The organism is Kribbella sp. NPDC050820 (genome assembly GCF_040653975.1).
Classification (GTDB): Bacteria; Actinomycetota; Actinomycetes; order Propionibacteriales; family Kribbellaceae; genus Kribbella.
Genome location: NZ_JBFAHB010000040.1, coordinates 1 through 57,671 on the forward strand (window position 1 = coordinate 1; position 57,671 = coordinate 57,671).

A 57,671-nucleotide genomic window follows, 5' to 3' on the forward strand; every position below is an offset into this window, starting at 1 on the left:
GACGGGCGGGGAAGCGGAGAGGCGGAGCGCGCAAGGGGCGGGGCGGGATGCGGCTGGGGCGTGGCCCGTCCGGCGGCGCCGGCTGGCGGCACCGGTGGCAGCGGGACTGGCCGTTGCTGCTGATGGTGCTGCCCGTGGTCGTGCTGCTCGCGGTCTTCCACTACCTGCCGACCCTGGGCAACGTGATCGCGTTCCAGGACTACTCGCCGTACGTCGGGATCCGGGGCAGTGAGTTCATCGGCTTCGCCAACTTCAGCCGGATGTTCTCCGAGCCGGCCTTCTGGCAGTCGGCGGCCAACACGCTGACGATCACCGCGGTCCAGCTGGTGTTCTTCTTCCCGATTCCGATCGCGCTGGCGTTGCTGCTGAACAGCCTGCTGTCGAGCAAGCTGCGCAACGTCATCCAGGGCATCGTGTACCTGCCGCACTTCTTCTCGTGGGTGCTGGTCGTGTCGCTGTTCCAGCAGATGATCGGCGGCGCCGGGCTGCTCGCGCAGTCGCTGCGGGAGAACGGGCACCAGGCCGTCGACCTGATGACCAGGCCGGACACGTTCATCCTGCTGGTCACCGCGCAGTCGGTCTGGAAGGACGCGGGCTGGGGGATGATCGTGTTTCTCGCCGCGTTGTCGACGATCAACCCGGCGCTCTACGAGGCCGCCGCGGCCGATGGCGCGAACCGCTGGCGCCGGCTCTGGCACATCACGCTGCCGGGACTGCGGCCGGTGATCGTGCTGCTGCTCATCCTGCGCCTCGGTGACGCGCTGACGGTCGGTTTCGAGCAGTTCATCCTGCAGCGCAGCGCGGTCGGTGCGGATGCCGCCGAGGTGCTCGATACGTACGTGTACTACCAGGGCCTGCTGGTCGGCGACTTCGGGTTCGGCGCCGCTGCCGGCCTCTTCAAGGGTGTCGTCGGCCTCGTCCTGGTCCTGGTGGCCAACCGATTCGCCCACCTGGTGGGCGAGCAGGGGGTGTACTCGCGCCGATGACGACAAGAGCTGTCTGGGAAGAAGAGCCGACTGTCGTCGGCCGGGTGGGCAAGCCGGTGGTGCTGGCCCTGATCGCGTTGGCGGTCGCGTTTCCGCTGTACGTCGTGGTCGTGACGAGTCTGTCAAGCACCGAGGCGGTGACGCGGGCCGGCGGGTTGGTCGTCGTACCCCGGGACCTGACGATCGCGGCGTACGTGCAACTGCTGTCGGGTGGCGTGGTCACGCGGGCGCTGGTGATCAGTGTGCTGATCACGGTGATCGGTACGGCGTTCAGCCTGTGGGTCACCGTGCTGGCGGCCTACGGACTGTCCCGGCCGGGGTCGTTGTTCCACCGGCCGTTGCTGTTCGTCGTGTTGCTGACGTTCCTGTTCGGGCCCGGGATCATTCCGAGCTACCTGCTGGTGAACTCGCTCGGGCTGATCGACAGCTACGCGTCGCTGATCCTGCCGACCGCGGTGTCGGCGTTCAACCTGATCGTGATGCGGGCGTTCTTCATGGCGATCCCGGCCGAGCTGATCGACAGTGCGCGCATCGACGGAGCGGGTGAGTTCGCGATCCTGCGCCGGATCGTGATGCCGCTGTCGAAGGCGGTGGTGGCAGTGGTCGGGCTGTTCTACGCCGTCGGCTACTGGAACGCGTTCTTCAACGCGCTGCTGTACCTCAACGACAACAACAAGTGGCCGTTGCAGATGGTGCTGCGGACCTACATCGTCGAGCAGCAGGCACTGCCCACCGGCGCCGGCGGAGTGGCCAGTGGCGTCGGCCTCGGCCTGGCGCCGGCGCCAGGCCTGGCGATCAAGATGGCGATCGTGGTGATCGCGATCGTCCCGGTCCTGCTGGTCTACCCCTTCATCCAACGCCACTTCACCAAGGGCGTCATCATCGGCGCGGTGAAAGGCTAGGGGCATGACGCGACTGTGGTACGGCGGCGACTACAACCCGGAGCAGTGGGACGAGACGGTGTGGAAGGAGGACGTCGACCTGATGCGTCAGGCCGGCGTCAACCTCGTCACCGTCGGCGTCTTCGCCTGGTCGAGTCTGGAGCCGACGCCCGGGGCGTACGAGTTCGGCTGGCTGGACCGGGTGCTCGACCGGCTGTACGACGCCGGCGTGAGCGTCGACCTGGCCACGCCGACCGCGTCACCACCGCCGTGGTTCAGCCGGTTGCACCCGGAGGCGTTGCCGGTGACGGCCGACGGCGTACGGCTGATGCATGGCAGTCGGGACACGTACTGCGCTTGTGCACCGGCGTATCGCTCAGCGGCCGCCGGGATCGCGCGGGCGTTGGCTGAGCGGTATCACGACCATCCTGCGCTGGCGATGTGGCACGTCCACAACGAGTACGGGACTACGTGCTACTGCTCGTTGGCGGCCGAGCGGTTCCGGTCATGGCTGCGTGAGCGGTACGGGTCGCTCGAGCGGTTGAACGGTGCCTGGACGACCGCCTTCTGGAGTCAGGGGTATGCCGACTGGCAGGACGTGCAGCCGCCACGTCGTACGCAGTACCTGGTGAATCCGACGCAGTACCTGGACTACCGGCGGTTCTGGTCGGACGAGTTGCTGGCGGCGTATCTCGAGCAGAAGGCCGAGCTCCGGGCGCTGTCGTCGTTGCCGATCACCACCAACTACGTCTTCGGTGGTTGGGTGCCGGTCAACCACGCGCAGTGGGCGGCCGAGGTCGATGTCGTTGCCATCGACCACTATCCCGGCCGGACCGACCTCGGTGCCGAGGAGCAGACCGCGTTCGGCGCCGATCTCGCCCGGTCGTGGGCCGGTGGGAAGCCGTGGCTGCTGATGGAGCAGGCCGCGGGCGCGTTGAACGACGGGCAGCGACTGCACCCGAAGGAGCCGGGGCGGATGGCGCGGCACAGTTTGTCGCACATCGCGCGCGGGTCGACGGGAGCGCTGTTCTTCCAGTGGCGAGCATCGCGGGGTGGGGCGGAGATGTACCACTCGGCTCTGGTCCCGCATGCAGGTCCTTCGTCGCGGATGTTCAAGGAGGTCGCCGCGTTGGGAGGGGTGCTGCCTTCGCTCGCCGAGGTGGCGGATGCTCCAGTGGTTGCCGACGTCGCGATCCTGTGGGACGTCGAGTGCTGGTGGGCGATGCAGGGGACGCATCTGCCGTCGGCGTCGCTGGATTACCTCGCGGCCGTGGAAGATGCGCATCGACACTTCTGGCGTGCCGGGGTGACGGTCGACTTCGCGGCACCTTCGGCGGACCTGTCGTCGTACAAGACAGTCGTGGTGCCGTCGCTGTACTTGATCAGCGACGAGGCGGCCGCGTCACTCGCTGCGTACGTCGAGGGCGGCGGGCAGTTGGTGGTCGGGTACTTCAGCGGCATCGTCGACCCCGACGTCCAGGTCCGGCTCGGTGGGTATCCGGGCGCGTTCCGGGAGTTGCTCGGGGTGCGGGTGGAGGAGTTCCATCCGCTGCCGGCCGACGGTGAGGTGCAGTTGTCGTCGGGTGGGCGCGGGCGGTTGTGGAGCGAGGACGTGGAGGCGGTGTCGGCCGAGGTGGTCGATCGGTACGTCGGGGGAGTGCTCGACGGGAAGCCGGCGATCACCCGCCGCGAAGTCGGCGACGGGACGGCTTGGTACGTCTCGACCGCGATCGACTTCGAGACGGCCGCCGGCATCTACGGTCTCTCGCCGTCAGCCGTGGAGACGGTACGGCGACGCGCCGGCGGCACCACGTGGACCTTCTACTTCAACCACGGTGAGGCGCAGGTCGACGTACCCAGTGATGGCGTCGAGCTGATCTCCGGCGCTCGCGTGGAGGGCACGTTGTCGTTGCCGGCTGGAGGTTACGCCGTCGTGCGGTCGCCGTGAGGCGCTTCGCAGGTGCTGGCCCGGGCGATGACCTTCGGCGGGAGCAGGGTCAGCTCGGGGACGGCGCTGCCCTCGAGCTTCGCGATCAGCGACTCGACCGCCTGCTCGCCGATCCGCTCGGCCGGGATGGTGACCGACGAGAGTTGCGGCACCTGCCGCTCGGCGACGTCGTCCGCGCAGATCGCCATCAGCGACATGTCCTCGGGGACGCGGCGGCCGAGACGGCGGAGCACGTCGAGCAGCGGGCCGATGATCGGCTCGTTCTGCACCACCAGTCCGGTGATGTCCGGGTGGTCGTCGAGCAGTTGCTCGACCGTGCCGAGGATCGCGTCGAAGGTGTGCTCGCACGGTGTCTCGACCCCGAGGATGCCGCGCCGCTCGGCGGCCTCCGCGAACCCGGTGAGCGTGCGTTGCGCGAAGCCGGTCTGGCGTTCGTAGACGGCGGACGGCGTACCGAGCAGGGCGAGCGAGCGGTGCCCGAGATCGGCCAGGCGGTCGACACAATGGGCGCCTGCGGCAACGAAGTCGAGGTCGATGCAGGTCAGCCCGTCGGCGTCGGCCGGATACCCGATCAGCACCGACGGCATCGGCAGCTCCCGCAGCACCGGCACCCGCTCGTCGTGCAACTCGACGTCCATCACGACCAACGCATCCACGAGCGAGCTCTGCGCGACCCGCTCGAGCCCCTCCGGCCCTTCGTCGGCGGTCAGCAGCAGTACGTCGTGGTCGAACCGACGGGCCGCGGTCACCACAGCCGTCGCGAACTGCATCATCACCGGGACGTGCATGCCGGTGCGCAGCGGGATCACCAGCGCGAGCACGTTCGACCGCTGGCTGGCGAGCGCGCGCGCACTCGCGTTCGGCCGGTAGCCGAGCGCGCGGACGCTGCGCTGCACGCGGTCGCGGGTATCGGACGAGATCGACCGCTTCCCGCTGAGCACGTAGGACACCGTGCTGGCCGCGACCCCGGCATGCCGGGCGACGTCCGCGATCGTGACCATCGTGAGAGCTCCTTCTCCTGGTGGTGGACCCAGTCTGACCAGTCGAAGCGCTTCGACTTGAACCAACAGCGTCGAGTCGAAAACCTTGTGTGTCAAGTCTCTTACGGGGTCAGGCGGAAGATGCGGGCGCGGGGTTCGGAGAGCGCCTCGGGGCAACCGGTCGCGGGCGGGCGAGGGTGATGCCGAGCAGGACCAGCGCCATCCCGAGCCACTGGGGGAAGGCGAGCACGTCACCGGACAGCGTCAGGCCGAGCAGTGCGCCGGTGAGCGGGTTGAGCAGGCCGATGAGCCCGACCGTCGCAGTCGTGAGGTGGCGCAGGCCGACGAACCAGGCTGTGAAGGCCAGCGCGGTGGCGATCAGGCTGACGTAGGCGAAGGCGGCGTACGCCGGTCCGTCGAGGGCTGGTGGTGGACCTTCGATCACGACTGCGAACGGGATCAGCACCAGGCCGCCGGCGATGAGCTGCCAGGAGGTGGTCGCCAGCGGGCTGCCGGTGCCGCCCCACTTCTTGGCCAGCACGTAGCCGCAGGAGGACATCGTCATCGCGGCAAGCGAGGCCGCGACGCCGCGGAGGTCGACCTCGGAATCCCCGGCGCCGAGCATCAGGTAGACGCCGGCGATCCCGGCCGCTGCGCCGATGAGGACCGGCATGGTCGGGCGCTCGGCCAGTAGTGCCCACGCGAAGCCGGCCATGGCGAGCGGCGACGCGGACATGATCGTCGAGGCGAGGCTGACCGGCAGCAATTGGGCTGCGAGGTAGATGAGTGCGAAGAACGCGCCCATGTTGCAGATGCCGAGCAGGAGCGATCGCCACCACCACGCGCCGCGGGGGAGCCGGCGGGCGATGCACAGCAGGAGCAGTCCGGCGGGCAGTGCGCGGACGACACCGCCGTACAGGGGATAGCCGGCCGGCAGGTACTCGTGGGTGACGAAGTAGTTCGTGCCCCAGGCGATCGGGGCGATCGCGGTGACGAGTGCCCAGCGGAAGGTATTTTCCATGGAAACTATTGTATCTTCCCTGGAAGATATACTGCGAGTCGTGACCGAAGACCATGTGGCGCGGATCCAGGCGGAGTGGGCGATCGAGCGGCCGGACGTCGACACCGGCCCGCAGGGTGTGATCGGCCGGCTGCACCGGATCGCGAACCACCTGACCGGCGAGCTGACCCTGCTGTACGCGAAGTACGGGCTGTCCGAGGGGGAGTTCGACGTACTCGCGGCGTTGCGTCGGGCCGGCGCGCCGTACGAGCGGGCGCCCGGTGAGATCGCGCTGCACACGATGGTGACGACCGGCGCGGTCACCAAGCGGGTGGACCGGCTCGAGCAGGCCGGCCTGGTGCAGCGGCGCCGCAGCGATGACGACGGTCGAGGTCGTGTTGTCCGCCTGACACCGGCCGGGCGGCGGTTGTTCGATCGGGCGTTCACCGCCCACATGGCCAACGAGCGACGGCTGCTGGACGCGCTCGACCCGGACGACGCCAAGCAGTTGGAGCGGCTGCTCACCACCTGGCTCGCCGCCCTGGAGCCGCCGAGCGCCGGCGGGGAAAAGCATTTCCGGTAGATTCTCCGGCGGGGACCCGAGGGAGGTGCTGATGGCACGGGTGACGATTCGGGAGATCGCCCGCCGGGCAGGGGTGTCGAAGGGGGCGGTCTCGTACGCGCTGAACGGTCAGCCCGGCGTGTCCGAGGAGACCCGGGCGAGGGTGCTCAGAGTCGCCGAGGAGCTGGAGTGGGTGCCGAATCCGGTCGCCCGGCAGCTGTCCGTCGCGCGCAGTGAGACGTTCGGGCTGATCCTGGCCCGGGCGGCGCAGACGCTCAGCGAGGAGCCGTTCTACATGGCCTTCGTCGGCGGGCTGGAAGGAGTCCTCAGCGAGCGGTCGTACGCGTTGGCGCTGCGGACCGTGCCGGGCACCGAGGAAGAGCTCGCGGCCTACCGGAAGTGGTCCCGGGAGAAGCGCGTGGACGGCGTCGTCGTGGTCGACGTCAAGGCGAACGACCCGCGCATCCCGCTGCTGAAGCAGCTCGAGCTGCCGACGGTCCTGGTCGGCGACCCCGCGCTGGCCGACGGCCTGACCTGCGTCTGGACGGACAGTACGACGGCCATGACGCAAGCCGTCGACCACGTCGCCGAGCTGGGACACCAGCGCATCGCCCGAGTCGCCGGTCCGCCGGACCACGGGAACGTCTGGATCCGGGACCAGGCGTTCGCCGCGGCGACGCGCCGTACCGGGATTGCCGCCGAGGTCGTGCACACGGACTTCTCCGGCGACCAGGGCGCGGTCGCGACCCGGCAGCTGATGTCGGCGGAGACGCCGCCGACCGCGATCATCTACGACAACGACCTGATGGCGGTCGCGGGCCTGTCGACGCTCGGCAACCTCGGGGTCCGCTGCCCGGACGACGTCACGCTGATCGCCTGGGACGACTCGGCGCTCTGCCGGATCACGCACCCGACGCTGACCGCGATGAGCCACGACGTCGTCGGGTACGGCGCCGAGGTGGCGACCCGCTTGTTCGGCCTCCTCGAAGGAGCCGAGCCGGCCGCGCATCTCTACTCGACGCCCTACCTGCAGGCCCGGCAGAGCTCCGGTCCACCCCCTTGCAGGTGAATCGCAAGCTGCCCGGACGACCGTAGGAGGATGACGACTGTCCGGGTGCTTGGCTCGCTGGAGCTGGAAGCGGACGGCGTAGAGGTGGTGCTCGGGGGACGGTCGTACGACGATTCCTCGCCGCCCTCGCGCTCGCCGAAGGTGGTCCGATGCCGGACGACCAGCTAAGAGGCCGCCTGTTCTGGTGGGAGGATCCGGAGCGCGCCGCGGCGCTGCTGGCGACGGTGGGGAGGGGTGGGTAACCTTCCCTGGTCGTCGGTCGAGCGGATAGGAGATGATGCCCCCCGTGACCGGACCACGTAGCCAGGACCCCAAGGACCGGCTGAGCCCCGCGGAGGCCGACCCGTCCGTTGCGGGCCTGACCGTGGGCCTCGGTGGGCCGATGGGCCGGTTCGCCAAGCTGAGCTCGTCCTGGTGGACACCGCTGCGGATCGCGCTCGCCGTGTGTACGCTCACGTTCGCTCTCGGTGTGCTGCAGAAGGCGCCGTGCATGGAGGCGGGCTGGGACCGGCAGAGCTGGCGGCCGTTCAAGGCGCTGTGCTACTCCGACATCGGCTTCCTGTACCAGGAGCGCGGGTTCGCCGAGGGCAACCGGCCGTTCCTGGACACCGGCAACTACCCGGTGCTGGAGTACCCGGTGCTGACCGGCGGGTTCATGGAGGTCGCGGCGCAGATCACCTGGGTGATCACCGGCGACCCGAAGCAGGATCTGACCGTCGAGGAGAAGCGCGACACCGCGGGTGTCTTCTTCGTGGTCAACGTCGTGTTGCTGTTCCTGTGCGCGCTGCTCATCGTCGGCCTGACCGTCGCGACCGCGCGCGGCGTCGAGACACGCCCCGGCGCGGCCCGTGGGCAGCCGTTGGACGCCCTGTACGTCGCCGCCGCGCCGGTGCTCGCCCTGACGTCGACGATCAACTGGGACCTGTTCGCGGTCGCGCTGACGGCCGGCGCGATGTTCGCCTGGTCGCGCGGCCGGCCGATCTGGTTCGGCATCCTGCTCGGCCTGGGGACGGCGGCCAAGTTCTACCCGTTCCTGCTGCTCGGGCCGCTGCTGATCGTGTGCATCCGGGGCCGGAAGCTGTGGCCGTGGTTCCAGGCGACCGTGGCCGCGATCTTCGCGTGGGGCCTGGTGAACGCGCCGATCTACCTGCTGGCCAAGAACGAGTGGATGTCGTTCTGGACGTTCAACGACCAGCGGGAAAGCGACTACGGCTCGATCTGGTACGTGCTGAAACTGGCCAAGCACGAGGTCGCCGACGTCAACCAGCTGAACATCGTGATCTTCGCCGGGCTCTGTCTGTCGATCGCGATCCTCGGGCTGATGGCGCCGCGGCCGCCGCGATTCGCCCAGCTCGCCTTCCTGGTCGTGGCGGCGTTCCTGCTGATCAACAAGGTCTACTCACCGCAGTACGTGCTGTGGCTGCTGCCGCTGGTGGCGCTGGCCCGGCCGCGGCTGCGGGACTGGCTGATCTGGCAGGCCTGCGAATGCTTCTACTGGATGCTGGTCTGGATGCATCTGGCCCAGTTCCTCGCACCCGGGAACCCGGAGCAGCCGGACCGGATCTACTGGCTCGCGGTGATCCTGCGGATGGCCGGAACGCTCTGGCTGATGCTGGTGGTGGCGCGCGACATCCTGCTGCCGGAGAACGATCCGGTCCGCCAGGGTGACGTGATCGACGACCCGAGTGACGGGGTCAAGCCCGACGGTCTGGTGCCGGCTAGAGCCTGAGCTTCGACACGTCCAGGTTGCCGCCGCTGACGATCGATGCCGTGGTCCCCTCGAGCTGAATGCTGCCTTCCAGCAGCGCGGCGAACGGCGCGGCCGCGGCCGGCTCGAGCGCCAGCTTCGTGCGCGACATCACCAGCTGGGTGGCCTCCAGGAGCGCGTCTTCACGCACGCGGACGACGCTGTCGACGTACTGCTGGATGATCGGGAAGTTGCGCGTGCCGCAGACCGGCGCGGCCAGGCCGTCGGCGATCGAACGGGCGGTCGGCAGCTTCTGCGGCTCGCCGGCCGCGAGGCTGCGGCTGACCACGTCGGCCTGCTCGGGCTCGATGCCGATCACCTGGATCGCCGGCTTGACCAGCTTGACCGCGAGGGCGACGCCGGAGATGAGTCCACCGCCGCCGACCGGGACCAGCACGGTGTCGATGTCGGGACGGTCGGCGAGCAGTTCCAGACCGAGGCTGCCGTGGCCGGTGATCACGTCCTCGTCGTCGAACGGGTGCACACCGGTCAGCTTCCGCTCGTCGCGGATCCGCTCGTACTGCGCCATCAGGTCGCCCTCGACCAGCTCGACGGTGGCGCCGTACCCGCGCGCCGCCTCGATCTTCGCCGGTACGGCGGTCTTCGCCATCACCACCGTGGCCGGGACGCCGGCGTCCCGGGCCGCCCAGGCGAGCGCGCCGGCCGCGTTCCCGGCCGAGACCGTGATGACGCCGCGCTCGCGCTCCTCGGGGCTGAGCCGGAGCAGCTTGGTGAGCAGCCCGCGGACCTTGAAGCTGCCGGTCTTCTGGAACAACTCGGCCTTCAGCAGAATCGTCCCGCCGAACCGCTCGTCCAACGCGCTCGACGTGAGGACCGGCGTGCGGTGGATCCGCCCCTCGAGCTGATCGGCGGCCTGCTGAATATCCTCGAACGTCGGCATGCCCCGACTCTATTTCTCCACCGAGGGCGGAGACCGCCGGGGGCTGCGAGCTAGAGGTGGTTGGTGACTGCGGTGGCCAGTTTGCCGACTGCTTCGGGGGCCTGCGGGAAGAACAGGTACGGCTCGATGAGCTCGAGCTCCATCAGCAGGAACCGGCCGTTGACGACCAGTCCGTCGACCCGGGCGTAGAGCGGTCGGCCCGCTGCGGCCAAGACTGCCTGGGCGCTCTCGAGTACGGCGGCCGACGGGTCGGCGGTGGTCGCGGTCCCGCCGTACATCAGCTGCACCCGGTAGTCACCAGCCACCGGGCGCTGGACGACGGCGTGGCTGAACTCGCCGTCGATGAAGACGAGCGACCACTCGCCGTCGGTCTGGACCTCCGGCTGGAACGGCTGGACCAGGTAGACGGTGTCCGGGAGGTCCGCAAGCGCCTGGTCCAGCTCGGCCGATCCGGCGAGGCCGCGGATCGTGTGCGAGGCGCCGGCGCCGACCGTCGGCTTGATGACGACCTCCTGGCCGGCGAGCCCGGCCACCACCTCGCGCAGGCAGTCGCCAGCGGCGATCTGGGACGGGACGATCGCGACCCCGCGCTCCCGCAGTTCGAGCAGGTAGCGCTTGTCGCCGCTCCACCGGACCAGACCGGTGTCGTTCAGCATCGGCACACCGGCCTTGTCGACGACAGCGAGCCACTCGGTGAACTCGTCGTACCTCAGGTGGTAGTCCCACACCGACCGCAGCAGGACGGCGTCGTACGAGGACCAGTCGACCGAGGGGTCGGTCCAGACCTCGGCGACCGGGTCGAGCCCGGCGGCGCGGAGGGCGTCGAGGAGCGGCAGGTCGTGTTCGTGCAACTCGGGATGCTCGGCCGAGGTTGCGAGGGCGATGCGTTTCGTCACGCCGTTCAGTGTTGGCGGGCACCGGTCAACGCGTCAAACTGCTTTCCCGCAGTCACCCGGTGACGGATCGTGAGCACTGTGACAACGATGACAGCCGCGCCGAGGTAGCTCAGACCCTGCCGGGTGTCGTGCCCGAAGCTCGCGTAGGCCAGGTACGACGCGAGTGGTACGGCGAGCCACTCGGGCCGGCGGGCGAGTGCTGCGAGCGCGATCAGGGGCAGGCCGTACCAGGGGTAGGTGGGGGTCGCGATCAGCAGCGCGGCGCCGTACAGCCAGCAGCAGGTGAGTGCGATCGGCTGCCGCCGGAGCGCGAGGACGGCGAGGGCGACCACGAGCAGGCCGGCGACCAGCAGACGAGGCCCAGGAGGCAGCAGGAGCGCGAGAATCGCCGATCTCGAGCTGCCGTCGGAGAAGCCCTCCTGGGTCAGGTAGCCGGGCAGGAAACCGAGCACCAGCGCGCCGGCGGCGGCCACGTGCGGGAGGTACGAGCCGATGAAGGTGCCAGCGGCAACGATCGCCTGCGGTCTCGTGAACGCGGGCAGCAGGAGGAGTGGCAGGAGCTTCACACTCGCGGCCGCGCCGAGCAGGATTCCGGCCAGCCTCGGGCGGCGGACGGTGGCCACGACGGCAGCGACGATCAGGAAGGCCGCGAGTACGTCGACATGCGCCGCGTTCCCGGCTTCGAGTGCGATGATCGGTGACCAACCCCACAACGCAGCCCAGCGTGGATCGCGGCCCTGTACTGCGAGTAGCCAGGTGAGTGCAATCGCGAGCAGGGCAGCGGCGATCTGGAGACCGAGGGTCCCGGCAGACCACGGCGTGACGAAGGCGACGGCGGTGAAATAGGCCTGGGCGACCGGCGGATAGATGGTTGGCACCTGTGGGCGGTTGATCCGTGTCCGGGGGTCGTCGGCAGTCACTGCGCCGGAGAGCCGCGGTGGACCGGTGACACCTGACTTCTGCTCGGGCGACAGTCCCGGGAACAGCACCGGATCGCGCAACCTCGCCAACGAGTCGTCCAGCGGCACGTGCGAGTACGGCGAACTTCCGGACAGCTGGACCCGCCCGTCCCAGACATAGCGGTAGGCGTCCGTGCTGGTGATCGGCGGCTGCGTGAGCCCCGGCAGTTGGCAGAGTGCCGCAACCGCCACCACGCCGAGCACGCTGAGCCCCTTGCCAAACCGCCAGACCACAACCACCACCAGCAGACTGCCGCCCGCAAGCACCGCGTTCGGCCACCACTGCCACGCGGTGGCCGCGATCACTGCCACGCTGACCGCGACGGCGGCGACCCCACCGACCACGTGCCGGGGCGCTGACGGCTTTTGTCGCCGCTGGCGTGCTACAACCCGCCAGTGATCACGCAACCGACCACTGAGTCGGGCTGCCGGAGGACGGGGTGGGTGGGGTGGGGAGGTCGGCATCAGGCGGCTCGGAGGGTGAGGAAGGCGCGGTTGGTGGTTCGCCAGTCCTCGGTGGGGTAGAGGTCGGCGGCCAGGGCGTGGCGGAGCAGGGCGCGGCTGCCGACTCTGGCCCAGGGCAACGGCGTGGACCGGCGGCCGGTCGAGCTGCGGAGCACGATCGGCGCGGTGTCGTCGAGATCGTCGTCCGGGTCGACCTCGACCAGGACCAGGCCGCCGGGCCGGACCAGTTCGCGGCACCGGCGGAGCAGGGCGGCCGGATCACCGCCGATGCCGATGTTCCCGTCCATCAGCAAGACGCTGCCCCAGCGACCCTCGGCGGGCAGTCGCTCGTGCACCGGCCGCCGGAGCGCGAGCGCACCGCGTGAGGTGGTGAGCGAGACCGCGCGCGGCGAGATGTCGACGCCGAGCGCCGGGACGCCGCGCTCGGCCAGTGCGGTGACGATCCGGCCGGGGCCGCAGCCGATGTCGAGGACCGGGCCTTCGCAGCGGCTGAGGGCCAGCTTGTCCACCTCGTCGGCGGGTGAGCTCCAGCGCTCCAGCTCGGACAACGACGGTACGGTCAGCCCGTCGGTGCCGATGGCAACGACATTCGCCGTGCCGCCGAGGGCCTGGTCGAACAGCAACCCCGGATGGGCCGTGTGCAGCAGCCGCCGGTACAGGCGGGAGACACGCAACGACGGGTGGGCGGCCGTGATCAGCGCGGCGTCCCGCGGAGTGTCCAGGTCGCGCAGCGTCGGCAGCAGCAGGACCCGCAGGCCGAGTGTGCGCAGCCGGCGCAACTGGTCCCGCCCGGTGTGCTCGGTCGACATCGGTACGCCGATCAGCGCGCGGCGATCCGGGAGTCGCAGCCCGAGGCACCAGTACCCGCCGTCCTCAGTCGGTCCGAGGACGGCGTCGTACCCCTGCCAGTCGAAGCTGAGGTGCTCGTCGGTGAGCTGCGGTGTGTCCATCCCGACGAGGAGCATCGGCGTTCCGTCGAAGGCGTCCTCGAAGGCGGCTGCGAGCCGCTCGTCCAGGCCGGAGCCGCGTTGCGCGACGACGTCGAAGCCGTCCAGCAGCCACGGGCCCGGACTGCCGTCGAGTGCGAGCACGCGACGGCAGGCCGGGGCGGCGCGGACCGCGTTGAGCGTGTCGGACAGCGAGGCGCGGGCGAGCGCGGCGGCCTCGCCCGGGGTGAACTCGGTCTGGAGCCGGGTCTTCACCCGCCCCGGCACCGGCTCCTTGGCGATCACGATGAGGGTCCCGGCGATCATCCGGACAGCACCTTCGACATGTCCAGGACGGCCCGGGCGGCGCCGACCGGCGTACCGGTCACCTTGGAGCGGCCGGACCGTGGCAGGTAGTCGACGTCCGCCTCCGCGATCCGCCAGCCCGCGTCGGCCGCGCGGACGACGGTCTCCAGCGGGTACCCGGACCGGCGGTCGTTCAGGTCCAGCGCGAGCAGATCGACCCGGCGCGCCGCGCGCATCGGGCCGAGGTCGCTCAGCCGGACCCCGGTACGGCGCCTGATCCGGCGGGACAACTCGGCGTTGGCCAGGCGGAGATGCCACGGCCACGCGCCTCGGGACACCGGGCGCCGACGGCCGAGCATGAGGTCGATCCGGCCGGACTGCACGGGTGCCGTGACTCGGGTGAGCTGTTGCGGATCCAGCGACGCGTCGGCGTCCATGAACGCGACGACCTCGGACTCTGCGGCTTCCAGGCCGGCGTGGCAGGCGGCGCCGTACCCGCGAACCTCGCAGGTCACGACCGTCGCGCCGGACCGCCTGGCGATCTCGGGCGAGCCGTCGGTGGATCCGTTGTCGACGACAACGGCGCGGACTCCGGCGGGCAACCTGTCAAGGATCCACGGCAACGCGCCCGCCTCGTTCAGGCAGGGCAGAATCAGATCGATCGGCACTCTTCGACCGTAGGGACGATCGGCCCCCGCGGAGCGCCGGGCACGGCTACGGATCGCTTACGGCGCGACGCGGTGCGGTGCGGGCCGCGAGTTGTGACGGGGTGAAGATCTACGCTCTAACCGTGGCTACTCGTGTGCTCGTGGTGGACGACGACCCGACCGTGTCCAACGTCGTCTCGGCGTACCTGACCAAGGCCGGGTACGACACCCGCGTGGTGGCCGACGGTGTCGCGGCAGTCGAGGCGTGGCAGCAGTGGAAGCCGTCGGTCGTCGTGCTGGACGTGATGCTGCCCGGACTGTCCGGGCTGGAGGTGCTGCGCCGGATGCGCGCAGCCGACGACGGCGCCGCGGTGATCATGCTGTCCGCCCGCGGCGAGGAGGAGGACCGGCTGGTCGGGCTGGAGGTCGGCGCCGACGACTACGTGGTCAAACCGTTCAGCCCGCGCGAGCTGACCCTGCGGGTGCAGGCGATGCTGCGGCGGGAGGAGCGGTTGGCCGGGCTCGACCTGACGCCGACGAAGATCTCGGCCGGGCCGGTGACCATCGACACCGCGGCCCGGATCGCCTACCTGGACGGCACTGAGCTGTCGTTGACGCATCGAGAGTTCGACCTGCTGACATACCTGGTGTCGCATCCGGGCAAGGCCTACACCAAGGCCGAGCTGCTGCGGCGGGTCTGGGGCTGGGACTTCGGCGACTCGTCGACGGTGACGGTGCACGTCCGGCGACTGCGGGAGAAGATCGAGTCCGACCCGTCCGATCCGAAGCTGGTGCTCACCGTGCCGCGGACCGGCTACCGCTTCATGGGTGATTCGGCATGAACAGGGACATGCTCACGATCCTGGCGCTCACCACGCTGTGGACGCTCGTGGTCGCGGCAGTCGGCGCCGCGATCCTGTGGCAGTTCCGGAGCCGCTCGCTGCGGACGACGATGATCGTCGCGGCGCTGGCGCCGATGGCGGCCGCGCTGGCCGCGGTCGTGCAGAGCGTACGGGCCATGTTCATCTCCGAGCACGACTCGTGGGTGGTGCTGTGGACGCTGGCCTTCGCTGCGCTGCTCGGGCTGGCGATGTCGGTCCTGCTCGGCCACTGGGTCAGCACCGGGTCGCGTGACGTCGGACTGCGGCTCCGTCATCTCGGTACGTCGTACGAGCCGGCCGCTGCTTCGAAAACCACGGTGCCGGCCGAGCTGGCGGCGTTGACGGACGAGCTGGAGCTGACGCGTCGCAAGCTCGCGGCCTCGAACGAGCGTGAACGGGCGCTTGAGGCGAGCCGGCGGGAGCTGGTCGCGTTCATGTCCCACGACCTGCGGACGCCGCTGGCCGGGCTGCGGGCGGTGTCCGAAGGACTTGAGGACGGCGTGATCGACGACGTACCCGGAGCACTGCGGCAGATGCGGTCGACCGTCGACCGGATGACCGGGCTCGTGGACGACCTGTTCGAGCTCTCCCGGTTGTCGACGGCGCCGCCGCCCCGGCGGCGTTCGGCCGTCTCGCTGCGGGAACTGGCGGAGGACGTCGCCGGGGAGAGCGGTGAGCGGGCCCGGGCCACGGGCGTCCGGCTCGTGGTGTCGACCCCTTCGGACGAGGACCGGCTTGCCGTCCAGGGCGATCCCGACGAGCTGACCCGCGCCGTGACCAACCTGGTCGACAACGCGATCCGCCACACCAAGCCCGAGGAAGCCGTCACCCTGGCGGTCGGCCGCGAGCCGGACGGGCGGGTCCGCCTCGCCGTCAGCGACGGCTGCGGCGGCATCCCGGCCGACGACCTGGGCCGGGTCTTCGACATCGGCTGGCGCGGTGACGCCCAGCGCACCCCAGCCGACGGCGGCGGGGGTCTCGGCCTCGCGATCGCCCGCGGGGTCGTGGAGTCGCACGACGGCACCATCGCGGTCAGCAACGTCGAAGGCGGTTGCGCGTTCCAGATCGAGCTGCCGGCTAATCCCTGAGCAGCTCGGCCAGGCCTGTCGCGAGCGTGTGCGTGGGCTTCCAGCCGAGGTCGTTGCGTAGGCGGTCCGAGGACGCGGTGATGTGCCGAACGTCGCCCAGGCGGTACTGGCCGGTGGTGACGGGACCTGGGCCGTTGTAGGCGCGGGAGAGTTCGGCAGCCAGGTCGCCGATGGTGTGCACGGTGCCGCTGCCGACGTTGTACGCCGTGACGGCCGGCTGCTGGGGGAGTGCGGCCGCGGTGGTGGTGACCGCGGTGGCGATGTCGTGGACGTGGACGAAGTCGCGGCGCTGTCTGCCATCCTCGTAGACCGTCGGGGACTCGCCGCGTTCCAGCGCCGAGCGGAAGATGGCGGCAACACCGGCGTACGGCGTGTTGCGCGGCATCCCGGGGCCGTAGACGTTGTGGAAACGCAGTGAGCTGACTCGGCTCTCGGTCTCGCGGGCCCAGGACGCGGCCAGGTGCTCGCCGTTCAGCTTGCTGGCCGCGTAGGCGTTGCGAGGATCGAGTACGGCGTCCTCCTCGACCAGGCCGGGTTGCAAAGCAGCGCCACAGCTCGGGCAGGGTGGCTCGAAATGGCCGGCGTCCAGGTCCTCGGGCCGGCGTGGTCCGGGGGCGACCCGGCCGTGGCGTTCACAGTCGTAGCGGCCCTCGCCGTACACGACCATCGAGCTGGCGTAGACGAGGTTGCCGATCCTGGCGTGGGCGAGTTGTTTGAGGAGGACCGCCGTACCGAGGCTGTTGCTGGAGACGTAGTCGTCCAGGTCGTCGAGGTCGACGCCGAGCCCGACCTTCGCGGCCAGGTGGATGACGGTGTCGATGCCGTTCTCGAGTGCGCGGGCCACGGTGTCTGCGTCACGCACGTCGCCGATGATCAGGCCGGGGTGCGGGGGAGGGGTGTATGCGTGCACGTCGGGGCGGAACGAGTCCAGGACGATGACCTCGTGGCCCTCGGCAACGAGCTGGTGGTGGACGTGGCGGCCGATGAAGCCCGCGCCGCCGGTCAGCAGGACTCTCATTCGGCGGCCGTCCCGTCCAGTGCGTGGTGGCAGCTGCAGTCGGCGTCGCCCTTGGGGAGCTGGCCGATCACGTCCGTGATGAGCTGGCGGAGTCGCTCGATGCTGCGGGTGAACTGGGCGAACACCTCGGCCTGCGTCACCCCCTCGCCGGTCGCGACTCCGGCGTCGTGGTCGGTGACGACGGCGATCGAGGTGTAGCACAGCGCGAGCTCGCGGGCGATCGACGCCTCCGGGGCGCCGGTCATGCCGACGACCGACCAGCCCTGGGACGCGTGCCACTGCGACTCCGCCCGGGTCGAGAACCGCGGCCCGTTGATCACCACCATCGTGCCCTCCGGTACGACGTTGCCGTTGGCAATCACCGTGGACCGGCCGGTCGGGCAGTAGGGATCGGCGACGGACGTGTGCACGACGGGCGCCTCGTCGTACACGGTGTGAGGGCGGCCCCAGGTGCGGTCGACGTACTGGTCGGGTACGACGAACGTGCCTGGCACGAGCTCGGGTCGCAGCGAGCCGACGGCGCACGGGCCGAGCACCTGGCGGACGCCGAGCTGACGCAGCGCCCACAGGTTGGCGCGGTAGTTGACCCGGTGCGGCGGGAACCGGTGGTCGCGGCCGTGGCGCGGGATGAACGCGACCTCGCGCCCGTTCAGGTCGCCGACCACCGGCGGCTCGCTCGGCGGGCCGAACGGGGTGTCGACCGCGACGTCGTGCGCCTCGGACAGGAACTCGTAGAAGCCGGAACCACCGATCACTCCGATATCAGGCATGGTTTCGACGCTAGTGCCGCGCGCCGGTGCGGCTACCGGATTCGGCCCGACCGTCAGCGCTCCGTAAGGGGTGATCGAATGGGCCCGTGGAACTCTCCTGGGTGCTGGTGGTGGTCGCCGCGGTGTTGCTGCTGCTCGGCGCCTACGCGAGCTGGACCGCCGGGCGGCTGGATCGGCTGCACCATCGCGTCGAAAGCTCGCGGGCCGTCCTGGAGACCGAGTTGGCCCGCCGCGCAGCGTTGGTCGCCGAACTGGCCGGCGCCGGGATCCTCGACCCTGCTTCGTCACTGTTACTGCTGGACGCGGCTCACCGGGCTCGGACCGCCTCGCCCGACGACCGCGAGCAGCGGGAGTCCGCACTCACCCGCGCGATCAATGCCACCGGCACCGATGTCGAGCCGTGGGCGGGGGAGTTGAGCCTGGCGATGCGGCGGGTCCAGTTGGCGCGCCGGTTCCACAACGACATCGTGGTGTCGACGCGGGACCTCCGCCGGCGCCGGCTCGTCAGCTGGCTGCACCTGGCCGGCCACGCCCCCATGCCCTCGACCATCGAACTGGAGGACGGCAGTTGAACCTCGAGCAGTACCGGCCTGAGCTGCTGGTGCACTGCTACCGGCTCCTCGGTTCGTACGACGACGCCGAGGAGATGGTCCAGGAGACCTTCCTCCGTGCCTGGAGGGCCCGGGAGAGTTTCGAAGGCCGCTCGTCCTTACGCACTTGGCTCTACCGCATCGCGACCAACCTCTGCATCGACGACGTACGGCGCCCGCAACGAGTCCTCCCGTACCAGCTGGAACCCGCCTCCTTCCCCGCCACCGCGCTACCCGCCCGCAACGACCTGCCGTGGCTCCAGCCCTTCCCCGACGTCGTCTTGGACCGTGCTGCCGAGCCGGACGCACTCGCCGTACGACGGGAGACCATCGAGCTCGCTTTCCTGGTCGCGATCCAGCACCTTCCACCGCGTCAACGGGCCGTCCTGATCTTCCGCGACGTCCTCGGCTGGTCCGCCCGCGAAACCGCCGACGCCGTCTCTTTGACCGTCGCTGCCGTCAACTCCGCGCTTCAACGCGCCCGGCCCGTTCTCCGCGACCACCTTCCGCCACACCGCTCCTCGTGGTCGGCTTCTTCGTCTACCGCGGTCGAGCAGCAGCTTCTCCGCAAGTACATGGCCGCCTGGGACGCGGCCGATCCTTCGGCCCTGGCCGCCCTGATGCACGAAGACATCCGCATCACCATGCCGCCGTACCCTTTCTGGTTCGAAGGCGCCGACGCCCTCAACTCCCTAGCCGCCAACCTCACCCCCACCGGCGCGGCCTACCGAGGCACCTGGCGCTTCCTCCCTACTACCCTCAACCTCCAACCGGCTCTGGCCGCCTATCTCCAGCCCCCAGGCGCCTCTCGATTTCGCCCCTTCGCTGTCGACGTCTTCCGGGTCGAGGGCGACCTGATCGCCGAGATCACCGCCTTCGAAATCACCGACTTCCGCCGCTTCGGCCTCCCAACCCGCCTGGAGAAGAAGGATGGACCCTGACGACACGCTGTGGATCGACGTGGAAAACGTCCCAGCTCGGCTTCGACGCCCTTGGCGCGGGCAGCTGGGCAGCCTTCAACGACCGGCTGTGGGACCTGCAGCACGAACCCCACGAGCCACCCGTCGCGATCGTCATCGAAGGCTTCGACCGCGTGCTCCACCGCAGCCTCCACACCTTCACGCGCTGCATCCACAACCTCGTCTCGATGACCGAATCCGTAGGCCTCGCCGACCCCCACAACGACCGCCAAGTCGAATACTTCTTCGTCGGCACGTGGAACGCCCCCGGTGAACACAACCCAACGGACGCACACCACCTTCCACCAAAGGAGCGCTGAGTGACCTACGAGGTCGAGTACCCGGTTGATCTCGACGACCTCGCGTACGAGATCGAGGCAAAGGGCTGGCTGCCGAACGTCGTCGTCCGCAGCGGCACACGCCAATGGACCCTGACGATCTACGACCCAACCCGCCTCGCTCAGGACATCACCTCCGAGCTGACCACTTCGCCGTACGCCGCCCTCCCCAACGTCCTCGTCGTCCCCCACGTGACCCGCACCGCCATCACTGCAGCCCTGAACAACCTGGCCACCTCCAACTTCACCGACCTCACCTGAAAGATCACCCGATGAACATCACGCCGTACGACCCCCAACGCGGCCAGCAATCCGCCTGGGACAACGGCTTCCCCAGGAGCTCGACTCGGCAGTCGACTTGATCCTCGAGCGGCGGGACGACTGAATCGGCTCCATTGCGAGCGTTACAGGTTTCCGGGGATTTGCAGGTTGTTGCAAGTTGGTGGCGGTGTGTAGTCGGCGGGTGTTAGGGTGCGGGTCCGCGCTGGTGGGGTCGGGGGACCCCAGGGTTCTGTTTCAGGTCATCCACGCCCAGGGGGATCTTTCGCATGCCCATGTCCAGGCTGTCTTCTCGTGCTCGTCGTCGCCGGTCTCTGGTGGCGAAGTTGGTGGCGATCGGTGTTGCGCTGGCTGTTCCGTTGGCTGGGTTCGGGCCTGCGGCGCCGGTGCAGTCGGCGGCGGCGTCCGAGCCGCCGGTGCCGCAGGCGGTGATGTCGGGGAAGGGTGAGAAGTCGGCTCCGGCGCAGCGGTTGGGTTCCGGGAAGGTGCCGGCGGTGGTCCCGCCGCGGTCGACTGCTGTGCGGCCTCCGTCGTTGCGACAGATGTTCCCGATCGAGGCGGCGAAGCCGGTGGATGCCGCGTCGGAGCAGCCGACGCCGCGATCGGTGGAGGCTTTGCCGTCGACGCGTCCGGTGACGGGCTTGGACGAGCAGTCGAGCCGGGAGGAGCCGGCGAAGCGCGATAGGTTCTCGCAGACGTTCGTGAACGCTGACAACACCGAGACGACGTTCATGTCGCCGGCGCCGTTGAACTTCCAGAAGCCGGACGGGTCGTGGGCGGAGATCAATGCGGATCTGCAGCCGCGTGACGGTGGTGGTTGGGAGACGATCTCGACGGAGATCTACTCCTGGATCGCGCCACAGGCGGATGCGGATCCGGTGGCGCGGATCGAGTTGGGTGACGGCCACGACATCGGGTGGAGTGTTTCCGGCGCGACGGGCGTGGCCGGCCAGATGTCGGGCAACAAGGTGTTGTTTCCCGGGTTCGCGGCGAATGCCGACCTGGAGCTGGAGGCACTGCCCGGCGGAATCAAGGAGACCGTCGTCCTCAACTCCGCCGCGGCGGGGCGGTCGTACGTCTTCCCGCTGAGTCTGTCGAACCTGACGGCGTCGCTGGTCGGCCGTGAGGTGGTCCTGAGCGACCAGAAGGGCGTCGAGCGGGCCCGGATTCCGGCCGGCACGATGGAGGACTCCAACACCGAGACCGGTCGGGTGACCTCGGATGCGGTGACGTACGAGCTGGTGACGGTGGATGGCCGTCAGGCGTTGAAGGTGACTGCGGACAGTGCCTGGCTCGACGACCCGGCGCGAGTGTTCCCGGTGCGGATCGACCCGACAGTGATTCCGACGGATCGGTTGACGCCGAACTATGCCGTCAGTGCGGGTGTGAACGGTGCGGTAAGCGGCGCGTCTGATCTGCAGATCGGCTGCCGTCCGTCGGGGTCGAATCTGAACTGTTCGTCGACGTCGGGCTGGAACGCGTTCACGTCTCTGATGTACTTCCCGAATCTGGTCGACGCGTTCCGGTACGACACGATCACTGCGGCGCAGTTGGAGGTGTACAACTACCAGGCAGACACCTGTTCGTCGCGCGGTGTGGATGTGTACGGCGTGATGGAGGGCTGGCAGAACAAGCCGTTGGCGGACGTGAAGTACCCGGGTCCGCAGGTGACGCCGTCGGTTGTCGCGGCGAAGAGCTTCTCGCGTGGCTACGTGTCGGGCTCGACGGGTACTACGGCGTGTGCGCCGAGGTACGACGCGATTCCTTTCAACGGGGCGGGTGTGTCGTGGCTGCAGAGCCTGGTGGACGGTAAGCGGTCGAACTTCGGGTTCGCGATGTCCGCGAACCAGCGGACGGACCGGTTGTCGTGGAAGAAGTTCGCTGGGATCAACACGGCGAACCCGCCGAGGCTGGCGGTGACGCACTCGCCGTACCACGCGTCGTACGCGTTCAGGAAGCAGAACCCGGCGGACTACGTCACTCAGGACAAGGCCGGCAAGTTCCCGATGACGATCACGAATCTCGGTGGGTTCACCTGGCAGCCGGGTGACGACTACATGAGCTACCGGGTGTTCAAGAACGGTCAGTTGGTGAACACCCCGGCGATGACGACACCGGTCACGACGTCTGTGCCGCACGGCGGCGAGATCAACCTGGATGTCGCGGTCGGGGCACTTCCCGGGACTGCTGCGGGGATCGATTACCAGATCGAATTCTCGATGGTGCATCGCGACACGACGATCCATCGCTGGTACACCGACTGGGGCGTCGAACCGGCGGCGCGGTTGATCACGGTGCAGAACGTGGCTCCGGTGGTGGACCCGTCGAAGGTGTGGCCGCTGAACGGTGCCCAGACGTACACGCTGACCCCGCAGGTGTGGGCGAGCGGGATCGACCCCGATGCACCGGAGAGCTCGCTCAAGTACGCGTTCCGGGTGTGCGAGGTGGTCGGGAGCGATCCTCATGTGGGCTGCTTCTTCAGTGGCACCTACACGTCGTCGAAGACGTGGGTGGTGCCGGCCGGGAAGCTGGCCTGGAACCGTGAGTACCAGTGGGAGATCTACGTCCAGGACAACGACGGTGAGCACACGATCGGGGCGCCGATCACGATGTTCACCGATGTTCCGCAGCCGGCGATCACCTCGCACATCGCGAACAACGACGGGAAGTCGCAGGACAAGCCGTACGACCCAGCGGTCGGCAACTTCACCACGTCCGCGCTGGACATCGTCGTGCCTGTCGCCGGCCCGGAGCTGAACGTGTCGCGCACGTACAACAGCCTCGACCCGCGGCGCGACGGATTGTTCGGTGCGGGGTGGTCGAGCCGCTACGACATGCGGCTGGTTATCGAGAACGACGGCAGCGCGCTGGTCACCTATCCGGACGGCCGGCAGGTGCGGTTCGGGAAGAACGCCGACGGCACGTTCGCCTCGCCGCGCGGTTCCAAGGCGGTGCTGACTGCGGCTTCGGGGACCGGGCCGTGGACGTTGCAGATCGTGCCGGGGACGAAGTACGAGTTCGCCCTAGGGGCCGGCAAGCTGAGCAAGATCCACAGCACACTGGGCAAGCCGCTCGCGCTGACCTACCGGGCGGACGGCACGCTCGAGTCGGCGGCGAGCCAGGATGGCGCGGGTCGCAAACTGACGTTTACCTGGACGGCCGACAACAAGCATGTCGCGTCGGTCAGCACCCAGCCGGTGAACGGCAGCCCGCTGACCTGGACGTACGAATACACCGGTGACGTGTTGACCAAGTCGTGCAACGCCGAGCAGAAGTGCACGACGTACGCCGTGGCGCAGGGCTCGCACTACCGCAGTGCCGTGCTGGACAGCCGACCGGACGGCTACTTCCGCTTGTCCGACGACGGCAGCGACAACTCGGCGACCAACGAAATCGACATCACGCTGAACGACGGGTTCGGAACCTACACCGGGGTCACGTTCGACCAGGACAGCCCACTGGCCGGAGCGGGTGACGCGGACAAGTCGGTCAAGTTCACCGGCACGTCGCGCGTCGGGCTGCCGAACGGTCTCGCGACCCGCAGCCGCGACGAAGCAGTCGAGCTCTGGTTCAAGACCAGCGGCACCACGGGCCAGCCGCTGCTCGGCTACCAGAAGGCCGCCTTCGGCTCCACGACGACCGGTGGGATGCCGGTGCTGTACGTCGGCAGCGATGGCAAGCTGCGTGGTCAGTTCTGGCATGGGTCGGTCGAACCAATGACGTCGGCGGCGACTGTCAACGACAACCAGTGGCATCACGTCGTACTCACTTCGATGGGGACGCGGCAGTCGCTGTACCTGGACGGTGTCGCGATCGGCACGATCACGCAGAGCGTGGTCGACCACGCCCAGTTCCCGGTGAACCAGATCGGTGCTGCGGTCGCGGCCGCGCCCAGTGCGTGGCCGTCGTACGGCACTGAGACGGCGAAGTACTTCAACGGGCAGATCGATGAGGTCGCGCTGTACTCGCATCCGCTCACCACCAAAGACGTAGCCACCCACTGGCAGCAGGGCCGCAACCCGGCCGATCAGCTGACTTCGATCACGTCGGCCGGCGGCCGCGCCACTGCCGAGGTCGAGTACGACCCGGCCAAGGACCGGGTCCGGCGGTACGTGGATGACAACGGCGGTGACTGGACGATCGGCGACCCCCAGGTGATCGGCAACGCCGGCACGGACCAGCGCCGCCTCGTCAAGGTCACTGGTCCCGACAGCATCTCGTACATGTACGAGTACGACGCGGTTGCCGGTTGGCTGCTGCGGACCGGACGGCCGGAGGGTACCGACACCCACAAGCCGTGGACGGCCGACACCTCGCCGCAGTGGCCGGAGAGCGGCTACAGCATTCGCAGCTACACCTATGACAAGACCGGCAAGCTGACCGACGTCACCGGCGAGATGGGCGGCAAGGTCACCATGACCTACGACGCCCGCGGCAACGTCTCGTCGACGAAGACCTGTCGTGTCGCCGGTGCCGGTACGGCGCCGCCGACGGACTGCAAGACCGAGTACACGGCGTATCACGCCAACGAGGCGTGGCCGGCGCTGGATCCCCGTTGGGACAAGCTGCTGGCGTTCCGCGACGGCCGGTCGTCGAGCGCGACCGACGACACCTACAAACGCAACCAGAACCTGACCGTCAATGGTGACGTCGCCAGCGAGTTCACCCCCGATGGCGGGCTCAAGACCTATTCGTACACCGACGGCGTCCAGACCGGTCCGGACGGCAAGCCGATGCCGCCAGGGCTGCTGAAGACCTCGACGGTCAAGCTGAACGCGACGACCACGGCGCAGACGCGGTACCTGTACGACGAGCACGGCCAACTGGTGCAACTGACGGCGCCGTCGGGCCTGGTGACCAAGTACACGTACGACGAGATCGGGCGGAAGAAGACCGAGACGCAGATCTCCGACACGTACCCAGGCGGCGTCACCACGACCTACGACTACGACAAGATGTCGCGGATCACCGCCGTCACCGGCCCGGTGACAACCGACGCAGTCACCGGCGAGCAGCACCAGCAGAAGGCCGAGCTCGAGTACGACGCCGACGGCAACGTGATCAAGACGACCGCGCGGGACCTGAAGACGACGGACGAGCCACGGGTCGCGACGACGGAGTACGACGACCGCGACCGGCCGGTCCGCACGGTCGATGCCGACGGCAAGCTGACCCAGCAGGGGTACGACGCGGCCGGCAACCGGACCTGGTCCGAGGACGCGAACGGGAACCGGTTCGAGTACAGGTACTCGGATCTCAACATGTTGACCGAGGTCTGGGACATGAACCTCCCTGTGGACCCGGACAACCCGCCGTCCGGCGAGCCACGAGAAGGGGTCGACTACGCCATACGGTCCAAGACCACCTACGACGAGGCCGGGCGCAAGGCTGCCGAGGTGGACGCGATGGGTCGCGTCGTCACCTACGAGTACAACCTCGACGACAGCCTGAAGAAGCAGATCCTCCAGGACTTCCACGACCCGGACGGCTCCACGCGCGACTACGTGCTGGAGGAGAACACCTACGACGGGGCCGGGAGCCGGATCAGGTCTGTCACCGACAACGGCATCTCCGTCACGGACTACACCTTCGACAAGGTGGGTCGGGTTGCGACCGAGACCGCGGATCCGGACGGTATGAAGCGCCGGATGACGTACACCCACGACTTGGCCGGGAACATCACGCGCGAGGAGAGCTCGGGGGCGGGCTCGAGCGCCGGGCAGGCGGTTCCGAGCACGGTAACCGATGTCACCAGCTATCTGTACGACGTGGCCGGTCGGCGGATCTCGCAGACCGTCGAGAACACAGGTGGTGCGTTGCTGACAACCTCCTGGACCTTCGACCAACGCGGCCTGGAGACGTCGATGACCACGCCGCGCGGGAACGTGGCCGGCGCGGTCAAGGCCGACTTCACGACGACCTTCACCAACGACGAGCTCGGGCGGAAGGTGAAGACGGTCGCTCCCAAGGTGCAGGCCGAGTCCAGCGGCGACGCTCCGGCCGATGTGCAGCCGACCGTGCTGACGGGATATGGCGCGTTCGGTCAGGCGACGTCATCGAAGGATGCCCTGGGCAACATCGTCAAGTCGACGTTCGACAAGCTCGGCCGGGCGGTCGAGGTGACGGCGCCGTCGTACACACCGCCGGGAGGCGCGGCGATCACGCCGAAGTCGACCTTCGAGTACGACGCGGTCGGCAACCTGCTCGCGCAGATCGACGAGCGTGGGAACACGAGCCGCTTCACCTACGACCACTTGAACCGGCAGGTCCAGGTCGACGTACCTGGCAAGACCAACGACGAGCGTGCGGTCACCAAGCTCACCTACACCCCGAACGGTCAGATCGCGTCGACGACGGACCCGCTGGGTGCGGTGAAGAAGTTCACCTACGACGACCTCGACCGGATGGTCACCTCCACCGAGGTGGAGCGGAAGCCGACTGCGGGGAACTTCGTGACCCGAATGACGTACGACGACATGGACAACCTCGTGAAGGTGCAGTCGCCTTCTGGGGCTGGCTCGATCACCATTCACGACATCCTGGGTCAGCCGCTCTCAGTCAGCGACCCGAACGGCGTGCTGACCAAGTTCGCCTACGACTACGCCGGCCGGCAGGTGCAGACCACCGACAACATGGGCCGTACCAGCGTCGCGACCTATGACCGAGCAGGGCAGTTGGTCGCGTCCAAGCTGCTGAACTCGTCCGGCGTGGCGCTCGGCACGACCGTGCTCGGCTACGACGCCGACGGAAACCTCACGTCGTCCACACCCGCATCGGGCAACCGGGCGACGACGTACACCTATGACGCGCTCGGCCGGATGAAGTCGCAGGTCGACCCGGTGAACGCAACCGAGTCCATCACCATCGGGTACGGGTACGACGCGGCCGGGAACCGGACCCGCTACACCGACGGCCGCGGCAACTCGACCGTCTACACGGTCAACACGCTCGGGCTGCCGGAGAAGGTGATCGAACCCTCGACCACCGCCCACCCAGCTGTGGCCGACCGGACCTGGACCGCGTCCTACGACGCAGCCGGAAACCCGGTGTCGCTGCTGTCACCTGGTGGGGTCCAGCGGACCCGCACCTTCGATGCGGCCGGGCGCCTCGCGAAGGAAGAGGGCACCGGCGCGGAAGGCTCGACTGCGACCCGTGACCTGACCTATGACCTCGTCGGACGCGTGGCGACAACCAGTTCTCTGGACGGCGTCAACACCTACACCTACAACGACCGCGGCATGCTGCTGCGCGCTGACGGCCCCTCCGGTACGTCGACGCACGGCTACGACGCCGACGGACTGCTGACCCAGCGGATCGACGCCGCCGGGACCGCCGACTTCACCTACATCCAGGGCCGCGCGGCCACCGTCACCGATCCTGTAACTCGGGCACTGCAAACCCTGGGATACAACCCTGATGGACAACTGACAACGATCGACTACGGCTCTGGTCGGGTGCGGACGCTCGGCTATGACGCCTACGGGCGGTTGAACTCCGACGTGCTGAAGGCGGGATCGACGTCGGTGTCGTCGATCACCTACGGGTACGACGCCGACAACAACATCACCTCGAAGAACACCACCGGCGTAGCCGGCGCCGGCAACAACACCTACGCCTACGACCAACTCGGCCGCCTCACGTCCTGGACGAAGGGATCAACCACCACCGAATACGGGTGGGACGCCGCCTCCAACCGGATCAAGGCCGGCACGAAGCTTGCGTCGTACGACGAACGCAACCGGCTCCTGAACGACGGCACCTCGACCTACACCTACTCGCCGCGCGGCGCGTTGCTGTCCAAGGTCACCGGGACGACGACGGAGGCGTTCACCTTCGACGCGTTCGACCGGATGATCCGCACCGCCGACCGCGACTTCACCTACGATGCCCTCGACCGTCCCGTCCAGGCAGGCACGGCGCGGATGCGGTACGACGGCTTCAGCGACGAGGTCGTCTCCGACGGCACCCAGTTCTTGGGCCGCTCGGCGACCGACGGGCTCCTGTCGGTCGGCTACGAGACGACCAAGCGCCTGGTCCTGTCCGACCGCCACGGCGACGTCATCGCCGGCTTCGACCCCGCCGACACCGCCCTCGCGGCAGGCCTGCCCGACACCCGCACCTACGACCCCTTCGGCAACTCCACCAACGCCACCGGCCTCAAGTACCGAGTCGGCTACCAAGGCGACTGGACCGACCCCCGCTCCGGCGACGTCAACCAAGGCGCCCGCTGGTACAACCCCACCTCCGGCACCTTCAACTCCCGAGACAGCATCAGCCACACCCCCGGCACAGCCTCCTCCGTCCTCAACCTCTACGCCTACGGCGCCGGCAACCCCATCACCCGCTTCGACCCCGACGGCCACCGATCCGTCGACCCGGAGACCGGCGGCACGCTCAAGAAGCGCTGCTACTGGAAGGAGATGGACGGACTGGTATGGGTCTGTGAAGTCACCGGCGAGGTCTCGGGTGGCGACTGCAAGGCTCTTGGAACCTGCCAACCTGACGACGGGTGCAAGAAGAACTGCGGCACCGGCACCGGCACCGGCACCGGTGACGGTGGTGGCGGGTGCAAGAAGAAAGGCGGCTGCGGCGGTGATGGCGGCAGCGGCGATGGCGGCGATGGCGGTGGTGGCTGCAAGACCACCAAGTGCGGCAAGCCGAAGCCTCCGGTGGTCTGCGATCCGGAATGCCAACTCAAGAAAAAGACCATCGAGGAACGCGAGGAGATCGAGCGCGACGCCAAGACCGTCCCCCAGCCCCCACCAGGCGACCCGGTCTGCACCAACGGCAACCCATCCCTGTGCCCCGTCGAACCCATCCAGCCAGCCACCGTCGTAGGCGCCCAAGACGACCTAACCGACGAAACCAGCAACTGGTCCGACCAACAACACCAAAACGCCCTCAACCAAACCGGCTCCGTCGTAGCCAGCATCGGCACCACCAGCAGTTACAGCTGGCTCAGCTCCTTTCAACTGCCAGACCTCATTCCCCCCTGCCGATGCGGTGGAGGCCCGGGTGGCGGATTCGGCCGCGGCGGCGCCGGCGGCGCCGGGGCAGCCGCCGGTGCCGGAGGAATCTCGATCTCACCGCCGGTCGCTGCAATCCTCGGCGGGTTCCTGGGCCTCGCCTGGGCGCTGTCGAAGGACCAAACAGGCGACAACACATCCTCCTCCAGCGGTAGCGGCACGGGGGCGGGCGCGGCTGCGCAACCGCCGGAGGACGGTGAGAAGGATGCGAGATCGAGGGCGAACTACGACTCGAACGGTGACCCAGTCGATGGTGCGACGATCTCAACAGATGACGCACTCGGGGCTGCAGAGCGGTGGCTGGGCCCTGGCTACACTGAGCCTATTAAGGGCAGCGGCCGTTTCGTGTCAAAGGATGGCACACGCGTTGCCCGTCTCGGCGATAGCGACATCCTTGGCAGGCATGGCGGTGGTCCGCACATAAACCTCGAAAGATTAGGGCCGAATCCAGCCAAGCCAGGCAGGATGAAAGTCGTAGAGAATCGCCACGTCTATCTCAAGTGAATGCATGGTGACGGTCGGATGAAGATAGTTATGAATGTCCCGGAGTTTGATCCGCAGCGAGGGCTGCGCTTCGAATGGGAGGATGGCTTCGAGATCGGGGTCGAGGTGGTCGACGCCGAGGTTCGGCTGGTGGCCAATCGGGCCGGGCTGGTCTCGCTCGCTCGCCATCTGCTGACGTTGGCTCAGGATGGTGTGCCGAGTGGGCGCCATATGCACCTCGTTGCGGATCAAGAGCTCGAATCGTCAGTGGACTTAATTATCGAGCGCCGAGACGGCTGGTCGTAGTGCGCCGCATTCTGGTGGTCTCACTTCGCATCGGCGTAGGTTTTGACGGTGGCGGTGGTGAAGGCGAAGTGGGTGGGGGTGGGGCCGAAGGTTAGGGTGCCGGCGAGGTTGCTGGCGGATTGGATGGCTTCGGCTACGGCGGGGGCCTCTTCGGTGGGGGTGTGGACTATTACCTCGTCGTGTTGGAAGAAGACGAGTTCGGCTTTCATGGTGGCGAGGGACTGGCGGAGGGCGGCCAGGAGCAGGAGGGCCCAGTCGGCGGCGGAGCCTTGGACTACGAAGTTTCGGGTGAAGCGGCCGCGGGCTCTCGCGTGGCGGGCGTCAGTGGGTTGGTCGTCGACGCCGGGGCCTTCGAGGAGGGCTGCGTCCAGGGGTGTGCCGGCGGGTGGGCAGGTGCGGCCGAGCCAGGTGCGGACCAGGCGGCCTTCTTCGCCGGCGCGGGCGGCGTCGTCGACGTACGCGACGGCCTGCGGGAATCGCTTGCGGAGCATGGCGAGGTTCTTCAGCCCGTCGCCGGACGTCTGGCCGTAGATGGCGCCGAGTACGGCGAGTTTCGCCTTCGCGCGGTCACCGGAGAACGCGGCGTCCGACACGGATTTGTAGAGGTCGCCCGGAGAGCTCGCGACCTCCATCAGGGCCGGGTCGCGGGAGATCGCGGCGAGGATGCGCGGCTCGAGTTGGGAGGCGTCGGCGACGACTAGGCGCCAGCCGGGGTCGGCGACCACCGCGCGGCGGATGACCTTCGGGATCTGCAGACCGCCGCCGCCGTTCGTGACCCAGCGACCGGACACCGTCCCACCCGGAAGGAACCCGGGCCGGAACCGCCCGTCGTGCACCCAGTCCTGCAGCCAGGTCCAGCCGTTCGCGGTATAGATCCGGTAGAGCTTCTTGTACTCGATCAGCGGCGCGACCGCCGGATGGTCGATCGTCTCCAGCTCCCACCGCCGCGTCGACTTCAACTGATACCCGGCTGACTTGAAAGCCTTCAGTACGTCGGCCGGCAAGTCGGGCCGCACTCGCCGGCCAAAGGCAGCCGACACCTCGTCCGCGAGCTCGGTCAACCGCCGCGGCTCCCCGGTCCCGCCGAACCGTTCGCCGAGCAGCTCGGTCAGCAAGGCGCGATGCGCGTCGGCGCTCCACGGCAACCCGGCGCGGTCCATCTCGGCCGCGACCAGCATGCCGGACGATTCCGATGCCGTGAGCAACCGCATGCGGTCCGGGTGCTCGGAGTCCCCATGTCGCCGCAGCTGGTCGGCGTACACCTGCAGCAGCGCCTCGAAGGGGACCGGCTCCGCAGCGATCTCGAACAGCGACGACTGCTCACCCGGTACGACGGGGCGCAGCGGCGGATCGGGTGGGACGGGCCGACCGGACAACCGCGCCCACGCCGCGGCCGCTGATCGCGGTTCGCCCAGGCGGCCCTCGTGGCCGAGGAGGAGGCCTTCGCTGTTCTCGATGTCGTAGCAGCGTTCCACTCGTACGCCGGCCGAGAGCAGGCGTGGATAGATGTCTGAGGTGGCCCGCCACACCCATCGCGTCACTTGCGGACGGGAGGCGACGGCCGCCACGAGGTCGGGCTCGTGGTGGACGGGGTCGACGGGGTGGCCGTCGGGGCGCAGGGCGACGAGGACTGCCCCGCCACCCTCCTCCGGCGCAATCGCCCACCGCTCGTCCACCCGCAAATCATCACACTCACCGCCGACAGTTCTGCCCACCGCACCTTGAGAAGCCACCAACCACAATGTGGTCCCGGAAGCGGTCGGTGGCTTCTCAAGGTGGACTACGCGGGGGTCAGAGCCGGCGGCACTGGTCTTCCTTGTTGCCGCCGACGATGTTGCCGGAGCCGGTTGGGGCAGGGACGTTGGACTTGCACTGCAGGTTGCCGTTGATGCGGTTGGTGTTGATGTACTGCGCGCCGCGGTTGGTGAACGACTGGACGTCGCCCTTCACGGAGTTGGACCGCAGTGACGCCGTCCCGCCCTGCTTGAGCTGCACGCTGCCGCCGATGGTGCTGGAGCTCAGGCCCACGTGAGCGTGCCCCTCGGCCTGGACGTTGCCGACGATGCGGGCCAGCGACGTGGCCAGCCGGGCGTTCCGCTCGACCTTGACGGTGCCCTTGACCGTGGTCCGGAGCAGCGTGCAACTGGCGCCCGCCGGCACCCGCAGGTTGTCCACGGTGATCGCGCCCAGCGTGCCGCGGCAGACACGTTCCTCGGCGTGGGCGGCGGGGGCGGCGAGCAGGCCGCCGGCCAGTGCGAGCGTGCCCGCGCCGGCCACGATGATGGAGCGTTTCATGGTGTCCTCCGGTGTCTGGCCGGCCCGTCCGGCCGGCTCCAGACCACTGTCTTCAGCCCGGATGAGAGCCGGGTGAAGAACAGGTGAGAGTCGGCTCATCAGGCCAGTTGTGTGACACTGGACTTATGTGGCGGGAGAGCGATCTCGACCCGGTGGACGGGACCAAGACCGAGCAGGTCGAGGCCCTGGTACTGCGACGGATCGAGCGGGGCGACCTGTCGATCGGCTCACGGCTGCCGTCGGAGCGTGTTCTGGCGGACCGGCTGGGGCTCAGCCGCGTGACCGTCGTACGCGCGTTGGATCAGCTGCGCCAGGACGGCGTACTGGAGACAAAGCGTGGTTCCGGGACGGTAGTGCGGCCGCTGGACCGCCTGCTGGACCCGATCGCGCCGGCGTCGACCGTGACTGCGGGGGACCAGCCCGTGCTGGACCTGCGCTTCGCCACGACTGCCGCACCACACGACGTGGCGGAAGTGGCCGCCCAGATCGTCGAGGACGGCCTGCCCCACGCCATGGGTGGCGATGGCCCGCCTCCGGGGGGCTCGCTTGAGCTGCGTACTGCGCTTGCCGCTCGACTCACCCATGAGGGCGTACCGACCGAGCCTGATCAGCTCACGTTGACCGTCGGAGCCGCAGCCGGACTCAACGCCGCTCTGGCCGGCCTGGACCTCGGACCAGGCGTAGCGATCACCGAGACACCGACGTACCCGGCCGCCTTCGATCTGCTTCGCAAACACCGCTTGGACGTCGCCGGCTGGCCTGCAGGCGTGTGGGACACCGACCAGCTCACCCACCTCTGCAGACGGCACCGCCCCAAGGTCATCTACCTGCAGGCCGACAACCACAACCCGACCGGGCTCAGCCTGCCGCCAGACCGTCGTACGGCGGTCGTCGAGATCGCCCGGCGTTATGGCGCCGCCCTGATCAGCGACGAGACGATGAGGCCACTGTGGTTGGCCAGTGGCGAGCAGGCCGAGCCGCTGAGCCGCTACTCGCGCACTGTGAGTGTGGGGTCGCTGTCGAAGACCGTGTGGGGCGGACTGCGCGTCGGCTGGGTCCGCACCGGCAAGCAGCTCCGCAGGCGCATTAACACCGCCGCACAGCTCAGCGTGGCGTCGCCCAGCGCTCTGGACGACCTGCTGGCCCAGGCGATCGTCGGCCGCCTCGACCGTGTGATCAGCCGGCGCCGCACCCGCCTTAGGGCGAATCTCCAAGCCCTGGAGAGTGGTTTGAGGACACTCGACGGTGTGGCGTGGCCCACGCCGACCGGTGGCATGACGCTGTGGCTGGAGCTGACCGAGACCAGAGCGCGGCGAGTGCTCGACAAGGCCCGCGAACAGGGCTTGCTGCTGGGCGCAGGCGACCTGTTCACGCCGGACGGGACTGACCGGCGGCACATCCGGATCCCGTTCACCGCGCCGCCCGCCACGCTGCGGCTCGTGGTGGCCCGGCTCGGTCAGGCGCTGGCTCAGTCCACTTGATCCGAGGTGGACTGAGGATAGGTGCCGCGCGGCCCCTAACCTGGAGACGTGCCCCAGGACCAGGAGGAAGCAGTGACGGAGAACCAGACCCCCCAGACCGGTACCGCGAAGGTCAAGCGCGGGATGGCGGAGATGCTCAAGGGCGGTGTGATCATGGACGTGGTCACCGCCGAGCAGGCCAAGATCGCCGAGGACGCCGGCGCGGTCGCGGTGATGGCGCTGGAGCGGGTCCCGGCCGACATCCGCGCGCAGGGCGGCGTCTCCCGGATGAGTGACCCGGACATGATCGACAGCATCGTCAACGCCGTCTCGATCCCGGTGATGGCCAAGGCCCGGATCGGTCACTTCGTCGAGGCCCAGGTACTGCAGAGCCTCGGGGTCGACTACATCGACGAGTCCGAGGTGCTGACCCCGGCCGACTACGCCAACCACATCGACAAGTGGGCCTTCACGGTTCCGTTCGTGTGCGGCGCGACCAACCTGGGCGAGGCGCTGCGCCGGATCACCGAGGGCGCGGCGATGATCCGCTCCAAGGGCGAGGCCGGTACCGGCGACGTGTCCAACGCGACCACCCACATGCGCCAGATCCGCCAGGAGCTCCGCCGGCTGCAGAACCTGCCGGAGGACGAGCTGTACGTCGCGGCCAAGGAGCTGCAGGCGCCGTACGAGCTGGTCAAGGAGGTCGCGCAGGCCGGCAAGCTCCCGGTCGTGCTGTTCACCGCCGGCGGTATCGCCACCCCGGCCGACGCCGCGATGATGATGCAGCTCGGCGCCGAGGGCGTGTTCGTCGGCTCCGGCATCTTCAAGTCCGGCAACCCGGCCCAGCGCGCCGAGGCGATCGTGAAGGCGACCACCTTCCACGACGACCCGGACGTGATCGCCAAGGTCTCCCGCGGCCTGGGTGAGGCGATGGTCGGCATCAACGTCGACGAGATCCCGCAGCCGCACCGCCTGGCCGAGCGCGGCTGGTGACGAACAGCCTGCAGTCCGTGGACGAGCGGACAGCCCGCGAGCTTCGCGGGCTGGCCCGCGTCCTGGTGCGGTCCGGGTACGCCGACCACGCGGCGATCACGGCCGCGCTGACGGAGGCCGTGCAGGAGGACGCACCGTCGATGGACGCGGCGGCGCTCGTGCCGCTGCTTATCGGTGAAGCGGTGATCGACCTCGACGCCGAGGCGGCAGGCTGGCCTGCGACGACGGATCCCGACCGGCTGGACGCCGTACTGGCCGAGCTGGAGTCCCGAGGACTGGTGGTGGTCCGCTACACGTCGGACCACCACGCGGCCAGGCAGGCGCTGGAGGCGGCCGCGGATCCGAAGGGTCTGGTGTTCTTCACCGACACCGACGTCTGGCACGCCGTGGACTTCGGGATGCTGGAGCTGAAGGTCTGGCATCCCGACACCGCCAACGTCGCGCCGGGCGAACCGCTCCTGGAGGACGTGCTGGCCCTGCTGAACCAGTACGACCTGCCCGCAGTTTTCGACGAAGGCCGCATCGAGGTGGCCCTCGACTGGCAACGAAGGGTGGCGCTTTGAGCGTGATTGGCGTGTTCGCGCTGCAGGGCAACGTGCGGGAGCACGTGGCCATGCTGAACCAGGTCGGTGCCGAGGCGGTGCCGGTCCGCCGGCCCGCCGAGCTCGAGCGGGTCGACGCGATGGTGCTGCCGGGTGGCGAGTCGACCACGATGGACAAGCTGGCCCGGGCGTTCGAGCTGTTCGAGCCGCTGCAGAAGCGGATCGCGGACGGGATGCCGGTGTTCGGCACCTGCGCCGGGATGATCATGCTGGCGAACGAGATCACCGGCGGCATCGAGGGTCAGGAGACCCTCGGCGGGCTCGACGTGACGGTTCGGCGGAACGCGTTCGGCCGGCAGGTGGACTCGTTCGAGGCGGACCTCGAGTTCGCGGCGTTCGACACGCCGTACCACGCGGTGTTCATCCGGGCACCGTGGGTGGAGCGGGTCGGACGGGACGTGGAGGTACTCTCGACCGTGAGGTCGGGCCCGGCCGCGGGTAGGATCGTCGCGGTTCGTCACGATCGGCTGCTGGCCACGTCGTTCCATCCGGAGATGACCGGGGACGCCAGGCTGCACGGCTACTTCGCCGAGCTGGTCCGCAGCCTCTGAGTCAGTTGCAGGAGCACGAAGGGTTGGGTTCGCCATGTCAGGCCACTCCAAGTGGGCCACCACGAAGCACAAGAAGGCCGTCATCGACGCGAAGCGCGGCAAGCTCTTCGCGAAGCTGATCAAGAACATCGAGGTGGCCGCCCGGATGGGCGGTGGCGACCCTGGCGGGAACCCGACCCTGTACGACGCCATCCAGAAGGCGAAGAAGTCGTCGGTCCCGAACGACAACATCGACCGCGCGGTCAAGCGCGGCTCCGGCGCCGAGGCCGGTGGCGCGGAGTACCAGACGATCATGTACGAGGGCTACGGCCCGAACGGCGTCGCGATGCTGGTCGAGTGCCTGACCGACAACCGCAACCGCGCGGCCGCGGACGTCCGGACGGCGATGTCCCGAAACGGCGGCTCGCTGGCCGACCCGAACTCGGTCGCCTACCTGTTCAACCGCAAGGGCGTCATCGTGCTCGCCAAGGACCAGGACGGGAAGTCGCTGTCCGAGGACGACGTGATGGAGGCCGTGCTGGAGGCCGGCGCCGAGGAGGTGAACGACCTCGGCGAGTCCTGGGAGGTCGTCACCGAGGCCACCGACGTGGTCGGGGCCCGGACCGCGCTGCAGGACGCCGGCATCGACTACGAGTCGGCCGAGGTGCAGTTCGTCCCGTCGATGACGGTCGAGCTCGACGCCGACGGCGCCGGCAAGATCTTCCGCCTGATCGACGCGCTCGAGGACAGCGACGACGTCCAGAACGTCTACGCGAACTTCGACGTCTCCGACGAGATCATGGCGTCAGTGAGCTGAAATTCGCGTTTGACGCGCTGTATTTGATTCCCGTCTCCGACGGGGGCTCGACGTCTCCGACGAGATCATGGCGTCAGTGAGCTGAAGTTCGCGTTTGACGCGCTGTACTTGATTTCCCGTCTCCGACGGGGGCTCGACGTCTCGGACGAGATCATGGAAGCCGCCAACGCCTGAGGTGAAGGGCTGGGGTGTTCCCCAGCCCTTCCTTCTTGCTTGAAGTGTGTCAAAATCTTGACGAGCGTCAGAGCTGATGGCACGATTCCAGCAATCCGTCGTACGGCCCGTCGTAAGGAGTGCGCCATGGCTGGAACGTTCGTCCTCATCACCGGTGCCTGGCATGGCGGGTGGGCCTGGCGGCCGGTCGCCGAGCAGCTGCGGGCCGCGGGTCAACGGGTGCTCACGCCGACCTTGCCCGGACTGGCCGACGGCGACGACCCCACGTCGTACACGCTGGGCGATGTCGTCGACGCGGTCGTCGAGCTGGTCGAGGGGGAGGACCTGCGCGACGTCACGCTGGTCGGGCACAGCTGGGGCGGATACGTGATCGCCGGTGCGGCCCCGCGGCTCGCGTCGCGGCTGCGCAAGCTCGTGTTCTGGAGCGCGTTCGTGCCGGCCGAGGGCAGGAGCCTGTACGACGAGGTGCCGCCGAACTACCAGGCTTTGTTCGACGGACAAGCCGCTGCCTCCGGCAACAACTCGGTCGCGATGCCGTTCGAGGTGTGGCAGGCCGCCTTCATGCCGGATGCCCCCGAGGACGTCCAGCGCATGGTCCACGGCCTGCTGCTGCCGCAGCCAATGCAGTACTTCACCGAACCGGTAGCCCCGCTGGAGCTCGACGTTCTAGGCGTGCCTGTGGCCTTTCTCCTCGGCGAGAACGACATCGCGCTGCCGCCCGGCGAGTTCGGCTGGCACCGATTCGCTGAGCGTCTCGGTGTCTCCCCGATGCCGGCACCGGGCAGCCACGAGGCCTGTTTCACGCGTCCGGCCGAACTCGCCGAGGCCTTCCTCAAGGCCTGACCGATGAGAGGCCTGGAAGGCCTTGCTCAGTCACTGCTCCACCTGGGGTCGAACCGAAGCTCGGGCCCGTGGGCTGATGTGGAACTGTTCGGGCGGTGGCAGCGTCTGCGGCATGGCGAGAGCAATCGAGGTCCGGGTCGTCGTGGCCCGAGGTAGTGATTGCTGAAAGGGGTTCGCGATGATCACTGGAGTCGCCAAGGTCGTCGTGCCGGTCGATGATCAGGAGCGGGCAAAGCAGTTTTGGAGCGGCGCAATCGGATTCGACGTCGTCAGGGACGAGTTCTACGGTGACGAACGCTGGATTGAGGTCGAGGCGCCCGATCACTCGGTCGTCCTCGTGCTGAGCCGCCGTCCCAGTGACGAGCCGAGGCGTCGGGTGTCCGACGCGCTCCCGCACTCGAATGTGTTCCTGACGTGCGAGGACATCGAGCAGACCTACGCCGAACTGACTGGGCGAGGCGTGCGCTTCCCTGCACCGCCCGCGGAGATGCACTTCGGCTTGTGGTCGATGTTCGAGGACTGGGAGGGGACGCGGTTCGCGCTCGGACAGTGGGGATCGCGGCCGGCGAAAGGCGCGACGACCGCGCCCGCCGATCCGCCATGATGGGGCGGCGGGCTCCGGTGCGCGGATGATGTAGATGTCCAGAGTCGCGCAGTACAGTCTGCTTGTGGTGCAAGGTTCGGCTCGAGGGTGGTTCGAAGCCGAGGGCCTTCGGCGCGTTGTGCCGTTCTTCTCTCTGGCGTTCGGCCTCGTTGCGGCGATCACGCAGCCGTCGTCGGCCGGCGACATCGTCCTGGCGGCGGTGCCGATCGCCGCTTTCGGCCTGTGGGCCTTCGCCCCCAACGTGCCACTCGCCGCCGTTTCCGTCGGCCTGGTCATCCCGGTGGTCGTGGTACAGCGCTCCGGGCAGCTCGAGCCGGTCATGTTCAATGTCGTTCTGCTCGCTTTCGCAGCCGCGCGTTGGTCTCGGCCACTCGCGGCGGCGTTGCTCGGTGTGCTCGCGGCGGCCACACCGGTGCTGGTGGCCCTGGTCCAGGATCCGATGGAGGTCGCCGTCGGTATCTGGATGGTCGCCACGGTCTTCATCTGGATCGTCGGCCGCGCGGTCGCGCGCCAGGATCGACTCGTGGTCGAGCTCGAGAGCACCCGCCGTCAGCTCGCCGAGCAGGCGCTGCTGACTGAACGCCGTCGGATCGCTCGTGACGTCCACGACTTCGTGGGGCATGGGTTGGCCGCCGTGATGCTTCAGGTAACGAGCGCCCGGCACGTACTGCACCGCGACCTGGCGTCCGCCGAGGAAGCGCTGCGATCGGCCGAGGAGGTCGGCCGCCTGAGCATGGAGGAACTGCGGCGTACGGTGACGCTGCTCCGTCACGACGACGAGGCGGGAGTCGCACCGCCACTCCCGTCCACCAGAGAGATTCCCGCGCTCGTCGACCAGGCCCGGGCCGGAGGTCTGGCTGTCGAACTGCGAATGCGCGGAGACTTCACCCGGATCTCACCGGGGACGGGCGTCGCGCTCTACCGGATCGCTCAGGAGGCGCTGGCGAATGCTGCCCGGCACGCGCCGCGCGCGCACACCGTCCTCGGGCTCGAGCTGTCAGCTGAGGACGTTCGGCTCGTGGCCGAGACCTCGGGACCCGTCGCCACCGCACTGGCGACTGATCCCGAGCGGCCTCATTACGGCTTGATCGGCATGGGAGAACGGGCGAGTGCGCTCGGCGGCGACCTCGTGGCCGGCCCGACGCCCGACGGTTGGCAGCTGAACTGCCGGCTTCCGCTGACGGTCGACAACCAGCTACCACCAGGACCGTGAACGCCATGATCCGCGTTGCTCTCGTCGACGACCAGGCGATCGTGCGTGGTGGCTTGGCACGGATCCTCTCGCCCGCGGACGGTTTCGAGGTCGTGGCCGAGTGCGCCGACGGCAGGCAGGCGGTGGAGCAGTTGCCCGCCGTACGGCCGGACGTCGTCCTGATGGACATCCGCATGCCGGCTCTCGACGGCATCGCCGCGACGAAACGTTTGTGCGCCACCGAGAACCCCCTCGTGGTCCTCGTGCTGACGACCTTCGGTGAGGACGAAGTGCTGTGGGGCGCGATCGAGGCCGGCGCGGCGGGGTTCGTGCTCAAGTCCTCGTCCGCCGAGGATCTGATCGCGGCGGTTCGTGCGGTCGCCGGCGGCGGAGCCTGGTTCGATCCGGCGGTCGCGCCGCGGCTGCTCGAGCGGTACCGGCGGGTGGTCGCCCCGGCGGCACGGGATGCGGCGCGGCTCGACCTGCTCACCAACCGCGAGCACGACGTCCTGCGGTTGATGGCGCGCGGTGCCACGAATGCCGAGATCGCCGCGGCCCTGCACATCGCCGAGGCGACGGTGAAGACGCGTGTGGGCAGCATCTTCACCAAGCTTCGGGTGCGGGACCGAGCTGCCGCGATCGTGTTCGCCTACGACCACGGTGTCGTCACCCCGGGCCGTACGCCGTAGGACGGCCTCCACCCCTGGTCGTGGCGCGGTTCGGGCCCGCAGGGCGATGCCTGAACCACCCAGGCGTGATTAGCGTCGGCGTGTGACCGAAAAGCTCGCGCTGGTGTGTAGCCGTCGACCGTGGCTCGTCGTCGGAGTATGGCTCGTCCTCATCATCAGCGCCTTCACGCTGGTGGCGACGCTCCTCGCGTTCGAGGGCGAGGCCGAGATCACGAGGACGACCGAGTCCAAGCAGGCCGATCGGGTCCTCGCCGAAGGCTTTCCCCAAGAGGTGAGGAGCGGCGACGCTGTCAGCGAGGTCGTCGTCGTGAGGGCCGAGGCCGGCAAGATCGCATCGGCTGCGTCGCGTTCGCGAGTCGTCGCGCTCGCGGATGAGCTGCGCGCGGCCGGGGCGGTCCGCGTCGTCACGTACGACGAGAACCAGCGCCTCGTGTCGCAGGACGGGGACTCGACGGTGCTCCAGGTCGCGCTCGGCCGCGACGGGGAGGACAAGGTCGAGGACATGGTCGACGCGGTTCAGCGCCTCGATGACGAGCCTGGCTACGCAGCGGCGGTGACCGGCGGCTGGATCGCGGACGCCGACGAGGACGCCGCGTCGCTGGAGGATCTGAAGAAGGGCGAGCTCTTCTTCGGCGTTCCACTCGCGCTCGTCATCCTCCTGCTCGTCTTCGGCGCGGTCGTCGCGGGCCTCGTTCCGGTCATGGTCGCGCTCGCATCGATCGTGGTCTCCCTCGCGCTCGTCGCACTCCTCGCGCAGGCATACGACCTGTCCGTCTTCACCCAGAACATGCTGATCGGCATGGGCCTCGCCCTCGGAATCGACTACTCGCTCTTCACCCTCTCCCGCTATCGGGAGGAGCGGCTGCGCGGGCAGGAGAAGCTCGAGGCCATCGCCACCGCCGGCGCCACCGCCGGCCGGGCCGTCCTCTTCAGCGGCATCGCCTTCGCGCTCGCGATGCTCGGGCTCCTGCTGGTGCCCAGCACGATCTTCCGCAGCCTTGCCGCCGGCGCGATCCTGGTCGGGATCGTCTCCGTGATCGCCGCGCTGACGCTACTCCCCGCGGTCCTCGCGCTGCTCGGCGACCGGGTGAATGCGCTTCGCATCCCCTTCTTCGGCCGCGCAGCCGAGCAGGCAGGCCGTGAGGGCCGCTTCTGGGGCGCCATCGTCCACCGGGTCATGCGCCGCCCCGCCATCAGCCTGGTGCTGAGCGCCGGCCTGTTGCTCGCGCTGGCGGCCCCGGTGCTCGCGCTCGACACAGGTACGTCGGGGGCGGCGACCCTGCCTGACCGCTTCGAGTCGAAGCAGGGCTACCTCCTCCTCCGCGAGGAGTTTCCGAAGGAGTCGACCGAGCCGGTCGACATCGCGATCGCCGGAGACGTCCGCGGTCCCGCCGTCCAAGGCGCTGTGACTCGGCTCGAGCAGGAGATCGCGCGCCGCCCGATCTTCGGGGAACCTGTCGTCGAAGCGAACCAGGCGGGCACGGTCGCCCGCGTCACGGTTGCGATCGCGGCCAATCCGGACAGCGAGGGAGCGATCGAGGCGGTCCGTGGGCTGCGCGACGAGGTCGTCCCCAGCGCGTTCGCCGGTGTTGACGCCGAGGTGTACGTCGGCGGCGATACCGCCGAGGAACTCGACTACCAGGACACCGTCAACTTCTGGCTCCCACTCGTGCTGCTGTTCGTGCTCGGACTCAGCTTCCTCCTGCTCACGCTGGCGTTCCGCTCGATCGTCGTTCCCGCGACCGCGATCGCCATGAACCTGCTGTCGGTCGGAGCGGCGTACGGACTGCTCGTGCTCGTCTTCCAGGAAGGCATCGGCAACGAGCTCCTCGGGCTGAGTCAGGCCGAGACGATCGACGCCTGGGTCCCGCTCTTCTTGTTCGCCGTCCTCTTCGGTCTCTCGATGGACTACCAGGTCTTCCTGCTCAGCCGCATCCGTGAGCGCTACACCGAGACCGGCGACACCGACGCCGCCATCTCCTTCGGCATCGGCTCGACGGCCCGCCTGATCACCGGCGCCGCACTCATCATCATCGCCGTCTTCTGGGGCTTCGCGATGGGCGACACCATCGCCTTCCAGCAAATGGGCTTCGGCATCGCTGTCGCACTCCTGATCGACGCGACGATCGTCCGCTCCGTCCTCGTCCCGGCAACGATGAAGCTGCTCGGCGAGCGCAACTGGTACCTGCCCTCCTGGCTCACCTGGCTCCCCGACGTACGCGTCGAGGGCCCCAACCCGCCAACGAAGGCCACGGTCGCGCCGACGCCTGGCAGATACCACTGACGGCATGATTGCCGTGTCCCGGCCGGTAACGCTCGTCGACCTCCTCAAGGCACGAGTGATGAGCTGATGCGCGCGATGATTTCGGGGTGGTTGTCGAGGAGGTAGTAGTGGTCTCCGGGCAGGACGCCGGTTTGCACGGGTGCGCTGGTGTGCCGGCTCCAGCCTGGTGAGTCCGCGGCTGGTACGTGCGGGTCCTGCCCGCCTACCAGGGCGGTGATCTCGGCGGTTGAGGCGCACGGCGGATTGCTGTCGTCGGCCGGCAGCGTCCGCCCGTCGAGGGCAAGCGCCTCGACAGCGTCGAGCCGTTCGGCGAGCTGCTCCGGCCGGTCGCTGAGCACCACCGTGCATCCGGCATCCTTGACGACGTGGCGGAAACGTTCGTCCGGCCAGTCGCCGTCAAGCGGTACGAATGTCGCCCCGCACTTCAGGATGCCCAGCAGGGCCACCAGCATCTCGGGCGAACGCGGCACGCACACCCCGACGCTCGCTCCCGGCCCGGCGACCTCGGCACCCAGGATGCCGTCAACGAGGACTCCAGCAGCGATGTCTTGCCGATGCCCGGCTCGCCAGACACGACCGGAGGATGACCACCATCCCCGCGCAGGCACCGCCACCCAGCTTGCGCGGGGATCTCCTCGATGTGCTCAGGCCACGACTTTGAAGCCGTGGCGGAGGCCGAGTTTGGTCAGCGACTCCTTGCCGGGGATGCCGTCGGCGTCGGCGCCGGTGAAGCCGAGCTTGCGCTGCCACTGCGCATAGGCCTTGATGGTCACCGTGCCGAACGATCCGTCCTTGGCGAACGCCGGGGACAGCAGTCCCTCGGCCACCAGCGCCGCCTCGACGATCCGTACCGCGGCCGGATGCGAGGTCGCGCCTTGCGGACCCGGCGCGTCCTTGCGGGCAGCGCTCGCGACCGCGGCCGCCGACACCGTCGGCAGTCCCGCACTACCGGCGCCGCCACGCGCTGAAACGGTCTTGTAGTTCGGCCGGCCGAAGCCGCGGATCATCGTCGCGCCGCCGGCTCAGCGCCGGCTGTGCCGGAACACCCCGATGCCGGTCCTGCTGCCGTCCAGGTTGGTGTTGCCCTCGATCGTCTTCACGAAGTCGCCCTCGACCCGCTCGACGAAGAAGACGTGCGCGATCCGGCCCAGATCCCGGTCGAACAGGAAACCGACGTCGCCGGCTCGCGGACTGTTGAACAACCGGCCCGCGTTCTTGAAGCCGCTCTGCATGGTCGGGGTGAACGCGCTGTTCGTGCCCGGCACCAGCGGCACCTTGTTGACCTTCCACCCCGCGACCAGGAACGTCGCGCACCAGGCCTGCCCGTTCGCGTGCCCGGCCTTGGCGGCGTACGGGTTCTTGTTCGACCCGAGCGGCTGCTCCATCGTCCGCACCTGCGCTGCCGCCCAGGTGAGCAGGTCCCGCACGGTGCCGCTCATGACTCCGACTCCAGCGTCGCCCCGTCCACCAGGTCCTCGTCGTACTGCGGGAGCCGGGTCTGCTCGACCTGGTCCTGCGCTCCGTCCTCCGGCAGCGGGTAGTTCCCCGTCTCGACCGGCGTCTCGTCGTCCATCCTGCTCTCCCCCTCGGTTCCAAGCCCGGCCCAGGCGGACCGGCCCCTCACCGACACCATCCGCAGCGGCCTTCAGACAGACTTAAAGCGTCCTTAAGGAGCTACCTGGCGAAGTCGGCGAACGGGCTGGTGCGGAACCAGGTCCGGAACTGCCGGGTCAGCCCGGGCGGCCCGATCAGTTCGACCCGGCCGGTCCGGATCGCGGCGCGGTAGCTCAGCCGCTTGAGATGCAGATCGACGAGAGCCGCCGAATCACTCCGGCACACCAGATCCTCGTCGTACCCACTGGGCCGCGTGCAGAGCTCGGGCTGCGGCCGGCGCAGGATCATCCAGTGGGTGTCCGCGGGCCGGTCGCGCAGGTCGAACCGCACCGTTGTCGTACCTGCTGGGATCCGGTCCAGGTCGACCAGCTTCATGGTGGCCCAGAGCACGTACGCCGGGTCCAGGTGGTGCGGCTCGATCTCCAGCCAGTGGGCGCCCCACTGACCCATCGCGTCGAGCACCGCCCGGAGGGCCTGGCCCATCTCGGTCAGCTCGTACGTCACCCCGCGCCCTTCGACCGTACGACGAAGTACGCCGTGCCGCTCCAGCAGGTCGAGGCGCTGGGTCAGCAAGGCGGTGGAGATACCGGGCGCGCCCTGCCGGATCTCGTTGAACGTCCGGCAGCCGTTGAGCAGATTGCGCACGATGATCGGCGTCCAGCGCTCGGCCAGCAGTTCGGAACTCCTGGCGATCGGGCAGAACTGGCCGTATGCACGCACCCCTTCAGCGTCGTCCTCGCCAGGGCCGATGGCAACTTCAGAATCTGATATTGCGAGTGCGCCCCGATGTGCCGACCGTGAAGGAGTGGGCCGGTGTCTTGCCGGTCCGGCCGAAGGGTGGTGGGGACGATGACAAGTCGAGCGCATGTGGTCCAGCCGGCACAGGGGCGCTCAGTCGACCTCGGGGTGGCGCGGATGAGGGTGCTGGCCGACAGCACGGTCAGTGCGGCGTTCTCGTTGACGGAGTTCGCAGGCACTACCGAGGGTGCCTGGACGGTGCCGCATCTGCATCGCGGTTTCGAGGAGTCGTTCTTCGTGCTGGACGGCGAGTTCACCTTCACCGTCGGCGGCGAGGCGATCGTCGCGGGGCCGGGGACCTACGTCCTGGTCGGGAGGGATACCGCGCACACGATCACCGCGGGGCCCGGTGGCGGCCGATTCCTGACCCTGATGGTGCCCGGTGGCCTTGAGGAGATGTTCATCGAACTCGGTGAGCTCCCGCCCAACGCGATCACGGACCCGGTCGCCCGCAAGGCGGTCTCGGCGCGCTACGACTCGATTCCGACCACTGCGCGACCGTGGACGTCACGCTGACGTCCACGGTCACGTGAGGTCAGGGATTGACGATCTGGTCGCCGACCAGGGCCAGGGTCTGGATGGCGGCGAGGCCGTAGAGGGCGGTGGTGTTGGTGGAGACCCACTTGGCCGACTGGGTCGGGTTGAGGGTGGACGTGACGTCCTCAGCCGTCCACGGGAGGTTCGGACCGTAGCCGTCGCCGGTGTAGAACTCCTTCCAGGCCCGGGCGGCCAGGTCGTCCCGATCCAGGCGTACGGCGGCGTACGCGGTCAGGCGGGCGTGCCCCTGACGGAGGATGAGGTTGCCGAAGTACGCACCGCACTCTGCCGTCTGCTCGGCCCGGCTGGCGTTGTAGAGCCGGCAGTACTGCAGCCACGCGGCCTCGAACGCCGGCATGTCGACCAGGTCGATGATCTCGGCGCAGATCTCCACCTGGCCGAACATCGCGCTCAGGTGCGACACACTGACGGTCTTCGCGGCGACCGGAGCGAACCGCCCGGTGTCGAGGTCGTAGAGCCCACCGCCGGTGACGAAGCCGTTCGGCATTGCCGCGATCGTCTCCATCGTGCCGAGCAGCTTGGTGCGCGCCGTCTCGGCCTTGGGTCCTTGCCGCTCCCACTCGGTCAGCCAGGCAGCAGCCAGACCACTCCAGTCCGTGCCGAGGCCGATGGCGAGTGCATGCGGGTCCGGCTCGTACGGCTCGGTCCTGATCTTCCGCAGCGGGTCCAGCACGATGAACGTGCGGTCGGAGTCGACCAGCTCGGACAGCAGGTCCCCAGTGCGCTCGTCAGCGGTCAGGTAGTAGTAGAAGCGGCGGTAGATCGCCGTACTGATCCGCTGCTGCTTCGCGCTGTCCGCCCAGTGCTGTACGCCGTGCCGCGTGCCCAGACCGGCCCACTGGCCGAGGTGGTAGACGTCGACCTCACCGGTGTGCCGGGTCATCGCCTCCGCGAACCGGAAGATGTCGGCCCGGCCGGACCGCAGGAACGCGTACCAGAGCCACAGGTCCGGCGAGAGCTCCGAGTTGTCCCACGCGTACCCGCCCACGTCGTACCGCCAGACCCGGCGGTCCTCGTCGTACGTGTGCATGATGTCGCCGTAGTCCCAGAACCCGTACCAGTGCCGGGACTCGACCTGACCGCGGTAGAAGTCGAACAGGAAGTCCAGGTGGTCCTCGATCGCCTTCTTGGCCGGCACCGAGCGGTCGACCGGTGAGACGAGCCCGCCGAACACTCGCGTGCTGACCAGCTGATCCACCGGGTTGATCAGCTGCGGGGGAGTCCGCACCTGGTCGGCCAGGTCGCCGAGCCAGGCGGCCGACGGCGTTGCAGCCAGCGCCCAGAACGTCAGCTCACTGGTCCGTGCGATCCCGTATGGCGTCCCGAAGGCGGGCTCGTAGTCCTCGTAGGTGATGTTGAGACCCTCGAGCTGCTCCGGGTACGTGTCCTGGCCCATGCCGTCGTGGTAGAACCGCGTGTCCATCGGCCCGGCCTCCGGCGACCACAGCCACACCGTGACCTCGGCCTCCTCGGTCGCCGCGCCCCGGATGTCCAGCTGGGTCGGATGCCGCTGCCAGAAATCCCTTAGTCCAAAGGCGAATCCGCCGGTCACGCCGCCGACGTACCCGAGACCGGACGCGCGCTTGCCCTGGTCGACCGGGATCCAGCCGTACCCCTTCTTGGTCCGCTTCTTCACGGTGAAGCCGTCCGCGTTCAGCTGGCTCAGCGTGTAGTCGCCCCACTCGGGGATGTACTGCAGCCGGGTCGTCACCCGCTGGTCCCACGTCGACGGGTCGGGCAGCTTGGTCCCGGCCACCTGCGCGGCCCGTACGACGGCGCCCGGGTCCCGCCGCAGTCCCGTGATTCCCTTCACCGCCTCGGCCATCATGCCGTGGCCCTCGCCCACGAACCGGACATGACGGTCGTACGCCGCATCGCGCAGCGGCACCCGGAACCGCACACCGAGGCCGGCGATGTAGTCCTGCTGCCCGTCGCGGTCGTAGACGAACGTGTGCACCATCCGCACGTTCTCGGCGCCCGCGGTGAAGTACAGCCGGACCGAGAACGGCAGCCAGGTCTTGCCCTTGCGGGACTTGTGCCGGCCGTCGATCTTGACCACCGCCCGCACCGGGCCGGCCTGCTCGACGGTGACCTTCTGGATGTCGCTGTCGTAGCGCTCCCGGACGCGGCCGCCTTCCTCGTCCTCGGCGATCTTGTCCTGCTTGAGGTTGACGAGCTGGCCCTTCCGGGCGATCACCACGTCACCACGCCAGATCTGGCTGATCAGCTCGGACCCGCTCGTCCGGATCCGTGCCTTGATCACGCCGGTGTCGACGTCGACGTAGCTCTTCTCCTGCTTGACCGTCACGGCCTGCGCCGGCGCGGCCGCCGTACCAGGACCGAGAGTGTAGGACTCGGCTGGTGAGTCCACTGCTATGGCGTGTGCGCTCCACTTGAGTGAGCCGTCCGGCCAGTACGCGGTCGGCCAGCTCTGGACCGGTACGTCGCTGCCGTCAGCAGCCTTGAGTGCAAACGACTGGTTCGCCGGTACGGCGCCCTTCGGCCACGGCGTGCCCCACGTCGTGACGGCCGCCGTCGTCGGCTTGCCTTCCAGCCAAGTGAGTTTCACGTCTTGTACTTCGGTCTGCTCTGCGAATGCGGCGACCGGATTGTCCAGCAAGGAGACCGCGGGGACTGCGGCCATGCCTGCTAGGACTGTCCGTCGGGAGACCGCTGAGCCGTTTTCCACGCCATTCCACCTCTGTCATTCCGGTGTTCAGGGATCAGGGACAGGTTCTGGATCGCTGCCAGCGCGTACTGGGCCGCGCCGTTGGTGCTGACGAAGGCCGCCTCGTCGACGGGCATCAGGCAGCCGTCGATCGTGGTCGTCTTCCACTCCGCCTCGCGCTGCATGGCGTTGCGGTTGAGCTGGTCGCCCTCGTCGAGGAAGAACTTGCGCCAGGCCAGCCGGGCCAGCTCCGCGTCGCCGGTCCGGGCGGCGGCGTACGCGGCGAGCCTGCTGTGGGCCTGGACGAGTGAGATGCCTTGCAAGGGCTGGCCGACCTCTGCGGCTTGCTGCTCGGGTGGCAGCAGGTACAGCCGGCAGTAGTCCAGCCATGCCTTCTCGAACCCGGGTACGTCGAGGTCCAGGTCGATGAGCTCGGAACAGATCTCGGGCAGCCCGAAGAGCGACGACAGGTGGGACACTGCGATGCCCCTGCGGCTGGTGTCGAAGCGCCCGGTGGACAGGTCCATCCGCGCGTTGCCGGTGAGGAAGCCGTAGTGCAGTGCCGCGATGTCCGACATCGTCCCGACCAGCCGTGCCCGGGCCCGGTTGTCGCCGTGCCGCTCCCAGCGCGTGAGCCAGGCGGCGGCGAGTGCACCCCAGTCCACGCCCAGCTCGATCGACAGTGCATTCGGGTCGGGGGAGTAGACGTCGGGCCGGACCTTGCGCTGCGGATCGACGACCAGGAACATCTCCTCGACGTTCGCCACCTCGTTCATCAGGTCGCCGACCCGCTCGTCGGCGGTCAGGTAGTAGTAGAAGCGCCGGTAGATCGCGTTGGAGATGCGCACCTGCTTGCAGCTGCAACCCCAGTGCTGCACGTTGTGCCGCGACCCGAGCCCCTTGAAGCGGCCCAGGTGATGTACGTCGACCTCGCTGGTGTGCCGCGTCATCGCCTCGGCGAACCGGAACACGTCGGCGCGGCCGGTCCGCAGGTACTGGTACCAGAGCCACAGGTCCGGCGAGAGCTCGGAGTTGTCCCAGGCGAAGCCGCCTACGTCGTACCGCCAGGTGTGTCGGTCGCGGTCGTAGGTGTGCATGACGTCGCCGTAGTCCCAGAACCCGTACCAACGGCGCTGCTCGCGCTGGTTGACGTAGTACTGGAAGAGGAAGTTCAGCCGGGCTTCGATGTCCTGGTCGTCGGCGGTCGGCAGACTCCAGCTGCCGAATACGCCTGCCTCCAGAAGGCGAGCGGGGGAGACGGCGAGCAGGCCGGGGGAGTTGAGCAGCACGGCGTGCTCAGCCAGCTCGTCGGCCGACGGGGTGGTGTTGTGGACTCTCAGCGTGAGCTCGTGAGTGCGGGCGATGCCGTGCGCGTTGCCGTAGCCTGGCTCGTAGTCCTCGTAGGTGATCTCGAGGCCTTCGAGCTGTTCGGCGTGGCTGTCCTGGTCCATGCCGTCGTGCCAGTAGCGCACGTCCATGGCCGGTGCACTTGGCGACCACATCCACACCGTGGCGGTGGCGAGGTCAGTGGCCGCGTTGCGGATGTCGAGGCGGGTCGGGTGCAGCTTCCAGAAGTCGCGGAGGCCGAACCCCAGTCCGCCGGCGGCGCCACCGACGTACCCGTAGCCGGGTGACCGCGTGCCGGCCGGGATGGTCACCCAGGCGTGGCCGGGACCGGTGCGTTTGCGCAGGGTGAAGCCGTCCGCGCTGGTCTGGTCGAGGGTGTAGTCGTTCCACTGCGGGATCAGGTGCAGCCGGTTCGACACCTCGGGGTTGGGGATCTCCTCGACGGCGCGGCCGGCTACCTGCGCTTCACGTGCTTCGTCACCTGGATCGCGTCGCAGACCGGTCAGGCCGCGGACCGCCTCGGTGAGGAAGCCGGACGGACCGGCCAGCCGGACGTGCCGGTTGTGCGGCTCGTCGTGCATCACCACGTCGGCGCTCAGGCCGAGCCCGGCCAGGAAGTCCCGGTCCGGATCGCCGTCCCAGACGAAGCTGTGCACGATCCGGACGTCGATCGCGCCGGCGTAGAAGTACAGCCGGACGCTGAACGGCAGCCAGTCGCCGTGCTTGCCCTCGAGCCGTACCACGGCCCGTACCGGACCGTCCTGTTCGACAATGAGATTGTCGACAATCGCCGTCGTCTGCTGCCGGGTGCCGCCGAGGTCCTCGTCGGGCGCATCCTGCCGCAGGCTGACCAGCCGGACATCCCGTACGACGGTCTGGTCGCTGTGCTGGATGGATGCGATCAGGTGTGGCGCCTTCAGCAACCAGGTGACATCGCCTGACGCGACGCGAACCTCGTCGCCGTCGCGCTCGACGCACACCGGCTGAGCCGGAGCGGACGGCTCTCCGGTGACCAGCTCGTACGACGACTCCGGCTGGTCCGACCGGCCGATCGCGTGGGCGGACCACTTGATCGAGCCGTCCGGCCAGGTCGCGGTCGTCCAGCTCTGCACCGCCGTACCGTCGGCCAGTGCGAAGCTGGTGCCTTCGGCAACCGTGCCGCGGGGCCAGGGGACGCCCCACGTGGTGCCTTGTCTACAAGGTGTTTCGAGCCACTGTAAGGTCGTCATTCCTTCACCGATCCGATCAGGACGCCCTTGGCGAAGTGCTTCTGCAGGAACGGGTAGAAGAACAGGATCGGCAGCGTCGCCACCACCACGACCGCGAACTTCAAGCCCTGCTCCGGGAACGTCACCGTCTCCAGCTGCTGCAGTACATTCGCCGAGTCGGCGTTCGCCGCGGTCAGCTGGCGGACGATCATCTGCAGCGTCCACTTCTTGCTGTCGTCGATGTAGAGCAAAGGAGACATGTAGTCGTTCCAGATCCCGACCGCGTAGAACAGCGAGAACGTCGCGATGATCGGCTTCGACAACGGCAGCACGATCCGCAGGAACACGTTCAGCTCGTTGCAGCCGTCGATCCGGGCGGCCTCCTCGAGCGCCTCCGGGAGCTCCTGGAAGAAGCTCTTCACCACGATCAGGTAGAACGGGTTGATCGCCAGCGGCAGGATCAGCGCCCAGTAGCTGTCCAGCAGCCCGAGGTCCCGCACCACCAGGTAGGTCGGGATCATGCCGCCGCTGAAGACCAGCGTGAACACCACCAGGTTCAGCACCAGCGCCCGGCCCGGCAGGAACCGTTTGGCCAGCGGGTAGGCCATCGTCAGCGTGAGCAGCAGCTGTACGACGGTGCCGACCGCGGTCACGCAGATCGTGGTCAGCAGCGCGCGGACGAACGTGTCGGTGGAGAAGATGTACTGGTACGTGTCGGTGACGAACTTCTCCGGCCACAGGAAGAACGGCCGCGAGCTGATCTCCGACTCGGTCGCGAACGACCCGGCCAGCACATAGACCAGCGGCAGCACCGTGACCAGGGCCAGCCCGGTCAGCAGCACGACATTCAGTACGTCGAACACCTTGCTGCCGGCCGAGTCGTAGTACCGGACCGACGGCTTGCGAGGCTTCGTCAGTGTCATCGCCATGTCGATCCCTCTCAGAACAGGCCGCGCTGGCCGAGGCGCTTGGCCAGCCAGTTCGAGCCGAAGATCAGCAGGACACCGACCAGGCCCTTGAACAGGCCGACCGCGGTCGCGTAGCTGAACGCGCCCTGCGTGATGCCGATGTAGTAGACGAACGTGTCGAACACGTCCGCGACGTCGCGGTTCAGCGAGGTGGTCATCAGCCAGATCTGCTCGAACCCGGAGTCCATCAGGTTGCCCGACGTCAGGATCGCCATCACCACGATGGTCGGCCGGATCGCCGGCAGCGTGATGTGCCAGAACTGCCGCCACCGGCCCGCGCCGTCCACCCGGGCCGCCTCGTACAGCTGCGAGTCGACCCCGGCCAGCGCGGCCAGGTAGATGATCGTGCCCCAGCCGGTCTGCTTCCACAGCAGCTGCAGGACGATCAGCGGCCGGAACCAGTCGGCCTGCGCGACGTAGTCGGTCTTCTGCCCGCCGACCAGGCCGTGGATCCAGTTCGCGATCACCCCGAAGTCGACCGAGAACAGCAGGTAGGTCAACGATGCGACGATGGTCCACGACAGGAAGTGCGGGATGTAGATCAGCGACTGCACCGACCGCTTCAGCACGTTGACCCGCAGCTCGTTCAGCATCAGCGCGACGATGATGGGCGCCGGGAAGACGAACACGATCGTGAGCAGCGCGAGCAGCAGCGTGTTGAACATCAGCCGGCCGAAGTCCGGCCCGGCGAACAGCTCCTGGAAGTGCTTGAGACCGACCCACTCGCTGCCCGAGTAGCCGAGGAACGGCACGTAGTCCTTGAACGCGATGGTCAGGCCGTACATCGGCAGGTACTTGAAGACGATGAAGTACGCGAGGCCGGGCAGCAGCAGCAAGTACAGCCAGCGGTAGCGGAGCAGGTCGCGCCACAGCGGCACCGCGCGGGCGCGGCGTTTGCGTTGCGGGGGTGGGGCCTGCCGCGAAACCTCCGCGGCAGGCTGAGCCACACCCGGCACCAGATCAGTGGCCACAGGTCAGCCGCCGTTCTTGGCGACCAGGTCGTTGACCTCCTGGGCGATCTGCGTGCCGCCGCCGTCGTACCAGCGCTTGATCTGCGCCTTCAGCTGGTCCTCGGTGATCGCGCCGGACAGGTACTTGATCCGGGCGTCCGGGACGATCGTGTCGAGCGTCTGGCCCTTCGACACCGCGGTCGGGGCGATCACGCCGAGGGCCGGGTTGAACACCGCGGTCTTCAGGTCCTCGTTCATCAGCACGTCGAACTTCTCCCGCATCGCCCGGCTGGCTGCGTCGGCCGGCCGCAGCTGGTAGGCGCCGAGACCGACGCTGGCCCGGGTGCCGAGCTGGATGAAGGCCTTGTCGACGTCGTTCTGGATCGCCTTGACCTTCGGGTCGTCGGAGTTGATCGGTACGGCGTACTTCCCGTCGGCCTTGAAGTTGCGGCCCTCGATGCCGTTGGTCAGCAGGATCGAGCCCTCCTTGGACTCCAGCTTGTCCAGCGTCTGCAGCACCTGGTCGAGCTGCTCCTCGGTGCGGACGTGCTGCTTGGAGATCGCCATCACCATGTTGTAGCCGGTGAACGGGTAGGAGTGCTTCTCACCGTCCGGGCCCTTCAGGTTCCCGACCAGGGTGACCTTGTCGAAGTCCTTCGGGTTCTTCTCCTTGAACAGGTCGAGCAGCTGGGTCGCCCGCACGTTCACGTCGATGATCATGCCGCCCTTGCCCTGCACGAACGGGTCGTTCCAGTTGCCGCTGTCCAAGGTGGCGAAGTCCGGGTTGATCAGGCCCTCGGTGACCCACTTGCGCAGCCAGCGGTTGGCCTCCAGGAACTCCGGGGTGTCGAAGCCCGGCACCAGCTTGCCGTCGCGCTCACCCCAGCCGTTCGGGGCGCCGAACCAGGTCTCGACCACGTCGTACGGGCTGGCGCTGGCGTAGTTGCCCGGCCACTTCGGGATGATCAGGCCGTAGGTGTCCTTCTTGCCGTTGCCGTCCGGGTCCCGCTCGGTGAACGCCTTCGCGATCGTGTAGAGCTCCTCGACGGTCTGCGGCTCCTTCAGCCCGAGCTTGGCCAGCCAGTCCTTGCGGATCACGATGCCGGAGCGCAGCAGCGGCCGGACCCGGTAGATGCCGTAGGTCTTGCCGTTGGTCATCGTGTTCTTGGCGGTCTGCTCGTTGGCCGGCTTCAGGTTCGGGTACTTGTCCAGCTTGCCGGTCAGGTCCCAGAACGCGCCGGCCTCGGCCGCCTTCACGAACGACGGGCCCTTCTCGTTCACCACCATCACGTCGGGGATGTTGTCCGAGGCAAGCGTGACGTTGGACTTGTCGCCGTACTCGGCGTTCGGTACCCAGGTGATCTTGAGCTTCTTGCCGATGAGCTTCTCGACGGCCTGCTGCAGCTCGCCGCTGGGGTCCGGCGCGGTGCCGAACAACGGCGCCATCACCGTCAGCTCGTTACTGGCCGCCTGGCCTTCGTCGCTGTCGCCGCCGCCGGAACACGCAGAGGCGAGCAGTGCCGTCGAGGCTGCGACGGCGACGGCGATACGCCGTCGGGAGAAGATGGTCATGAGTTCCCTTTCAGGTGCAGGCGCGCCTCGTTCTCGGCGAAGAAGCGCAGGCAGAGCCAGGTGTCGATCTGAATCCAGCCGCCACCGGCCAGCACGATCCCGAGCACCGGGAACTTGCCGGACAGGTAGCCGATGGACACCGCGACGAAGAGCAGGACAAGGGACGACGCCGGCCGCGCCAGCGCGACCAACGATGCCTTGGGCAACAACTCGCGGACCCGGAGGTCGTAGTGCACGGCCATCGGGAGCAGGTAGGCGGCGATCACCCCGAGCGCGACCAGCGCGAGCAGGCTGGCCAGCCGGGGGACCGACGCAGTCGCGCCGAGTGACGCGAAGTACAGGTAGTTGCCGACCAGAACCACCGCGGCCGCCACCAGCGGCAGCACGACCAGCTGGCCGCGGCGGAACTCGCGCCGGAACGCGACCCGGAAGGCAGGCAAAGCATGAAACGATTCACCGGAAGACCTGCGTCTGGCCAGCGAATACGCTGCGAGCGTGGCCGGGCCGATACCCAGCGCAACCCCGCCGAGGAGCGTGAAGGCGATCCACAGCGCGTTGAGCTTGATCGCCCAGACGACTTCGTCCGCGGCGTCGTACAGCTTGATCGACCAACCTGGGCTGCTCATCGGGAGCCTTCAGCCGGCCGGCGGTCGGGGATGTGGCGGCAGTGTTTCACGGGTGTCCCTGCCTTGTTTCGGGCGAAAAGTGATGTGACCGTATGGTTGAATCGTCTCAATGTCAAGGCTTCGGAAAGCGTTTGTCAGAGACTGGTCACGAAGACCTGGGGGACTGCTTGAAGTAGCGTCTAGAGCTGGGAAACCCGCAGGTTCGCGTACTCGCCGATCAGCGGCGCCATCTGGCGGAAGCCGAGCTTTCCGCCGGCGAGGGGCTGGTCGTCGTACCACTCGAAGCTTGTGACGTCGTTGATCGCGAAGGAGATGTGGCCGCGGTCGACGGTCAGCCTGAGTTTGTAAGGACCTTCGGCGTCCAGGACCGACGGGAGCGGGTCCGGTCCCTGCGCGACGAGGTGGAAGCCGTAGCTCTTGCGCAGGTTGCAGGTGTGGAACGCGCGCTCGGCCGGCCAGCGGCGGCGGAAGTACGAGACGTGGTAGGTGTCCAGGTCGCCGTGGTGGTACTGCTCGTACGGCCCGGTCCGCGGCCGGAGGTCGAAGAGGTCCTCGCCGGCGCGGCCCTTCGCGTGGAAGAACAGGATGCACAGGCCGGGCTCGCGGATCGGCCAGAAGTCCCACTCCACGGCGATGTCGGGCGGGAAGTCCTCCGGGCACCACAGCACCACGTTGGCGTCCTGCCCGTCCTCCGGCGGCCGCACACTCTCCAGCCGCAGCCGCCCGAGCGGGAACGAGACGGCGCCCTCGCCTTCTAGGCGGAAGGTTGTTAGGTCTTCGGCTGAGGCCAGCGGGTTTTCGTAGAGTGTTTCAGCGGCGTTTGAAATCACTCGACTCCCTCACGATCAGATCCGGTTGGAAGATCACCTGCCGATGGCGATGCCGCTCGGCCGCCTCGACCTCCTCCTGCAGCAACTCCATCGCCGACCGCCCGAGCAACTCGGCCGGCTGCCGCACGGACGACAGCGGTACGGCGGCCGCGCGGGCGAAGTCGATGTCGTCGTACCCCACAATCGCCATATCGCGCGGGACCCGCAGTCCGGCAACGGCCATCGCCTGCAGGAATCCCAGCGCCAGCAGGTCGTTCGCGAGGAACGCCGCGGTCGGCCTGCTTTTGGCCGGCATCGCGGCGACCTTCTCGCCGATCGCGCGGCCCTCGACGACGCCCGTCACGTCGACCTCGAACTCCTGCAGGTCGACGTGATCGGCCTGCCCGACCACAGTCTTGATGCCGGCCATCCGGTCCGCGACCTGTTGCATGCTGAACGGCCCACCGATGAAGGCGATCCGGCGATGCCCCGACTCGATCAGGTGATTGCCCGCCAGCCGCCCACCCAGCTGGTCGTCGACCGACACCGAGCAGAGGCCGCGGTCCGCCGTACGGTCGACGAGGACGACCGGCGTACCGCGATCGACCAACGCTGTCAGCCGGGGATCGTTGCTGTCGAACGGGGTGATGAGAATGCCGAGGACGCGCTGCTGCTCGAGCTGGTCGAGGTGATGCCCCTCGCGCACCGGGTCGGTCTTGCTGTTGCACAACATCACCACGGTGTCGTGCTCGTACGCCAGCGCCTCGGCGCCTTCGGCGAGATCGGTGAAGAACGGGTTCGCCACGTCGAGCACAACCAGCCCGACGGTCCGGCTCTTGCCCGCGCGCAGGTGCCTGGCCGCCTCGTTGCGCACGAACCCGAGCGCGCTGATGCTGTCCTGCACACGTTGCCTGGTCGCGGGCGCCACGATCCACGGCCGGTTCAGCACGTTGCTCACCGTGCCCACCGAAACTCCCGCGCGGTGCGCGACCTCTTTGATGCTGGGCGTCGCCATCGTCCCTCGAAACCGGTCACACTCCGTCAGAACCCCCAGTCTACCGGCGCCCAATTGAATCGTCTAAATCACCAAGAGGACACCACCTTCGCTGCGAGCGGACACCGCGCCGCAGCACCTGCCCTGTCAGCCGCCTCCAGCGGCGCGCCCACCGACGTCCCGCACACCACACCGCGCTCGGCGCCCGCACCCGCCGCCACGCAGCTCGGTCACCGCTCCGCGGAGGCTGCTCTCCTAGCCGCCTTCGGCGGCGCGCCCACCGCTTTCCCGCGCACCGCGATCGGCGACCGCGCCGCCTCGCGGGGTTGCGTCGGCGCCTCACGGAGGCGGATATCCCCTGGTGTTGTGGCTTCTCCCTTCGTACTCAAGGGGAGAAGCCAGCGTTCGAGGGGACATCCCCGTCAATTGACGGCGGTGGGTTCCGTCAACTGCTTGTGGCGGGCACAACCTGGTGCCACGGGCAACCTGCTCGGCGGATCCAACCTCCGGCGAGCACGCGGTCACCGCTGCGCGGCGGCTGTCTTGTTGGCCGCCTTCGGCGGGCGCCCGCCGCTGTCCCGCGCACCGCGATCGGCGAGGGGCTGCTCGCGGGGTTGCGTCGGCGCTTCGCGGGGCGGATATCCCCTGGTGTTGCGGCTTCTCCCCTCGCACTCAAGTGGAGAAGCCACCGTTCGAGGGGAAATCCCCGTCAATCGACGACGGCGGGTTCCGTCAGTTGCCCGTGGCAGGCCCAACCTGGTGCCACGGGCAACGTGATCGGCGGACCCAACGTCCGTCAGGCAGAGCGGTCACCGCTGCGCGGCGGCTGATTTGCCGGCCGCCTTCGGCGGCGCGCCCACTGGTGTCCTGCGCACCGCGATCGGCGAGCGCGCCGCCTCGCGGGTTGCGTCGGCGATTCACGGAGGCGGATATCACCTGGCGTTGCGGCTTCTCCCTTCGCACTCAAGGGGAGAAGCCACCCTCCAAGGGGACATCCCCGCCAATTGAGGGCGGCACCTACGTGCTGCTGGCCCCGCACCTCCCGTCCGGCTGAGCTTGCCTACT

Annotated in this window: 50 protein-coding genes; 25 read left to right on the forward strand and 25 right to left on the reverse strand. The window is 68.4% G+C overall.

Going from position 1 to position 57,671, the window contains the following annotated elements; translation table 11 throughout:
• Positions 1-122 precede the first annotated feature (122 nt).
• From AB0H36_RS28775 to AB0H36_RS28785, 3 genes are read left to right on the forward strand one after another with little or no spacing between them, the layout of a single operon-like run.
• Positions 123-986 (forward strand): ABC transporter permease subunit, encoded by an 864-nt coding sequence (locus AB0H36_RS28775; RefSeq protein ID WP_360530315.1) that lies wholly within the window; start codon positions 123-125, stop codon positions 984-986.
• Positions 983-1,888: a carbohydrate ABC transporter permease gene (locus AB0H36_RS28780; protein ID WP_360530117.1), complete on the forward strand. Its 906-nt coding sequence runs from the start codon at positions 983-985 to the stop codon at positions 1,886-1,888. Before AB0H36_RS28775 ends, AB0H36_RS28780 begins: the two co-directional genes overlap by 4 nt.
• Before the next feature lie 4 nt (positions 1,889-1,892).
• Positions 1,893-3,815 (forward strand): beta-galactosidase, encoded by a 1,923-nt coding sequence (locus tag AB0H36_RS28785; RefSeq protein WP_360530120.1) that lies wholly within the window; start codon positions 1,893-1,895, stop codon positions 3,813-3,815.
• Here the strand turns inward: AB0H36_RS28785 and AB0H36_RS28790 are convergent.
• Positions 3,791-4,816 (reverse strand): LacI family DNA-binding transcriptional regulator, encoded by a 1,026-nt coding sequence (locus tag AB0H36_RS28790; RefSeq protein WP_360530123.1) that lies wholly within the window; start codon positions 4,814-4,816, stop codon positions 3,791-3,793. The genes AB0H36_RS28785 and AB0H36_RS28790 overlap by 25 nt on opposite strands.
• 109 nt (positions 4,817-4,925) lie before the next feature.
• Positions 4,926-5,816 (reverse strand): EamA family transporter, encoded by an 891-nt coding sequence (locus tag AB0H36_RS28795; RefSeq protein WP_360530126.1) that lies wholly within the window; start codon positions 5,814-5,816, stop codon positions 4,926-4,928.
• A gap of 40 nt (positions 5,817-5,856) precedes the next feature.
• Here AB0H36_RS28795 and AB0H36_RS28800 point away from each other — a divergent pair, with 40 nt between their 5' ends.
• The 4 genes from AB0H36_RS28800 to AB0H36_RS28815 all read left to right on the forward strand — a co-directional run bounded on the left by AB0H36_RS28800 (position 5,857) and on the right by AB0H36_RS28815 (position 9,155).
• Entirely contained in the window at positions 5,857-6,378 is a 522-nt protein-coding gene (locus tag AB0H36_RS28800) for a MarR family transcriptional regulator (RefSeq protein WP_360530129.1), read from the forward strand.
• 31 nt (positions 6,379-6,409) lie between these two features.
• The gene (locus tag AB0H36_RS28805) at positions 6,410-7,426 is read left to right on the forward strand and encodes a LacI family DNA-binding transcriptional regulator (RefSeq protein WP_360530132.1); all 1,017 of its coding nucleotides are present in this window, start codon (positions 6,410-6,412) and stop codon (positions 7,424-7,426) included.
• A gap of 30 nt (positions 7,427-7,456) precedes the next feature.
• Complete coding sequence (locus tag AB0H36_RS28810; protein ID WP_360530135.1) at positions 7,457-7,594, forward strand: hypothetical protein; 138 nt, start codon at positions 7,457-7,459, stop codon at positions 7,592-7,594.
• 109 nt (positions 7,595-7,703) lie between these two features.
• Complete coding sequence (locus AB0H36_RS28815) at positions 7,704-9,155, forward strand: glycosyltransferase 87 family protein (protein WP_360530318.1); 1,452 nt, start codon at positions 7,704-7,706, stop codon at positions 9,153-9,155.
• Here AB0H36_RS28815 and AB0H36_RS28820 read toward each other — a convergent pair.
• The 5 genes from AB0H36_RS28820 to AB0H36_RS28840 form a co-directional block, all read right to left on the reverse strand.
• Positions 9,145-10,074 (reverse strand): threonine/serine dehydratase, encoded by a 930-nt coding sequence (locus tag AB0H36_RS28820; RefSeq protein WP_360530138.1) that lies wholly within the window; start codon positions 10,072-10,074, stop codon positions 9,145-9,147. The two genes, AB0H36_RS28815 and AB0H36_RS28820, sit on opposite strands and share 11 nt — an antisense overlap.
• Before the next feature lie 50 nt (positions 10,075-10,124).
• Positions 10,125-10,970 carry a hypothetical protein gene (locus tag AB0H36_RS28825; RefSeq protein WP_360530141.1) on the reverse strand — a complete coding sequence of 282 codons (846 nt, stop codon included), beginning with the start codon at positions 10,968-10,970 and terminating at the stop codon, positions 10,125-10,127.
• Positions 10,971-10,975: 5 nt separating this feature from the next.
• Positions 10,976-12,274: a glycosyltransferase 87 family protein gene (locus AB0H36_RS28830; protein ID WP_360530143.1), complete on the reverse strand. Its 1,299-nt coding sequence runs from the start codon at positions 12,272-12,274 to the stop codon at positions 10,976-10,978.
• Between the two features lie 119 nt (positions 12,275-12,393).
• Positions 12,394-13,647, reverse strand: a complete 1,254-nt coding sequence (locus tag AB0H36_RS28835; protein WP_360530146.1) for a DUF2064 domain-containing protein — start codon at positions 13,645-13,647, stop codon at positions 12,394-12,396.
• Positions 13,644-14,294 (reverse strand): glycosyltransferase family 2 protein, encoded by a 651-nt coding sequence (locus AB0H36_RS28840; RefSeq protein ID WP_360530149.1) that lies wholly within the window; start codon positions 14,292-14,294, stop codon positions 13,644-13,646. The genes AB0H36_RS28835 and AB0H36_RS28840 overlap by 4 nt, the downstream gene beginning before the upstream one ends.
• A 122-nt stretch (positions 14,295-14,416) precedes the next feature.
• On the opposite strand from AB0H36_RS28840, the gene AB0H36_RS28845 reads away from it, so the two are divergent.
• Positions 14,417-15,115 carry a response regulator transcription factor gene (locus AB0H36_RS28845; protein WP_360530152.1) on the forward strand — a complete coding sequence of 233 codons (699 nt, stop codon included), beginning with the start codon at positions 14,417-14,419 and terminating at the stop codon, positions 15,113-15,115.
• The gene (locus tag AB0H36_RS28850; RefSeq protein ID WP_360530155.1) at positions 15,112-16,242 is read left to right on the forward strand and encodes a HAMP domain-containing sensor histidine kinase; all 1,131 of its coding nucleotides are present in this window, start codon (positions 15,112-15,114) and stop codon (positions 16,240-16,242) included. The genes AB0H36_RS28845 and AB0H36_RS28850 overlap by 4 nt, the downstream gene beginning before the upstream one ends.
• On the opposite strand, the gene AB0H36_RS28855 is transcribed toward AB0H36_RS28850, so the two are convergent.
• Both AB0H36_RS28855 and AB0H36_RS28860 read right to left on the reverse strand, forming a co-directional pair.
• Positions 16,232-17,260: an NAD-dependent epimerase/dehydratase family protein gene (locus tag AB0H36_RS28855; protein ID WP_360530158.1), complete on the reverse strand. Its 1,029-nt coding sequence runs from the start codon at positions 17,258-17,260 to the stop codon at positions 16,232-16,234. The two genes, AB0H36_RS28850 and AB0H36_RS28855, sit on opposite strands and share 11 nt — an antisense overlap.
• Complete coding sequence (locus tag AB0H36_RS28860; RefSeq protein ID WP_360530161.1) at positions 17,257-18,030, reverse strand: S-methyl-5'-thioadenosine phosphorylase; 774 nt, start codon at positions 18,028-18,030, stop codon at positions 17,257-17,259. The genes AB0H36_RS28855 and AB0H36_RS28860 overlap by 4 nt, the downstream gene beginning before the upstream one ends.
• Before the next feature lie 86 nt (positions 18,031-18,116).
• Here AB0H36_RS28860 and AB0H36_RS28865 point away from each other — a divergent pair, with 86 nt between their 5' ends.
• The 3 genes from AB0H36_RS28865 to AB0H36_RS28875 all read left to right on the forward strand — a co-directional run bounded on the left by AB0H36_RS28865 (position 18,117) and on the right by AB0H36_RS28875 (position 20,178).
• Positions 18,117-18,602, forward strand: a complete 486-nt coding sequence (locus AB0H36_RS28865) for a hypothetical protein (RefSeq protein ID WP_360530164.1) — start codon at positions 18,117-18,119, stop codon at positions 18,600-18,602.
• A complete protein-coding gene (locus tag AB0H36_RS28870) occupies positions 18,599-19,561 on the forward strand; it encodes an RNA polymerase subunit sigma-70 (RefSeq protein ID WP_360530166.1) in 963 nt (320 codons plus the stop codon). Before AB0H36_RS28865 ends, AB0H36_RS28870 begins: the two co-directional genes overlap by 4 nt.
• 338 nt (positions 19,562-19,899) lie before the next feature.
• Positions 19,900-20,178 carry a hypothetical protein gene (locus tag AB0H36_RS28875; RefSeq protein WP_360530169.1) on the forward strand — a complete coding sequence of 93 codons (279 nt, stop codon included), beginning with the start codon at positions 19,900-19,902 and terminating at the stop codon, positions 20,176-20,178.
• Positions 20,179-20,383: 205 nt separating this feature from the next.
• Here the strand turns inward: AB0H36_RS28875 and AB0H36_RS28880 are convergent, their stop codons facing one another.
• Positions 20,384-20,929 carry a hypothetical protein gene (locus AB0H36_RS28880; RefSeq protein WP_360530172.1) on the reverse strand — a complete coding sequence of 182 codons (546 nt, stop codon included), beginning with the start codon at positions 20,927-20,929 and terminating at the stop codon, positions 20,384-20,386.
• On the opposite strand from AB0H36_RS28880, the gene AB0H36_RS28885 reads away from it, so the two are divergent.
• Positions 20,898-29,726 (forward strand): LamG-like jellyroll fold domain-containing protein, encoded by an 8,829-nt coding sequence (locus AB0H36_RS28885; RefSeq protein WP_360530174.1) that lies wholly within the window; start codon positions 20,898-20,900, stop codon positions 29,724-29,726. The two genes, AB0H36_RS28880 and AB0H36_RS28885, sit on opposite strands and share 32 nt — an antisense overlap.
• Before the next feature lie 30 nt (positions 29,727-29,756).
• The gene (locus AB0H36_RS28890; protein WP_360530177.1) at positions 29,757-30,011 is read left to right on the forward strand and encodes a hypothetical protein; all 255 of its coding nucleotides are present in this window, start codon (positions 29,757-29,759) and stop codon (positions 30,009-30,011) included.
• 20 nt (positions 30,012-30,031) lie between these two features.
• On the opposite strand, the gene AB0H36_RS28895 is transcribed toward AB0H36_RS28890, so the two are convergent.
• The gene (locus tag AB0H36_RS28895) at positions 30,032-31,687 is read right to left on the reverse strand and encodes a bifunctional 3'-5' exonuclease/DNA polymerase (RefSeq protein ID WP_360530180.1); all 1,656 of its coding nucleotides are present in this window, start codon (positions 31,685-31,687) and stop codon (positions 30,032-30,034) included.
• 115 nt (positions 31,688-31,802) lie between these two features.
• A complete protein-coding gene (locus AB0H36_RS28900; RefSeq protein ID WP_360530184.1) occupies positions 31,803-32,306 on the reverse strand; it encodes a hypothetical protein in 504 nt (167 codons plus the stop codon).
• A gap of 125 nt (positions 32,307-32,431) precedes the next feature.
• Here AB0H36_RS28900 and AB0H36_RS28905 point away from each other — a divergent pair, with 125 nt between their 5' ends.
• The 10 genes from AB0H36_RS28905 to AB0H36_RS28950 all read left to right on the forward strand — a co-directional run bounded on the left by AB0H36_RS28905 (position 32,432) and on the right by AB0H36_RS28950 (position 42,494).
• The gene (locus AB0H36_RS28905) at positions 32,432-33,787 is read left to right on the forward strand and encodes a PLP-dependent aminotransferase family protein (RefSeq protein WP_360530187.1); all 1,356 of its coding nucleotides are present in this window, start codon (positions 32,432-32,434) and stop codon (positions 33,785-33,787) included.
• Positions 33,788-33,859: 72 nt separating this feature from the next.
• Entirely contained in the window at positions 33,860-34,759 is a 900-nt protein-coding gene (pdxS, locus tag AB0H36_RS28910) for a pyridoxal 5'-phosphate synthase lyase subunit PdxS (RefSeq protein ID WP_360530321.1), read from the forward strand.
• 17 nt (positions 34,760-34,776) lie between these two features.
• The gene (locus AB0H36_RS28915; RefSeq protein ID WP_360530190.1) at positions 34,777-35,322 is read left to right on the forward strand and encodes a hypothetical protein; all 546 of its coding nucleotides are present in this window, start codon (positions 34,777-34,779) and stop codon (positions 35,320-35,322) included.
• On the forward strand, positions 35,319-35,912 hold the full coding sequence (gene pdxT / locus AB0H36_RS28920) for a pyridoxal 5'-phosphate synthase glutaminase subunit PdxT (RefSeq protein WP_360530193.1): 594 nt from the start codon (positions 35,319-35,321) through the stop codon (positions 35,910-35,912). The genes AB0H36_RS28915 and pdxT overlap by 4 nt, the downstream gene beginning before the upstream one ends.
• Before the next feature lie 34 nt (positions 35,913-35,946).
• Complete coding sequence (locus AB0H36_RS28925) at positions 35,947-36,708, forward strand: YebC/PmpR family DNA-binding transcriptional regulator (RefSeq protein WP_360530196.1); 762 nt, start codon at positions 35,947-35,949, stop codon at positions 36,706-36,708.
• Positions 36,709-37,008: 300 nt separating this feature from the next.
• On the forward strand, positions 37,009-37,725 hold the full coding sequence (locus AB0H36_RS28930; RefSeq protein WP_360530199.1) for an alpha/beta fold hydrolase: 717 nt from the start codon (positions 37,009-37,011) through the stop codon (positions 37,723-37,725).
• A 178-nt stretch (positions 37,726-37,903) separates the two neighbouring features.
• Complete coding sequence (locus AB0H36_RS28935; protein WP_360530202.1) at positions 37,904-38,329, forward strand: glyoxalase superfamily protein; 426 nt, start codon at positions 37,904-37,906, stop codon at positions 38,327-38,329.
• A 64-nt stretch (positions 38,330-38,393) separates the two neighbouring features.
• The gene (locus tag AB0H36_RS28940) at positions 38,394-39,542 is read left to right on the forward strand and encodes a histidine kinase (protein ID WP_360530205.1); all 1,149 of its coding nucleotides are present in this window, start codon (positions 38,394-38,396) and stop codon (positions 39,540-39,542) included.
• 5 nt (positions 39,543-39,547) lie between these two features.
• Positions 39,548-40,210 carry a response regulator transcription factor gene (locus tag AB0H36_RS28945; RefSeq protein WP_360530208.1) on the forward strand — a complete coding sequence of 221 codons (663 nt, stop codon included), beginning with the start codon at positions 39,548-39,550 and terminating at the stop codon, positions 40,208-40,210.
• Positions 40,211-40,292: 82 nt separating this feature from the next.
• Positions 40,293-42,494: an MMPL family transporter gene (locus AB0H36_RS28950; protein ID WP_360530211.1), complete on the forward strand. Its 2,202-nt coding sequence runs from the start codon at positions 40,293-40,295 to the stop codon at positions 42,492-42,494.
• 44 nt (positions 42,495-42,538) lie between these two features.
• Here the strand turns inward: AB0H36_RS28950 and AB0H36_RS28955 are convergent, their stop codons facing one another.
• From AB0H36_RS28955 to AB0H36_RS28975, 5 genes are all read right to left on the reverse strand, one after another.
• Positions 42,539-43,102: an AMP-binding protein gene (locus AB0H36_RS28955; protein ID WP_360530214.1), complete on the reverse strand. Its 564-nt coding sequence runs from the start codon at positions 43,100-43,102 to the stop codon at positions 42,539-42,541.
• A gap of 36 nt (positions 43,103-43,138) precedes the next feature.
• Positions 43,139-43,501: a hypothetical protein gene (locus AB0H36_RS28960; RefSeq protein WP_360530217.1), complete on the reverse strand. Its 363-nt coding sequence runs from the start codon at positions 43,499-43,501 to the stop codon at positions 43,139-43,141.
• Positions 43,502-43,516: 15 nt separating this feature from the next.
• Positions 43,517-43,933 carry a CHAP domain-containing protein gene (locus tag AB0H36_RS28965; protein ID WP_360530219.1) on the reverse strand — a complete coding sequence of 139 codons (417 nt, stop codon included), beginning with the start codon at positions 43,931-43,933 and terminating at the stop codon, positions 43,517-43,519.
• Positions 43,930-44,067: a hypothetical protein gene (locus AB0H36_RS28970; protein WP_360530222.1), complete on the reverse strand. Its 138-nt coding sequence runs from the start codon at positions 44,065-44,067 to the stop codon at positions 43,930-43,932. Before AB0H36_RS28970 ends, AB0H36_RS28965 begins: the two co-directional genes overlap by 4 nt.
• Before the next feature lie 101 nt (positions 44,068-44,168).
• Positions 44,169-44,828 carry a helix-turn-helix domain-containing protein gene (locus tag AB0H36_RS28975; RefSeq protein WP_360530225.1) on the reverse strand — a complete coding sequence of 220 codons (660 nt, stop codon included), beginning with the start codon at positions 44,826-44,828 and terminating at the stop codon, positions 44,169-44,171.
• Between the two features lie 195 nt (positions 44,829-45,023).
• Here AB0H36_RS28975 and AB0H36_RS28980 point away from each other — a divergent pair, with 195 nt between their 5' ends.
• A complete protein-coding gene (locus tag AB0H36_RS28980) occupies positions 45,024-45,422 on the forward strand; it encodes a cupin domain-containing protein (RefSeq protein WP_360530227.1) in 399 nt (132 codons plus the stop codon).
• A gap of 19 nt (positions 45,423-45,441) precedes the next feature.
• On the opposite strand, the gene AB0H36_RS28985 is transcribed toward AB0H36_RS28980, so the two are convergent.
• From AB0H36_RS28985 to AB0H36_RS29020, 8 genes are all read right to left on the reverse strand, one after another.
• Entirely contained in the window at positions 45,442-48,108 is a 2,667-nt protein-coding gene (locus AB0H36_RS28985; RefSeq protein WP_360530230.1) for a Tat pathway signal sequence domain protein, read from the reverse strand.
• A gap of 5 nt (positions 48,109-48,113) precedes the next feature.
• The gene (locus AB0H36_RS28990) at positions 48,114-50,708 is read right to left on the reverse strand and encodes a Tat pathway signal sequence domain protein (protein WP_360530233.1); all 2,595 of its coding nucleotides are present in this window, start codon (positions 50,706-50,708) and stop codon (positions 48,114-48,116) included.
• Complete coding sequence (locus AB0H36_RS28995) at positions 50,705-51,610, reverse strand: carbohydrate ABC transporter permease (RefSeq protein ID WP_360530236.1); 906 nt, start codon at positions 51,608-51,610, stop codon at positions 50,705-50,707. The genes AB0H36_RS28990 and AB0H36_RS28995 overlap by 4 nt, the downstream gene beginning before the upstream one ends.
• 17 nt (positions 51,611-51,627) lie before the next feature.
• Positions 51,628-52,602 (reverse strand): ABC transporter permease subunit, encoded by a 975-nt coding sequence (locus tag AB0H36_RS29000; RefSeq protein ID WP_360530239.1) that lies wholly within the window; start codon positions 52,600-52,602, stop codon positions 51,628-51,630.
• A 27-nt stretch (positions 52,603-52,629) separates the two neighbouring features.
• Positions 52,630-54,177 carry an extracellular solute-binding protein gene (locus AB0H36_RS29005; protein WP_360530242.1) on the reverse strand — a complete coding sequence of 516 codons (1,548 nt, stop codon included), beginning with the start codon at positions 54,175-54,177 and terminating at the stop codon, positions 52,630-52,632.
• Complete coding sequence (locus tag AB0H36_RS29010; RefSeq protein ID WP_360530245.1) at positions 54,174-54,803, reverse strand: DUF624 domain-containing protein; 630 nt, start codon at positions 54,801-54,803, stop codon at positions 54,174-54,176. The genes AB0H36_RS29005 and AB0H36_RS29010 overlap by 4 nt, the downstream gene beginning before the upstream one ends.
• A gap of 179 nt (positions 54,804-54,982) precedes the next feature.
• Positions 54,983-55,633, reverse strand: coding sequence for a DUF1961 family protein (locus tag AB0H36_RS29015; RefSeq protein ID WP_360530248.1), 651 nt, complete (start codon positions 55,631-55,633; stop codon positions 54,983-54,985).
• Positions 55,614-56,627: a LacI family DNA-binding transcriptional regulator gene (locus AB0H36_RS29020; RefSeq protein WP_360530251.1), complete on the reverse strand. Its 1,014-nt coding sequence runs from the start codon at positions 56,625-56,627 to the stop codon at positions 55,614-55,616. The genes AB0H36_RS29015 and AB0H36_RS29020 overlap by 20 nt, the downstream gene beginning before the upstream one ends.
• Positions 56,628-57,671: the final 1,044 nt, after the last annotated feature.

Bases quoted from the DNA above. Each gene is read 5' to 3' on its own strand.
- AB0H36_RS28810 (WP_360530135.1), top strand. From the start codon at position 7,457: ATGACGACTGTCCGGGTGCTTGGCTCGCTGGAGCTGGAAGCGGACGGC.
- AB0H36_RS28850 (WP_360530155.1), top strand. From the start codon at position 15,112: ATGAACAGGGACATGCTCACGATCCTGGCGCTCACCACGCTGTGGACG.
- AB0H36_RS28835 (WP_360530146.1), bottom strand. From the start codon at position 13,647: ATGATCGCCGGGACCCTCATCGTGATCGCCAAGGAGCCGGTGCCGGGG.
- AB0H36_RS28945 (WP_360530208.1), top strand. From the start codon at position 39,548: ATGATCCGCGTTGCTCTCGTCGACGACCAGGCGATCGTGCGTGGTGGC.
- AB0H36_RS28995 (WP_360530236.1), bottom strand. From the start codon at position 51,610: ATGACACTGACGAAGCCTCGCAAGCCGTCGGTCCGGTACTACGACTCG.
- AB0H36_RS28990 (WP_360530233.1), bottom strand. From the start codon at position 50,708: ATGACGACCTTACAGTGGCTCGAAACACCTTGTAGACAAGGCACCACG.
- AB0H36_RS28890 (WP_360530177.1), top strand. From the start codon at position 29,757: ATGAATGTCCCGGAGTTTGATCCGCAGCGAGGGCTGCGCTTCGAATGG.
- AB0H36_RS28880 (WP_360530172.1), bottom strand. From the start codon at position 20,929: ATGAACGTCGTCTCGGTGTTGTCAGCGTTCACGAACGTCTGCGAGAAC.
- AB0H36_RS28855 (WP_360530158.1), bottom strand. From the start codon at position 17,260: ATGAGAGTCCTGCTGACCGGCGGCGCGGGCTTCATCGGCCGCCACGTC.
- AB0H36_RS29005 (WP_360530242.1), bottom strand. From the start codon at position 54,177: ATGACCATCTTCTCCCGACGGCGTATCGCCGTCGCCGTCGCAGCCTCG.
- AB0H36_RS28820 (WP_360530138.1), bottom strand. From the start codon at position 10,074: ATGCCGACGTTCGAGGATATTCAGCAGGCCGCCGATCAGCTCGAGGGG.
- AB0H36_RS28780 (WP_360530117.1), top strand. From the start codon at position 983: ATGACGACAAGAGCTGTCTGGGAAGAAGAGCCGACTGTCGTCGGCCGG.
- AB0H36_RS28805 (WP_360530132.1), top strand. From the start codon at position 6,410: ATGGCACGGGTGACGATTCGGGAGATCGCCCGCCGGGCAGGGGTGTCG.
- AB0H36_RS28785 (WP_360530120.1), top strand. From the start codon at position 1,893: ATGACGCGACTGTGGTACGGCGGCGACTACAACCCGGAGCAGTGGGAC.
- AB0H36_RS28795 (WP_360530126.1), bottom strand. From the start codon at position 5,816: ATGGAAAATACCTTCCGCTGGGCACTCGTCACCGCGATCGCCCCGATC.
- AB0H36_RS28930 (WP_360530199.1), top strand. From the start codon at position 37,009: ATGGCTGGAACGTTCGTCCTCATCACCGGTGCCTGGCATGGCGGGTGG.
- AB0H36_RS28900 (WP_360530184.1), bottom strand. From the start codon at position 32,306: ATGAAACGCTCCATCATCGTGGCCGGCGCGGGCACGCTCGCACTGGCC.
- AB0H36_RS28815 (WP_360530318.1), top strand. From the start codon at position 7,704: ATGCCCCCCGTGACCGGACCACGTAGCCAGGACCCCAAGGACCGGCTG.
- AB0H36_RS28935 (WP_360530202.1), top strand. From the start codon at position 37,904: ATGATCACTGGAGTCGCCAAGGTCGTCGTGCCGGTCGATGATCAGGAG.
- AB0H36_RS28775 (WP_360530315.1), top strand. From the start codon at position 123: ATGGTGCTGCCCGTGGTCGTGCTGCTCGCGGTCTTCCACTACCTGCCG.
- AB0H36_RS28790 (WP_360530123.1), bottom strand. From the start codon at position 4,816: ATGGTCACGATCGCGGACGTCGCCCGGCATGCCGGGGTCGCGGCCAGC.
- AB0H36_RS28970 (WP_360530222.1), bottom strand. From the start codon at position 44,067: ATGGACGACGAGACGCCGGTCGAGACGGGGAACTACCCGCTGCCGGAG.
- AB0H36_RS29010 (WP_360530245.1), bottom strand. From the start codon at position 54,803: ATGAGCAGCCCAGGTTGGTCGATCAAGCTGTACGACGCCGCGGACGAA.
- AB0H36_RS28925 (WP_360530196.1), top strand. From the start codon at position 35,947: ATGTCAGGCCACTCCAAGTGGGCCACCACGAAGCACAAGAAGGCCGTC.
- AB0H36_RS29020 (WP_360530251.1), bottom strand. From the start codon at position 56,627: ATGGCGACGCCCAGCATCAAAGAGGTCGCGCACCGCGCGGGAGTTTCG.
- AB0H36_RS28960 (WP_360530217.1), bottom strand. From the start codon at position 43,501: ATGATCCGCGGCTTCGGCCGGCCGAACTACAAGACCGTTTCAGCGCGT.
- AB0H36_RS28980 (WP_360530227.1), top strand. From the start codon at position 45,024: ATGAGGGTGCTGGCCGACAGCACGGTCAGTGCGGCGTTCTCGTTGACG.
- AB0H36_RS28860 (WP_360530161.1), bottom strand. From the start codon at position 18,030: ATGCCTGATATCGGAGTGATCGGTGGTTCCGGCTTCTACGAGTTCCTG.
- AB0H36_RS28905 (WP_360530187.1), top strand. From the start codon at position 32,432: ATGTGGCGGGAGAGCGATCTCGACCCGGTGGACGGGACCAAGACCGAG.
- AB0H36_RS28965 (WP_360530219.1), bottom strand. From the start codon at position 43,933: ATGAGCGGCACCGTGCGGGACCTGCTCACCTGGGCGGCAGCGCAGGTG.
- AB0H36_RS28985 (WP_360530230.1), bottom strand. From the start codon at position 48,108: ATGGCCGCAGTCCCCGCGGTCTCCTTGCTGGACAATCCGGTCGCCGCA.